We start from the raw sequence: 42,906 nt of genomic DNA, 5'->3' as shown, positions 1-42,906 counted from the left end.
AAGGGGTGGGGCGAGTTCTCCCACGGTCTGTACTGCTGTGAACAGTCAGATTCGGCTTTTTCGTCCCACCACCCCTTCGAGTATCACCATACAAGCGGCCTTGCGTCGCGAAAGGGCCGCAAAGCGGCCCCCGGGTTTCAGTGGCACTGCAGGAATAGCTGGGGCTGCCTTGCAGCCCTTTCGCGACGCAAGGCCGCTCCCACAGGGAACGCGTCAACCAGCCAATTGAAGCGTCTACTTCATGAAGGTCAGGGCCAGGACACAAACCCCAGCCCTTCCCCCGTTACTCCACCATCACCTTGTCCCGGTTACGCTCCAGCAACGCATTACCAATCCCCTTGATCTCCAGCAGCTCATCCACCGAAGCAAACGGCCCATTGGCCTCCCGGTAGGCCACTATGGCCTCAGCCTTGGCCTTCCCTATCCCGTTCAGCTCCTTCTGCAAAGTAAGCGCATCAGCCGTGTTCAGGTCCAGCCGCTGCGGCTGCTGGGCCTGCTGCTGGGTTACCACCGGCACCGGCTCGGCCACCGCCGTGGTGCTGGCCGGGGCAGCGCTAAGGGAAAAGGACAGGCTGGCGAACAGCGGCAGCAGCAAGTACGACAGAACGTTGTTACGCATGGGGAATACTCCTGGGTTGGTCATTTTCCAGCAGCCGTTTTCCTTCGGCTGCGCAATCAACCCTAGCGGCTCTGCCATTTTGCAAAAAGGCTCTTGACCCGGTTAATCGTTACCGAATCCAACATTAAAAAAAGCAACTTCGCCCACCCAAAAAGCAATGGCATTACGCCATATTTCAGGATAAGTTCATGAAACAAAGGCGATAGCAAATCGCCGCTAGGTAAATTCCCGTTTAACCTAGGTTTCATTCAGACCAAAAGCTGTTGTTTTTCCCACAAGCCTTGCCGGACAAGGCCCCAGCCCATTCGTCGTATGTCTCGGCTGTATTGACTTTATTGGCATGATGCCTGAATAACATCAAACAATCGTTTTTTTTGATGCAACTTTCAAAAATAGGATCCAATCCCCCGATAGATAGGGGCAAATTCGGACGATCAGCGGAAAAAAACGTGCCACACGGGATGTCATCTTGATGACGAAATGATAAATTTGCGGTCATTGGACAACCGCTACGCTTGAAGGATCCGAGCCACATGAATTTTTCTTCACCACCTTCAAAGCCCCCCGTTCGCGCTTGCGTGTGTGGAGCCCCCTAGGCCACTCCCCCCGGCCGATTTGCGCAATACCTGTGATCTGCACCCCGTAAACACCAGATCCAATCGCCTTTACTCAATACACAGAAGACCGTCGCCGTGTCCCTCAAGACCCTCACCGTATTTGGCACCCGCCCAGAGGCCATCAAAATGGCCCCCCTGGCCCTCAACCTTGCCCAAGACGACCGTTTCGAGTCGCGTGTTTGCGTAACTGGCCAGCACCGCCAGATGCTCGACCAGGTACTGGAGCTGTTCGAGATCACGCCCGACTATGACTTGAACATCATGAAGCCTGGCCAGGACCTGACCGATGTGACCACAGCCATCCTGCAGGGTCTCAAGCCTGTGCTGGCCGAGTTCAAGCCCGACGTGGTACTGGTGCACGGCGACACCGCAACAACCCTGGCCACCAGCCTGGCCGCGTACTACCAGCAGATTCCGATTGCCCACGTGGAAGCCGGCCTGCGCACTGGCAACCTGTATTCGCCATGGCCGGAAGAAGGCAACCGCCGCCTGACCGGCGCGCTGGCCGCCCTGCACTTCGCGCCCACCTCCACCTCTCAGGACAACCTGCTGCGTGAAGGTACAGACGCCGCGACCATCTACACCACCGGCAACACCGTGATCGACGCGCTGCTGGAAGTGGTCCGCAAGCTGGAAAGCCCCGAGCTGAAAACCCAGTTCGAAAACCAGTTCAGCTTCCTGAACCCTGAGCGCCGCATGGTGCTGGTCACCGGCCACCGCCGCGAAAACTTTGGTGGCGGTTTCGAGCGCATCTGCCAGGCGCTGGTGCAAACCGCGCGTCAATTCCCTGACGTGGACATCGTCTACCCGGTACACCTCAACCCGAACGTGCGCGAACCTGTCAACCGTCTGCTGGCCGACGTCAACAACATTCACCTGATCGAGCCGCTGGATTACCTGCCGTTCGTTTACCTGATGACCCGCTCCTACCTGATCCTGACCGACTCCGGCGGCATCCAGGAAGAAGCCCCAGCGCTGGGCAAGCCGGTACTGGTCATGCGTGACACCACCGAGCGCCCGGAAGCCGTGGCCGCCGGTACCGTCAAGCTGGTGGGCACCGACGTGGAATCGATCACCGAAAACCTGGCGAAACTTCTGACCGACGATGCGACCTATCGCGAGATGAGCTTTGCCCACAACCCCTACGGCGATGGAAAAGCGTGCGCGCGAATCCTCGACGCACTTTCCAACTTCTCCCGTTCCAAGGAAGTAGCATGAGCTTCAACAAGATTTCCGTCGTAGGCCTGGGCTATATCGGGCTGCCAACCGCCGCCGTTTTCGCCGCTCGCAAGAAGCAGGTGATCGGCATCGATGTAAACCAGCACGCAGTCGATACCATCAATCGTGGTGAAATCCACATCGTCGAGCCTGAGCTGGACATGGTGGTACACGCTGCCGTGACCGAGGGCTTCCTGCGCGCCTCCACCGTTCCGGAAGCTGCCGACGCTTTCCTGATCGCCGTGCCAACCCCGTTCATGGATGACCACCAGCCGGACCTGAGCTACATCGAGTCCGCCAGCAAGGCCATCGCGCCCGTGCTGAAAAAAGGTGATCTGGTAATTCTGGAATCCACCTCCCCTGTCGGCGCCACCGAGCAGATGGCCTTCTGGCTGGCCCAGGCCCGCCCGGACCTGACCTTCCCGCAAACCCACGGTGAAGACTCCGATATCCGCGTTGCCCACTGCCCTGAGCGCGTGCTGCCAGGCCACGTGTTGCGCGAGCTGGTGGAAAACGACCGCATCATCGGCGGCATGACCAGGAAGTGCTCTGAAGCGGCCGTACGCCTGTACCGGACCTTCGTTGAAGGCGAGTGCATCGTCACCAACGCCCGCACCGCAGAAATGTGCAAGCTGACCGAAAACAGCTTCCGCGACGTGAACATTGCCTTCGCCAACGAACTGTCGATCATCTGCGACAAGCTGGACATCGACGTGTGGGAGCTGATTCGCCTGGCCAACCACCACCCGCGCGTCAACATTCTGCAGCCAGGCCCAGGCGTGGGCGGCCACTGCATTGCCGTCGACCCATGGTTCATCGTCAGCCAGACCCCAGAGCAGGCGCGCCTGATCCGCACCGCCCGCGTGGTCAACGACAGCAAGCCTGAGTGGGTGATCGACAAGGTCAAGATGGCCCTGGCCAACTTCCTGATCAAGAACCCGGGCAAGTCGGCCCAGCAAGTAAAAATCGCCTGCTACGGCCTGGCCTTCAAGGCCGACATCGACGACCTGCGCGAAAGCCCTGCCCTGAGCATTGCCGAGCGCCTGGGCAACGAGCTGGAAGCCACCTTGCAACTGGTCGAGCCGAACATCGAAGCCCTTCCACAGCGCCTGGCGCGCCATGAGCACGTGGACTTCGACTTTGCACAGGACAGCGCCGACATCCACGTACTGCTAGTGAAGCACCGCGAATTTCGCGGCACCTTCAACGTGCGCGACGCGGCATTCGTGATCGATGCCGCCGGCGTTACCCAGGCTTGATGGAGCAAACCGCATGAACAACCCCACGCTTGAGAAACCTACCGTGAACACAGAGCTGCCTTCACCTCTGGCCGATATTCATGACCGTGTGATGGAAGCCTATTACGGCAAGCTGGGGGAGCAGTTCATGCGGGAAACGCAGTCCCGCATCCATTGGATCTGCGCCCAGGTCAAAGGGCGCCGGATTCTGGATGTCGGCTGCTCGCAGGGCATCGTGCCCCTGCTGCTGGCACGTGAAGGCTGCCAGGTCACCGGTGTGGATACCAGCCCGCAGGCCATCTCAGAGGCCAAGGGCTACCTGTCTGCGGAACCGGCCCACATCCAGCAGAACGTCACGTATATAAATTCAGACTTCCTCGCGCTGGACACGCTCGAGGTTGAGCCGGAAACCATTGTCATCAGCGAAGTGCTCGAACACCTGGTGCGACCGGAGCTGTTCGTCGAAAAGGCCCACGACCTGCTCAAGCAGGGTGGCCGCCTGGTGATTACCGTACCGTTCGGGGTCAATGACTTCATTGACCACAAGCACACGTTCTACCTGATGGAACCGTTCCGGTTGCTGGCCGAGCACTTGCAGATTGTCGAAGTCAAGGTGCTCGGCAAGTGGCTGGGCATCGTAGCGGTGAAAAGCGAAACGCATAAACCAGGTGTAATCGACTCGCTGACAGTTGATCGGGTTCGTGATCTGGAAAAAGCATTCGAAGCCATTGAGCGCACGTTGCGTGGAAATCTCGGGGCCATCAGCAAGCGTCTGGATGAAGCGAACAAGAAGTACCGCAGCGCTACTGAGCAGATCGCCCAGCTCAAACCGGAAGCCCAAAAGGCTGATGCGCTTGCCAAACAGTTGCAAAACCGTGAAGCAGACATTGCCACGTTGCAAAAAACCAACCAGGAATGCCTCGACACCAAGGCTCAGATTGCTCATGAGCTTGATGAGGTCAAGCAGCGGCTGGTGGAAGCCAACAAAAAGTATCGTTTAGCTACCGAACAATATGGCCTGCTGGAACAGAAATTCGTGGCGGGTGAGGAGGCTCACACAAAAAGCCTCGCAGACGCGGAACAGCGATACGAGAAGCTCCAGAATCAGCACGCCGAAACACAAAGGCAATTGGCGGAGGCTTCTGAGGAACTGCGGGGGGCCGCAGAGAAGCAACTGGCGCAGGAAAAGCAGTTCAAGGCTGCAAACGATCAGTTGGCTCAGGCGCGGGAAGTCATTGATAGCCATATCGCCACCATCACCGACTTGCGCGCTCATCAAGCTGCGTTGGAAGCTCAACTGCAGTTGATGAACGACGCGCAAGCGCAGAGCCTGCGTGAGCATAGCGCCCAGGCAAGCTCCATCAATGCCTTGGTTGAACAACGTTCCCAGTTGGAAGAGCAGTTGCAGTTAATGAACGACGCTCAAGCACAAAGCCAGCGTGAGCTTAGCGCTCAGGCAAGCTCAATCAATGCCTTGGTTGAACAACGTTCCCAGTTGGAAGAGCAGTTGCAGTTAATGAACGACGCTCAAGCACAAAGCCAGCGTGAGCATAGCGCTCAGGCAAGCTCAATCAATGCCTTGGTTGAACAACGTTCCCAGTTGGAAGACCAGTTGCATAAGCTGACACTCGCCAAAAATGAATCTGAAGTAGCGCGAGCGGCTCTGGCAGAGACCGTTGAGTCGCTTGGCCAGGCCAAAGACATGCTTGAAGAGCAGCTGGTGCTTGAAAGCACCAGCCGCCAGGCAGCCGAGGCCAGCCTCGCTGCCACCAACGAACAATGGCAGAGTCTGCGCCAACAACTTGAATCTGAGATCAACTCGTCCAAGGCAGGCCTTGGCGCGGCAAACATGAAGTATCGCGCCCTGACAGGCGAACAAATCCCGCAGTTGAAGGCCAGCATCAGTCAATTGCTGGAACGCAGCGCCGCTCAGCAACGTAAGATCGACGAACTCAATGAAAACCTCGGTCGCGCTAACGCCCAGCGCAACCTGGCAGAGCAGCGCCTGGTGAAAACCCGCGCAAGCATGACCTATCAGCTTGGCTACCAGATCAAGAACAGCGCCACCTCACTGGGCGGCCTGGTCAAGCTGCCCGTACGCCTGCTGCGCCTGTACCGAAAAGCCAGCCAGCAACGCCAGCAAAACGAGCAGAAGCTGCTGGCCAACGAACCACGCAAGGCACTGCTGCCGCCGGCACCTGTGGTACAGGACGAGAACTACTTGAAACTGCCGGCGGCCCTGCCGACCAGCGAGCACAGCCGCACTACTCTGTTGCGCCAGGCTGATCAGCCTGTCAGTCGCCTGAAAGTGGCGTGCGTGATGGATGAGTTCACTTTCGGTTCCTACCGCTATGAATGCGACCTGATGCCGCTAACGCCAGCCAACTGGAAAGCAGAAATCGAAGCGTTTGGTCCAGAACTGCTGTTCATCGAGTCCGCCTGGCGCGGGAAGGATGACCTGTGGGGCAGCAAAGTTGGCCATAACGGCCAGGAACTGCAGGACATTCTGGCCTGGTGCCGTCAGAACAAGGTACCGACCGTTTTCTGGAACAAGGAAGACCCGGTTCACTTCGAAACCTTCCTGACCACTGCCAAGCAGTTCGACCACGTATTCACCACCGATATCGACTGCATTCACCGCTATAAAGGTGCGCTCGGTCACGACCGCGTCTACCTGTTGCCGTTCGCCTGCCAGCCAGCGCTGCATAACCCGATCGAGTTGTACGAGCGCAAAGACGCCTTCTGCTTCGCTGGCGCCTACTACGCGCGTTACCCGGAGCGTACCCGCGACCTGGGTAATTTCGTCTGCGAGTTGCCGAAGTTCCGTCCGCTGGAAATCTTCGATCGCAACTTCGGCAAGAACGACGTCAACTACCAGTTCCCCGCGGAATACCAACCGTACATCGTCGGTACCCTGCCCTTCGAGAAAATCGACACGGCTTACAAGGGCTATCGCTACGCGATCAACCTGAACTCGATCAAGCAATCTCAATCGATGTTTGCCCGTCGCGTCTTCGAATTGCTCGGCTGCAACACCCTTACCGTCAGCAACTTCTCTCGCGGCGTACGCCTGCTGTTCGGCGACCTGGTTGTTACCACCGACAACGGCGAAGAAATGCTCCGCCGTCTGCAACTGCTGGCGGAAGACCCGCTGAACGCTGACAAACTGCGGCTGGCTGCCCTGCGCAAAGTAATGCAGGAGCATACCTACACTCAGCGACTGGATTACGTGATGAGCAAGGTCACCGGTACAGCAAAGGCCCAGCGCCTGCCGGAGATTGTGGTCATCGGCGAAGCGCAAAACCGCGAGCAGTTCGATTTGTTGCGTGCCAACCTGGATCGCCAGACTTATAGCCAAGTACGAATGATCGTCATCAGCGATACCTACCAGAGCAGCATCGTCGGCGATGATCCACGCATCCAGGTGCTTAAGCCTGGCCAACTGAAAAAAACCTCGCTGGGTGACCTGGTTGGTAATGCACCTTGGATCGCCGCTTTTGTGCCTGGCGATTACTACGGCCCGAACTACCTGCTGGATCTGGCGCTAGCAACCCGCTACAGCCGCGCCCAAGTTGTCGGTAAAGCGGCCCACTTTACCTGCACAGGCCAAAGTGCTGAACTGCTTTCAAATGAACAAGCCTACCGCCCAACCCAGACACTGAGCGCTCGCCGCTCGCTGGTTGCGAGCGGGATCGTTGCCAACCAGCAACTGCGTAGCTGGCTGAAGAGTCTGCCGACACTGCAATACACTCATGAGCAAGGCTTGGCCATCGACCCGTTCAACTATTGTGAGAACGGTGCTGCACACCCGGAGAGCATCAGCGCCAAGGTTAACGACCTTGAGCTGAATCTCGGCATGACTATCGATCAACTGCAAGCGCGCGCACAATCCATTCCCCCGCTAGAGATCAACCATGACGCGCCGGAAATCACGGGGCGCGGTTTGGCTGAGATGTTTGGAATCATCCGCAACAAGTTCGTTGACCTGGTCGTTGATGGCGATACCTGGCGCGTGCAATCCAAGCTGGCAGATGGCAAGCATGAGTACATCTACGCACAGCAGGAAGTCCGTGTAGATGAACTGGGCTGTGAAGATGGCCGCCTCAAGCTGTTTGTCGACTGCACGCCTGGCCTGAACCTGCAGTTGGTCGTGCTGTTCCTGGATGCCGACAAGCAGCGCATCAGCCACGTGATGCAACCTGCCAATCGTAATCAAACTTCCGATATTCCACCGGAAGCTGCCTACATTCGCTTCGGTCTGCGTGCCTACTCTGCGGGTAGCACCGAACTGAAGGCACTGGTCTTGGGACACCGCAACCTACAGCCATCTGAGATGATGGGCCGTGGAGAGCACTTGCTGCTGACCAACCACTACCCAGCTTACGCAGACCTGTACCGCAACAAATTTGTACATAGTCGAGTGTCGGCTTATCAGCAACAAGGCGTCGAAGTAGATGTTTTCCGCCTGCGTGACAACGAGACCGTTAGCTATCACGAGTTCCAGAACATCGATGTGGTGACCGGTTGCCGCTCGACCTTGGCAAAAATGCTTGAAAAGAACAACTACAAATCAATTCTCGTTCATTTCTTGGACGAAAATATGTGGAGTGTGCTGCACCCGCATCTGAATTCCACCCAGATCACTGTATGGGTCCATGGTGCTGAAATCCAACCATGGTGGCGCCGCGAATACAATTTCAGTACCGACGAACAACTGCAGTTGGGCAAGCTCGCCAGCGACAAACGCATGAGCTTCTGGCGTGAAATACTGCAGCCAATGCATAAGAATCTGAAGCTGGTTTTCGTTTCCCGCTATTTTGCAGAAGAAGTCATGGAGGACCTCGGCTTCCGCCTACCAGAAGGCCAGTACGAGATTATCCACAACCCCATCAATACCGAAAATTTCAACTACGTTCAGAAAACAATAGAACAGCGCAAAAACGTACTATCTATCCGCCCGTATACGTCGCGGACATATGCGAATGATCTGACCGTCAAAGCCATTGAGCTTTTGGCCGAAAAACCATGGTTCAAGGACATGACGTTCCGACTCGTGGGCGACGGGCCGTTGTTTGAAGAGACTCTCGCACCGCTGCGTTCTTACTCAAATGTGCACATCGAGCGCCGCTTCCTCAATCACGGGGAAATCGCCGCGCTGCATAAAGAGCACGGAGTATTCCTGTGCCCGAGCCGTATGGATACCCAAGGCGTATCCCGAGACGAAGCCATGGCCTCCGGGCTTGTCCCTGTCACTACCGGTGTGGCGGCAATCCCTGAGTTCGTGGACAAGGAAAGTGGTTTTGTCGTCGAGCCAGAAAGCGCGGTGCAACTGGCCGAGGCTCTTGAACGCTTATACATGGATCAAGCGCTGTTCTCTACCCTGTCGCGCCAAGCCGCGGAGCGCGTGCGCGGCCAAAGCGACTGGAAAAAGATGGCCGCCCTTGAACTGAACACATTCCGAGACGTTTGAAGTAAATATGAGCAAGTCTTTGAAACATTATGTTTTCACCAACTTTGGCATCGGAATCAAGGACGAACTGTGGCTGTCGTATCGACTGGAGATTTTCACTAATACGGTCTTTCCATCCCTCGCCAACCAAAGCAACAGAGACTTTGAGTGGACCATCTTCATTGACGACGCTCTCCCTATCCTGCATCAAGCACGCCTGGAGGCTGCAATCATTGCATCCGGCTTGAACGCCAAGACGCTGAAGGTAAGCGACTATTCGCTAACCAGCAAAGAGGTGTCCAGGCTTCTAGCAAAAACTCACGAAGATATTGTGCTTACTTCGCGAATTGATGATGACGACTGCATTCATGAAGATGTAATCGCCACGATTCAACAGCATGCGCGCTCGAACGAGCACTCCGAAGAGATGTTACTGATTTCGCTGCACAACGGTTTGGAGTTCTTGCCGTCTGATGAGTGCTATCGCGCCGTCACCTATGACACTCTGGCCTTGGCGTTGACGCTCGTTGACAAAACTTGCGGAACCAAGACCCGGAGCATCACTCAGTATGCCCACCACTTGGTGGTAGATACGCTTAAACAGCAAGAAATCAACGCCAAGCACATCCTGCTGAAATCAAAGCAACCACTTTACACCTATACCAAACATCCTTTGAGTGACTCGTACTTCTTCGGTGCACGCGCACGGATTCTCGGCGACACAAACAAAACTAAAGGATTGAAAGAATCGCAACTGCGCTCATTCGGTTTGAACCAGCAGCGCCTGGATTTCCTGTCCGCGCTCCTCAAACAATCGCCGATAGGTATGCCGCATAAGTATCTTGAAAAACTTGGCAACGTGCGCAATCAGATCAAAGTCGAGCTCAACAAGGACACTGACCAGCCCAATGAATGCCTCGACGCCCTCATGGCACGGAAGGCAAAACTTGAACGCAAAGCTGTTCGACCGAACCCGGCAGGGCCACTTAAAGAGAAAATCCGAGTTGCAATCCTGGGATCCTGTGTCACTCGAGATCTGTTCGAGTTCCAGAAGAGCGCGCTCGGAGCGTTTGAAATCTGTTTCTATATGGCTCGCTCATCCGTCGTTTCCTGGATGGCACCGCCGTGCTTCGATCCAAAACTTGCTATAGACGCAAGCTCATTTGAAGGCAAGCGCTCTCACTGGGACCAGCACAAACTGCATTGGCAGCTTCTCGAGCAATCCCGTCCTGACATCGTGATCATTGATTTCATTGATGAACGGATTGGGATTGTTCAACACCTGAGCTCTCTCATGTCCGCCAGTGGGCCGTTGCTCAAAGCGTTGGAACGCAAAAGCATCCCTCATGAGATCAAGCGCCCTTGGAGTCCGGAAATAAAACAACTGCGAGAGTGGGCACTGCCTGCCTTCCTTGAGCGAGTCGCTAATATTTGCCCGAACATCTTCGTTCACAGAGCAGTATGGGCATACCAATACAAAACGGAATCAGGCCTTGAAAGTTTCAAGGGTGGTGAGTTTGAGAAGCTGATCGAATTGAACAACTCAGTCATCGACCCTCTGCTCGCAACGCTTGAAGACTCGGCAACGGCTGTCGAGCAGATCGGTGGTCTGGAAGCCGGGCTGGTCGCGGGCGGCGACCACAAGTGGGCTTTCTGCCCCTATCACTATGACAGTACCTACTACAAAACTGTTGCCAAGCAACTGCTTGCACGAATCATGAGTTAATCCGAAGGAACAATGGAAACATGAAAATCAAAACTGCTGCTTTGCTCTCCCTGCTCGCTCTCGTAATATCCGGCTGCGACCAGCAATCGGGTGAGTCCAACAAAGCTGATAATCAGGCAGCAGAGGCAGTGCGGCCTTCACAGCCTAAAGCCGAACTAAACCTTGCTGATGGCTCGATTCTGCTGCTGAGTGCAGAGCACATGAAATCCTACGCAAAGCCCAATAGCGCAGGGAAATTAAGCATGCATGAGTACAGCTACACTACCGCTGATAAGCTGGCGGAAAACGACGTGTACATGCAATTGCAAAATGCAGGTTTTACTCGAAAAGTAATCAGCAACGACAGTAGCCAGTTCAAAGTCCAGTACTACAAAAAGGACCTGCCGGTAATTGGCGGCATCTACACCACTGTTAACAATAAAAACATTGCCACCATCGCAACTCTTTACTGGCAAGAAAAATGATCCAGCAAGCGTCGATTAAGCCCATTGAACGAAACATTCGCCGATGAAGCTTCAACACCATATTAAGTCGACGCTAGGCTGGTGCCTGTCGATAGGTATAAAACTGTTGCGGGTAGTACCCTTCACGACTATTACCGTGCAGATTACAACCCTGGCGAGCCAGATTTTTCTTCTGCTCGCCTTTTTCCTGCCTCTTAAGGTAATAATCTTATTAGGCTCCGAAAAAATACCGAATTACTTTCCCAGTGCCTTTCAAGCACTGAAAAAAAACCACCTGATTGTGTCACTTAGTGTGGCTGCAGCAGTCTGCTATGTACTCTACCTGCTTAGCGAGCTGTTGATCGCATACTGCTGTCGCCAAGGCGCGCGAACGTTGCTATTGCGTAGCGCCAAGTTAAATATAATTGAGAACCAGGAGAAAATCGCAGCCTATGCATACTCCAGGTTTACTCGCGCCATGGCGGGAGCTCTGTTTTTCTCCATTAGCGCTGTCGTCCTCCTAATAATTTATCCAAAATTACTTGCCATTATACTCGGATATACAGCTCTAATTACGCTCCTATGCGTAATTACTTATAACCTCAGCCCTGTTATTCAAGTACAGTTTCAACGAAACCACGGCAACATACTCAACGCACTGTCGGCCACTGGTTTTCTGCTGAGTTTTTTCTGTCTGGTTGCCGACTTCCTGTACTTCCCGCATCAACGCATCTTTCATGCAGTCATTGCGGTTCTCGTCATGCGCCAAGCCTTACAACGCCTGACCGGCATGGTGCAAGACGTAGTCAGCTTGCGTATGCAACATCGCCAGATCAATGCCATGTTTTTCCAGTCCCAACCTTTGCTCGAGCAACGTCAGAATAACCATCAACTCGAATGTCTGCTTAGCCCATCAAGCCGCGAGGCTTGGGTAGAAAAGCTGATGGACCAAGCGGGTATCGATACTCAGAATGGTCTGAAAATCAGTTGGCACCAGATTGATGCAGTTGATGTCTATGCATTTCACATCACCATTCTAGGTAACGAGAAACCTCAAGAATACTTAGCCAAGCTGTTCGGCAATAATATCGCCACTTTGGCCGAGCAGGAGCGTTTGCTCTTTCAGTACCAACCACACTTGCCATCACTCGAGTGGCTAGGGCATTACCTACTGCAGGGGATCGATTGCCACCTCTTCCGCCTGGATGGCCACAAGAAGCTTATCCGTCGTCAGATTGGCGATGGCGTTGTCGCAATCAGCGAGCAGCTCCTCTACTGCGAGCCAGCAAGCGAACTGATATTGCGCTTCAGCCGTACCCGTCCCTACTTGGAGCAACGACTTGATAGGGGCATGATAGAGCCCCTACGTTTCGTATGTTCGACTCCGGAAGAAGCAGAAAAGGTAGAGCGTCTTCTCGACTCTTTCGAGCTCATTATAAAAAAACTTTGCGCCTTACCTCGGCAGATCGTCTCACTCGATATCACTTCAGAGGCCCTACTCATTTCTGCCTCGCAACAATACCATCTGAGCCATTGGAGCAACTGGCGCATCGAAGCAGTAGGAAGTAACTGGCCCGTGATTGAAAAAGAGCGTTTTTACAAGGCAATCGAAATTGCGCGCAGCAGCCGTCCGAGCTTAGTAAATACAACTACCGCTGACATTGTACTGTCGGCATTCATGTACAGCTTTGAAAGGTTCCTGCTAAGAAAGGACTATCCAGCTGCTTTCAAGTTGCTGGATGACATTCTTGCCGCAACTGAGGCAGAAAAACCACTAGAACTCAGGCAGGAGTCCGCTCAATGAAAAAAATCGCTATGATCGTCTGGAATGAGTTTCTTAATGACGCTCGAGTGCTCAAGGAAGCTCAGACATTACAGCACGCAGGATATCAGGTCCGTGTTTTCGCCTTGCACACGCCCGGCATCACACCGCAGCAAGAGCGCCTCGAAGACGGAATTGAAGTCTTCCGCGTGGCGCGCAGCCCGCTGTGGCGATTGCGCAAAAACAAAATCGTGTCCGCGCCCTCCTCTCAGGCCATTAAAACTCAAGGGCCGATTAGCAAATTGGGCATCAAGCATCAAATATTGCGTCTCATTGCCCGAGCCTGGACTCACACAGCCCTGCTCGTACACATGGTCCGTTATGGCGCAAGCGTGGTGCACTCTCACGACGTAAACACACTACCAACTGCATGGTTGGTCTCTCGTATCAGCCGTGCCCGCTTGGTCTATGATGCACATGAAATAAGCACAAGCCGAGAAGGTTACGATAGCTTCCGCCGCTTGGTGGGCATAGTTGAGAAACACCTTATGCCCACAGCAGATGGTACTATCACTACCACGGATGCTCGCGCCAAGTACTTTGCCCGGGCATATCACGTCATACGCCCGACGGTATTGCAGAACCGGCCACGGTTGACGCGCAGCCCTCCCACAAATCGGATTCGTGAAGAGCTTGGGCTTACTGAGCAATGGCCGATCATTATCTATCAAGGTGGCCTGCAACAAGGTCGCGGACTCGAGAAGCTTATTCGTACCGCAGTTAACGTACCAGATGCTTATTTCGTGCTTATCGGAGGGGGACGCCTGACCCACAATCTGAGCCTGCTCATTGAAGACCTTGAGTTGCATGACCGAGTACGCATCATACCCACGGTCCCGCTGGCAGAACTCCCGAGCTACACGGCCTCCGCTGATATCGGCGTACAACCCATTGAGAACACCTGCCTTAACCACTACACCACAGACTCGAATAAATTATTCGAGTACATCATCGCCGGCTTACCCGTAGTGGCAACGGACTTCCCGGAAATCCGTCGGATCGTGCGCAGACATGGTGTAGGTGTCCTTGTTGCATCTGATGATCCAACTGGCCTTGCACATGCTCTTAACGTATTGGTCTCGGATGCCAAATTGCGTGAGGCCTATGCGCAAAACGCACGCTCGACTGCTGGCACTTTAAACTGGGAGGAGCAGGAGTCGCGCTTGGTGGATTTGTATCAAAAGGTTCTCTCTGCTGCGCCACACTCATCCCAGGCAAGATCATGACCACGCGGATCCTCCTGCTGAGTTTTTACTATCCGCCGGACCTTTCTGCGGGCTCATTTCGTGCCGAAGCGCTTGTCAATGCGCTTCGTGCCGAACTTGGTGACCTTATAGAAATTGAAGTTGTTACCACTCAACCGAACCGGTACCACTCTTTCACTGCAAACGCGGTCAGCATTGAGCGCCTGCCGCTACTGACCATCAGACGGATTGATGTGCCTGCACATCGCAGTGGTATCAGGGACCAAGCGCAATCATTTGCAAGCTTCGCGATCAATGCCCTTAAGATTACCCGTCATAAGAAGTACGACCTTGTTTTTGCTACCTCTTCTAGGTTGATGACAGCTTTTCTGGGCGCCATGATCGCAAAACGCAACGGATGTGGGCTCTATCTCGATATTCGGGACATCTTTGTCGACACTTTGCGCGAACTATTGCCGTCACGCTGGGGCAAGTTGGCGGCGTCCATCTTTTCTCCAATAGAGCGATGGACAGTCAAGCAAGCGACGAGGATCAACCTAATCTCCCCAGGCTTTTTACCATATTTTACAACTCGTTATCCTGGACGTAAGTTCACGCTTTATACCAATGGTGTAGATGATCTATTCATTGAGCACTCGCAGGCGTCCCAGCTACCCTCACCCGAAAAGAGCCCGCAGCGGTTACAGGTGGTCTATGCTGGAAATATCGGCACAGGGCAAGGGCTACATCAGATTCTCCCAGAATTGGCCATACGCTTGACTGATAAAGTTGAATTTCATCTGATAGGCGCCGGCGGTGCCTTAGAGACCTTGAAAAAGGCGCTTGAACATGCAGAGGTAGAGAACGTGCGCATATCGCCGCCGATGAAGCGCGATCAACTGCTGCGGGTTTATCATCAAGCTGACGTTCTATTTTTACACCTCAATAACCTCAAGGCCTTCCGACGTGTATTGCCTTCCAAGCTTTTCGAGTATGCCGCAACTGATAAGCCAATTTGGGGTGGATTGTCAGGCTACGCAGGCCGATTCGCGCAGAAAAGGATCACGAATGTGGCATTGTTCCCGCCCTGCGATGTCGAGGCGGCAATCCAGGCATTGCAGCGGTTGGAGATAAAGAAGACATCTCGCCTTGATTTCGTGCAACAATTCTCACGTCGCTCGATCAAGAAAAAAATGGCGCAAGATGTTCTGCAAATCTCTCCCAAATACCTTTCTCGGTCATCATGCACGAACCTGAGTACTTTGCCCGAGAATGACTGATTTCTGGCAACCGCTGGCATAAGAGTATCGCTATCGATTTCATTCCCAGCGCATCTAAATTGATTGCTATCCAAGCACAACCATAGGATTGAAATAAAAATGACAAGCGGACTTCATAAAATGAGTCTGTCCAAGTTGGATGGGATCCGCGGTCTTGCCGCAGTGATCGTGATTTTTTCTCATGCGCTGTTCTGGTACTACCCGGCAATGCATCTGGGCGTACGTACCAAAGGCCGCCCGCTAGACGGAATCGAATGGTTTGATAGCCCGTTTTCTTTCTTCTATCGTGGTGGTTTCTCCGTATCAATGTTTTTCATTCTAAGCGGATTAGTACTTACCTATAGTATTTCACGGCACACCGACGTGCTTGATTCAATTCGCAAAGCATCAGTTAAACGCTATATCCGCTTAGGCGTGCCTGTCGCTGCGTCTGTCCTTATCGGATGCATCCTGATGAAGCTTGGCGTTTATGAAGCTCCGAATATCAGCCCGACCCCGGTTCTTTCAACGCCATATCTGTTCAATGCCACATGGAACGGCGCCATTCGTGACGCTATTTATGGCGCTTTGGCTTTGGGCGACAGCCGCTACAACTATGTACTTTGGACCATCCAGATAGAACTAATAGGATCTTTCGCCATCTTTGCCGCGTTCGCACTTTTTGGTGGCAATGCTTTGGTCTACCGTATTTTCTGTATCGCCGCGTTCCTCGCACTATCTGCGTCCACAAACAAAACGGCCATGTACACATCGCTCTTTTTTCTCGGCTCGATGCTAATCACGTTTAGATTCGATGAGGAAAAAATCAGCGCCACGCGAACTGCAATATGTCTGATCGGCTTGTTCGTTGGGCTGTACTTGGCTGGCTTCCATTCTGCAAGCGCTTCTTACGCAATTCTCGGCAATATGACCCGTTCCCTGTCAGCCATAACCGGCTATCAGCCTTCCTGGCTATTGATCATACCTGCATTCGGAGGTTTGATTATTTTGCTAAGCGTACTGAACGCACAACGCGCATTCGCTATTTTGGACAGCGCGCCTATGAAGTGGCTCGGCAAGCTCTCATTCTCTCTTTATCTGCTACATACCTTTATCCTAGTTGTGGTGGCTCAATTCTTCTGCAAGCATCTCGGAATGAGTTTTGCCGCCATGACACTGACATTAGTCACAACAATAGCCCTGACCCTTTTAGCCTCCTATTTCTTCTATTTAAAAGTTGACTTGCCCGCTATTGCTTTAGCAAACAAATTTTCCTCTCTCTTACTGGATCAGAAATCCAAATCTCCGAAAGTCTTATCCGAACAACAGCCGACGCAAGCCTGAATCCAATAGTGAGGACAAGCGCTCCACGAACCCCAAATGGTCGGAGCGCTTAGCTATGCAATTGAGGTGTGCACGTACACAGCGGAAGAGCTTCATAAGCGTCCACTGGCGACGCTTTCGACTGAGTTGCTCTTTCGCAGCAACGTGCCTGCACAATGATAGCGTCAAGCAAAGCGACCGCTTCGAGGGCAATTAGTTCAAATTATCTTCAACTAGGTCAGCATTGATCTAGTGTCTGCTTGAGCCTGCCCGCCCTCGTAGAAAATGGTCAGCAGATCACAGAGCATGCGTTGCATTCCTAAGCCGCTTATGGATAATGAGATCCCTGCTACCGTTACGCGACATCTTGGATATTGCCGAGTTGTCATCAACACTGGGCATGGAGCGACCTGAAATTAGGTGATAGGCCTGACGGAACAGGCCTCCATAAAGCAAGAAAAAAGGCTGAAGAAGATAGTGATCAAAAACTTGATGATTTACGGCAGCTGCGTATCTAGAGATATATTCAATCTAGAGGATAGCCGAGCATTTAAGTTAACTGAATATTTCGCAAGATCTTCAATGGCTTCACTATGCAGTGCATCATACGAAAATGAGAAAGCGCTAAATCGTATCCCATCCGCATTCAGAAGACGGATGGTTGCATACGATTTTTCCAAGCAAATCCTCACTCAGACGGAAGCGATTCAAGCCGCTGATATAATACTGATCGATCTAATTGATGAACGTTTCGATCTTGTGGCTCTGCCATCCGGACAAATTATTACGAGATCAAGCGAATTAGTTGAAAGCGGCCTACTGACGGACGGCAGCGTCGATCGTTTCAGACTAATCAAGTCTGGATCATCTGAGCACCGCGCGCTATGGCTTCAAGGAATGCACAAGTTTATCGAAGCCATAGCACAACAAAACAAACTTCATTGCGTCGTAGTTAACAAAGTGCATTGGGCCTCACGCTTTGAAAACACCAGCAACACAAACTTCCCAGTTTCTTTAGCGACAATTGAAAAAGCCAACCGCGAACTGGACTGGATGTATGACGAACTGGCCAGGAAGTTGGAAAAAAATCAATTTTTGCACTTCCCACCCCAGCTTTTTTCGTCAGATGAACATCACCGCTGGGGCGTGTCTCCCTTCCACTATTGCGAGCAATACTATAAAGAAGCTCTCACACAGCTGAAGTCAATCGCATTTGCGAATAGTTCCTTTGAATCAGTGCCCGAATCTACGCCGAAGGACTCACTGCTTATTTCTGAAGGAGCAACGATTACCGTAACTGCCAAAAAGTCAGAGCAAGGCATCTTTGCGCATTGCTCACTTATAATGAATGGAAGAGTGCACGAGAGCGGGATCTTCGCATTTTACTTGCTAGTGGACGGAAAAAAACATGACATTCGCTGGTACGAAGCGTCACAGAGCGTTCATTTCCCTATTCCTGATATATCTGGAGAATTGAGCATAATGGCCTTCTACCAAGACTCTCTAGGCGAAAGAGTCTCTTGTAAATGCATCGTAAAGCCCTTGAACGACCTCACGGAATAGCCTCTGCATGGGCGACAAAAGGCGCCCTCTCCCAATCAAGCTTTGATTATAAGGCACGACCCCTCAAGACCTCACTCTCAAGGGGCGAGCCCCAGCACCTCTCAATAAACCCTATCCCCCACCAACCTCTTCAAATACTGCCCATACCCATTCTTAGCCAACGGCTCCGCCAGCTTCAACAACTGTTCCGCCCCAATCCACCCCTGCCTGTACGCCACCTCTTCCGGACAAGCCACCTTCAACCCCTGCCGCCGCTCAATGGTCGCGATATACCCACTCGCCTCTAGCAACGAATCATGCGTCCCGGTATCCAGCCAGGCATACCCGCGCCCCATGATCTCCACCGACAACCGGTTCTGCTCCAGGTACACCCGGTTCAAATCGGTAATCTCCAGTTCACCCCGCGCAGACGGCTTGATCCCTTTGGCAATCTCGACCACGTCCTTGTCGTAGAAGTACAACCCGGTCACGGCGTAACTGGACTTCGGCTTGGTCGGCTTTTCCTCCAGGCTGATCGCCTTGCCCTTCTCATCGAACTCGACCACGCCGTAACGCTCGGGGTCGTGCACGTGGTAGGCGAACACACTGGCGCCTTCGTCGCGATCCATGGCGTTGCGCAGCAGTTGCTGGAAGTCGTGGCCGTAATAGATGTTGTCGCCCAGCACCAGCGCCGACAGGTCGTTGCCGATGAATTCCTCACCAATCAGGAAGGCCTGTGCCAGGCCGTCTGGCGAAGCCTGCACGGCGTAGCTGATGTTGATGCCCCACTGGTGGCCGTCGCCCAGCAGTTGCTCGAAACGCGGGGTGTCCTGCGGGGTGGAGATGATCAGGATGTCCTGGATACCCGCCAGCATCAGGGTGGTCAGCGGGTAGTAGATCATCGGCTTGTCGTACACCGGCAGCAGCTGCTTGGAAATAGCCAGGGTCGCGGGGTGCAGACGGGTACCCGACCCGCCCGCCAGAATGATGCCTTTACGCTTCATAGTGGTCATTTCTCGTGTATTTCCGAAAGCATGCGAGCCACACCCAGGCGCCAGTCTGGCAGGGTCAGGGCAAAGGCTTGCTGCAGTTTATGGGTGTCCAGACGCGAATTGGCCGGCCGCTTGGCCGGGGTCGGGTAGGCGTCGGTGGTCAATGGGTTGACCTGTTCGGCGTGGGCTTTCAATGGCACACCCAGGGCCACTGCCTGCTCCAGCACATAACGAGCGTAGCCGCACCAGGTGGTTTCGCCGGCCGCCGCCAGGTGGTACAGGCCGGCCAGGGCCGGGTCGCGGCGGGTGGCGGTGATGGCGTGGGCGGTGATGTCGGCGATCAGTTCGGCACCGGTCGGGGCGCCATGCTGGTCGTCGATAACGCCCAGGCTGTCGCGTTCCGCAGCCAGGCGCAGCATGGTCTTGGCGAAATTGTTGCCGCGAGCGGCATACACCCAGCAGGTGCGGAAGATCAGGTGCTGGCAACCGGCAGCCTGGATGGCCTGTTCGCCGGCCAGCTTGCTTTCGCCATAGACATTCAGTGGGCCGACGCTGTCGTCTTCGCGCCAGGCTTGAGTGCCCTGCCCCGGGAACACGTAATCGGTAGAGTAATGCACCAGCAGTGCTCCGCAGTCGGCAGCGGCGCGGGCCAGCACGCCGACGGCTTCGGCGTTAACCTTGAAGACTTGCTCGCGGTCGCTCTCCGCCTTGTCAACGGCGGTGTAGGCGGCGGCGTTGACGATTACATCGGGGGCGTAGGCGCGCACGGTTTCAGCCAGACCCGGCAGATTGGCCAGGTCGCCGCAGTGTGCCTTGCTGCGGGAATTGAGCGCCAGCACCTGGCCCAGCGGGGCCAGGCTGCGTTGCAGCTCCCAACCTACCTGGCCGTCCTTGCCCAGTAGCAGAATCTTCATGCCGAGCGCCCTGCGTAGTTTTTTTCGACCCAGTCGCGGTAGCTTCCAGACTGTACGTTCTGCACCCACTCCTGGTTGTCGAGGTACCAGGCCACGGTCTTGCGAATACCGGTTTCGAAGGTTTCGGCAGGCTTCCAACCCAGTTCGCGCTCAAGCTTGCGGGCGTCGATGGCATATCGACGGTCATGGCCTGGGCGGTCGGTCACGTAAGTGATCTGCTCGGCGTAGGGCTTGCCGTCGGCGCGGGGGCGCAGTTCGTCCAGCAGAGCGCACACGCGGTTGACGATCTCCAGGTTGGGCTTTTCGTTCCAACCGCCCACGTTGTACACCTCGCCGGTCTTGCCAGCTTCCAGCACGCGGCGGATGGCGCTGCAGTGGTCCTTGACGTACAGCCAGTCGCGAATCTGCTGGCCGTCGCCGTATACCGGCAGCGGTTTGCCGGCCAGGGCGTTGACGATCATCAGCGGGATGAGCTTTTCCGGGAAGTGATAAGGGCCGTAGTTGTTCGAGCAATTGGTGGTTAGCACCGGCAGGCCGTAGGTGTGGTGGTACGAGCGCACCAGGTGGTCGCTGGCGGCCTTGCTGGCCGAGTACGGGCTGTTGGGCTGGTACTGGTGCGTTTCGGTGAAGGCAGGTTCGTCGGCGGCCAGCGAACCGTAAACTTCATCGGTGGACACATGCAGGAAACGGAACGCCTGGCGCGCTTGGTCATCCAGGCCGCCCCAGTAGGCGCGTACTGCTTCCAGCAGGCGGAAGGTGCCGACGATGTTGGTTTCGATGAAATCTTCCGGGCCGTGGATCGAACGGTCGACGTGGGACTCGGCGGCAAAGTTGACGATGGCGCGTGGCTGGTGGGTTTTCAGCAGCTGGTCCACCAGCGCGGAATCACCAATGTCGCCATGCACGAAAATATGCCGCGCGTCACCCTGCAGGCTGCTCAGTGTCTGCAGGTTGCCTGCATAGGTGAGTTTGTCGAGGTTGACCACGGGCTCATCATTGCCGGCCAGCCAGTCCAGCACGAAGTTCGCGCCAATGAAGCCCGCACCACCAGTTACCAGAATAGTCATCGTTCAGTTCTTCCCAATTCCCGCGTTCAAACTTCACAGCGTTTGAAGTTCATGTAGGCGTTCCTGTATCGGCACCGCCGTTCATTTTGTAAGTGCAGCGTTCAGGGCTCCATGCGTCGGCGCTGGTACAACCAATCCACAATGTCGCCGCCAGGCACGTAGCCGCTTACGGTGTCACGCAGCAGCTGTCGCACGGTGGCAAAGTCATCTTCCGCAGTCGCCACGCGCAGGGCGTCAAGGCGCTGCTTCAGCACATCCCAGGGCAGGTAGTCCTCGTTTGCGCTCATGATCATGGGGTGGCGGGTGGCAATCACGTTGTCGCCGATCAGCAGCTCTTCGTACAACTTCTCGCCCGGGCGCAGGCCGGTGAAGTTGATGGCAATGTCACCCAGCGGGTTGCGCTCGGAGCGGATGCTGAAGCCGGACAGGTGAATCATCTTTTCCGCCAGCTCCACGATCTTCACTGGTTCGCCCATGTCCAGCACGAACACGTCACCGCCTTGCCCCATGGAACCGGCCTGGATCACCAGTTGCGCGGCCTCGGGGATGGTCATGAAGTAGCGGGTGATTTTCGGGTGGGTCACGGTCAACGGCCCACCCGCCTTGATCTGCTTGTGGAACAGCGGAATGACCGAGCCCGACGAACCCAGCACGTTGCCGAAACGCACCATGGTGAAGCGGGTCTTGTTCACCTGCGAGACGTTGCCGGTGTCGCCCATCAGTACTGGCGCCAGCTCGCGGCTAAGGGCCTGCAGCACCATTTCGGCCAGGCGCTTGGTACTGCCCATCACGTTGGTGGGGCGCACGGCCTTGTCGGTGGAAATCAGCACAAAGTTGGCAACGCCGGCCTGCAGCGCGGCCTGAGCGGTGTACAGGGTGCCGAACACGTTGTTCGACAGGCCTTCGGCAATGTTGTGCTCGACGATCGGTACGTGCTTGTAGGCCGCGGCGTGGTACACGGTGTCCACTTGCCAGGCGCGCATCACATCGAGCATCTTGGCCTGGTCGCGGACCGAGCCGAGGATGGGGATCAGCTGCACGGCCAGGCCTTCGCGAATGATGCGCTGCTCCAGTTCGCCGGCAATGGTGTACAGGTTGAATTCGCTGTGATCGAACAACAGCAGGGTGCGCGGTGTCTGCCCGAGGATCTGGCGGCACAGCTCGGAGCCGATCGAGCCGCCGGCCCCGGTCACCATGACCGTCTGGTCGATGATGCAGTGCTGTAGCAGGTCGCCTTGGGCAGGCACCGCGTCGCGGCCAAGCAGGTCGGCAATGTCCACCTCCTGGATGTCGTCCACCTTGACCCGGCCGCTGGCCAGGTCCATGAAGCCGGGCACACTGCGCACGTGCAGTGGGTAACCTTCCAGCAGGTTGAGGATTTCGCGACGACGGCTGCGGCTGACCGAGGGCAGCGCCAGCAGGATTTCTTCGGCGCCGGTATCGTCGATCATGCGTTGCAGCTGTTCCGGCTGGTACACCTGAAGGCCGGCGATCACACGGTCGGTGATGCTGACATCGTCGTCGATGAACGCTACCGGGCGCATGGCCTTGCCCATGCGCAGCGCCGCCACCAGCTGGTTACCGGCCGAGCCGGCGCCGTAGACGGCCACCCGTGGCAGGCCGTCGTCGCGGTTGGCGAAGGGCACGTGCTGTACGGCTGTGGCAAACCAGTCGCCGAGGAAGTACTGGCGCATGGCCAGGCGCAGGCCGCCGACCATGATCAGGCTCAGCCACCAGTAGTTGAAGGTGATCGAGCGCGGTACCACGTTCTGGTGGTTGCTGGCCCAGTAGATGATGAAACCGAGGATCAGCGCCGACAGGGTCACCGCCTTGATGATGGCGATCAGTGCGTCATTGCCGAAATAGCGCATCACCGCCCGGTAAAGACCAAAGCGGATGAACAACGGGATCGAGATGATCGGCGCCGTTATGAACAGCCAGGTGTGATCACGGACAGGGTTGGCCAGGTCATCGATGCCCAGGCGCACGACAAACGCCAGCCACAGCGCGAACCAGACCAGAATTACATCGGTCGCTACCTGGATCAGCCGTTTGTGGCGTCGAGGTAGTCCAAGCAGTCTTGAGCGCAGCTTATCCATAGAACCTCTGAGAGTGTTGCAAAGTGACATGTCTAGCGTCTTCTTTCTATCACTCTAGCTAGTGTTCGAGTTCACCGGCGCGCCAGCGCACGGCCAGAAACGCCAATGGCAGGTAGGCGATGATCACGCCCAACACGCCGTCCAGGCCCAGCAACAGCACACACAGGGCCACCGGCAGGAGCCAGAACAGGTTGAGCCCGGCCACTGCCAGCGTCACCGGCAAGTGCTTGCCGTAGTGACGCGAGGCGAACTGGTAGGCATGGCTGCGATGCGCTTCGTAGACCTTGTCGCCGCGCAGCAGGCGGCGGATCAGGGTGAAGGTAGCGTCGACCACGAACACGCCCAACAGGATCAACCAGCACCAGAAAAGCTGCGGCGCGGCCCAGGCCGCCTGCAGCGACAAGCCTGCCAGCACGATACCAAGGAAGCCACTGCCGGCGTCACCCATGAAGATCCTGGCCGGCGGGAAGTTCCAGAACAGGAAGCCCAGCGTGGCCGCGGCCAGCAACAGTGGCAGCGCCATCAACTGTGGCATACCGGCCAGGGCCGAGAGCAGCACCATGCCCAGGCAGGCGGTCACCGCTTCGACGCTGGCGATGCCGTCGATACCATCCATGAAGTTATACAGGTTGAGCATCCACACGCTGTAGAACGCGGCCAGGATGTAGCCGAACCACTGCAGGTCCAGGGTAAAGCCGAACACTTGCAGCGGCGCCAGGCCACCCAGCCAGTACAGCATCCAGGCGGCCGCGGCGAAGTGGCCAAGCAGGCGCCAGCGGGCAGCGATGTGGCCGTGGTCGTCCATGAAGCCGATTACCGCGATCAGAGCCCCTGCCCCGCCGATGGCAACCAGTGCCGGCAGCGGCACTGCGCCCGCCAGGCCCAGTAGCGGCAGGCAGCCAAGAAAGCTCAGCACAATAGCCACACCGCCACCCCGTGGGGTGGGCACGGTGTGCGAACTGCGCGCGTTGGGCACGTCGATGATCTGCTTGTTCAGGGCGTAGCGCCGCAGCAATGCGGTCAAAAGCAGGGATACCCCTGCGACCAGGGGGATAAGCCACCATGCCATCATTTGTCTTGCTCTTTCAGAAAGTTTAGTGCCGTGGCCCGCAGTGCCTGGTCGACATCCAGCGGGGGCTGCCAGCCCAGCAATTCACGTGTTTTGCCAATGTCTACCTGCAGCGAGCCGCACAGGCGCTGGGCCAGCCCGGCCTTGCCGGCCAAGGTGGCCGCGCCTTTCAACCAGGCGGCGGGCACGGGCAACAACCTGGCTGGCTTGCCCAGCGCCTTGCCCAGCAGTTGCAGCAGTTCAGTGGTGGACAGATCGTGGCCGTCGCTGGCCAGAAAAGTCTGGTTGGCGGCGGCCGGGTGGTCGATGCAGGTCACCAGCAGGTCCACCAGGTTGTCCAGCGCCACCAGGCTGCGTTTGTTGTGGATGGCGCCAAACGGCAGCGGCACGCCTTTGCTCAGCCAGTTCATCATGCTGCGGAAGTTGGCTTTCACGCCTGGACCATACACCAGCACCGGGCGCACAATCACCACCTCCAGCCCGGTTTCAGCCGCCAGTTGGCGCAGGCCGTCTTCGGCTTCGCGCTTGGAGATGCCGTACGGGTCCGACGGCGCGGGGGGGTCGTCGGCGGTGAACGGCTGGCGGCCGTTGGTGGTTTCGCCGTTCACCTTCACCGAACTTACAAAAATGAAGCGCCGCACACCGGCCTGGGCGGCGGCTCGGGCCAGGCTCAGGGTACCCTCCACGTTTACCCGGCGGAACTCGGCCAGCGGATCGGCGGCGGTTTCCTGCATTACGTGCACTCGGGAGGCCAGGTGGATTATGGTGTCGACCTGCTCGAAATGCCCGGACGCAACATCCACCGCTGCCAGTTCGCTGAATGGCCGGTAGTCGACGCCCGCCAGCCGCTGGCCGGGCGCCTGCCGTACCAGCGCGCGCGGCGCCCAGCGAGTGTCTGCAGCAAGCCGCTGCAGCAACACCTTGCCGACAAAACCGCTACCGCCAGTGGCCAGGATACCTGGCCGTTGCCCGTTACCTTGCTCGGCCATCAGCCTCTCCCCGCCCGGCCCAGCAGGCGGGTGAACACGCTACGGTACTGCTCTGCCACCACCGACCATCGGTATCGGCGGTTGGCAATTTCATGCAGGCGCGCCGATAGCTGCGCACGGGCGTCCTCATCGGCAAACAGGGCTTGGGCGTGGTTGCGCAGCGAGCTGCTATCGGCAAAGTACAGCGCCTGATCTTCGGTGGTGGCGCGGTTGAACGACACATCGAAGGCCACCACCGGCAGGCCGAGCCACATGGCTTCGACAAGCGACGGGTTGGTGCCGCCGGCGCTGTGGCCATGCAGGTACACCGTGGCATTGCTGCGCAGCGGGCTCAGTTGCTCCACGTCGTAGATCGGATCCAGCAGGTGAATGTTGCTCACCCCTTCGTATTGCTTGCGCAGTTGCACGCCGTATTCGCTGTGGTTCCAGTTGCCGATGATTGCCAGCGGCATGCCAGAGCCGGCGAAGGCTTCGAGAATGACATGAATGTTGTTCTCCGGCTCGATGCGGCACACCGTAAAGGCATAGGACGCATTCAGGAAAGAGTAAGCCTGGCGGGCTTGCTCGCCTGGCTCGCCGGCCCGGGCCTGGTCGCCACCGTAGGCAATCAGTTCGCTGGGTTTGTTGTATTCGGCGGTCACGTATTCCTGCAACACCTTGTTGTCGGTGATGACCGCGTGGGCAAAACGCACGGCCACCGCTTCGGACAACTTCAGGAACCAGCGGGCGAAGTTGGACCACTTGGCGCGCTTCCATTCATAGCCGTCGATGTTCACCACGATCGGCTTGCGGGTCAGCAGGCGCATGAATGGCAGGGCAATGCAGCCGGAAACACCCAGAATCAGCATCAGGTCATGTTTGCGGTAGGCGTGCAGCATGCTCAGCACATCGTACGGAATGCTTTGCACGCCATTGGCCTTGAGGTTCAGGTAGACCAGGCGGGCACGTTCGAAAAACTTCGGGCGCTGGGGGTAATGGGGCGCACTGCAATATACGGTGAGTTCGCAGTCACCCGGCAGGTTGCGCACCAATTGTTCGGTCAGTGTTTCCCAACCACCGTATTGAGCGGGCAAACCTACCGTACCAATCACTGCAATCTTATAGGTCATCAAACACCATCACGATATTTTTCTGGAAGTTGGCAGTGGAAAACTCACTCGCTTTCCTGCGTGCGCGTTCGGACAATGCCTGGCACACCTGTGGGTCCTGCGACAGGCGCGCAACGGTACGCACCAGTTGTTCATGGTTCCTCGAATCGATCTGGTAGCCTTCTACCCCATCGCTGACCAGTTCGACCGGGCCGCCTACCGGGGGCACGATGGTCGGGATGCCGAAAGCCATCGCCTCGAGAATGGTCAGGCCAAAGGTTTCGACGCAGCTGTCGACGCGAGACAGATTCATTACCAAGCTGGCGCTTGAGTAGAAACGTCCCACATCCGAAGTGGCAGGATGAAGATCTAGGTTTTCGGGTACTGCCATGTTCTTGAAATATTCGCCCACCTCACCGCGGCTGGCGCTAAGAACCAAAGTGAACTTTACCTGAGGTTGGTCAATCATAGCCGACGCCAACCCCACAAATTCGTTAACGCCTTTGTAAGCCTTCAAGGAGGTCAACATCAAGACGTTAAACTGCCCGTTATGGAGGTGCTTATAAACGGTGGAAGCAGCCTGGCACTGAAATGATTCAGCCAGACCGTTGTAAACCGTGATCCCAGGCACGCACCCAATCGCATCATTTTGCTGCAGGTATTTTGAAACATATAGGACTTTGCAGGCACAGCAACCGATTACCCACCGAAGAAATTTTTTGAGCACGGCCGGTTTGATCGACGTTTCGTGCAGGTGATAGACCACAGCCGCGCCTCGAAGTCTTCCAGCCAGCGCTGCACCAAACGGCATCATTGTGTTGACCAGAACTATTGCACCGGGCCGCAAGCGCCTGAAAAGGACAAGAAACAGAACGAGCTGGGACCAGAGATATGCAAGTAAAGTTAGCCAGCGGCTGCCGAAACGCCTGTACGCATATTTATAAGCGGGAACATCCAGCTCATCCAATACGCCTCGTCCATTGCTCCCGACATACACGCTGCATGCGTGCCCCCGTTCCCGTAAAGCGGAGATGGTCTGCCCCAACACACGTGGGCTGCCGCTGTAATCATTCAGTAGGTGGGCACAATGAAACTGCTTCCCGGCGCCGCTCCTTTGCTTGTCGTTCATTTCGCCAACTCCCTAGTGACAAACAATGCCTTCAAGAAAGACAGGCGACGGTAAGCCACGGCCTTACGCACAGCGGCATACAGCAGATAGGCATTTAGCAAACCACGAATTGCCAACGAGTGTGATTCGAAACTGATACGCAGGCCGAATACCATCTCCTCAAACCGAAACAAAGCGCGCGCAGGAGTATCGGCGCTGTGCTCGGACAGGTCATGTGCAATCATCACATCTAGCACGCAGGCTTTAGGAAATACCTCTTCATAGCGAATAAAAAAGTTGCTGTCGGTGGCATAAAAGCGTAGACGCTCATCGTAAAACGGCGACATGCGCTGGTAGCAGGCTTTGGTGAAGATCAAGCCGCTGTTGATACCTACAAGGTTCTTTGAAGGGACTACGCCGGGGGTTACGGAGGGTGTCAAACGGCCCTTGAATTGCCAACGTGCTCCAGGGCTGACCAATTGGTTGTTACTGACCATCATTGGCAGGTATACACCAACCTGATTACCATCATGCGTGTTGAGCACTTGCTGAATCTGCTCCAGGCAGTGGGAAAGGCTTACATCCGAATAGTTGGTGTCGTCGTCCGAGATCATGAACAGGTCGACCCCGGCGGCAAACGCCTGTTCGGCCACCTGGTTGTAGACCACCGACAACCGCTGGTTGTCCGCCTCGTACCAGCGTACGCCCGGGCACGGCTGTGCCACGCCGGGGGAGTTGTTCCAGACGTACAGCTGCAGGTCGATACCCTCGTCACGCAGCAACGCCTGCTGCGCGAGCAACGACTGCAGGGCAATCGAGTCCTGGCTAGCTTTCCGGTACAGAACGATCAGGACTGCCAAGCTCAACTTTTGTTCTTCTGTTTTCACCAATGATCACCATCACCACGATCGCGAAAATATAGAGGACAACACTGTTCGTATAGGACTGGAAGAAGAACGAGCTCAGGAAGAACGGGTAGCTGGCAATCACGAAGTTGCCCAGGCCGTTTTTCCAGGAGCTGGCGCGAGGCCTGTCCCGCACGATGATCGTCACCAGCTTGTGATACCAAAGGATCAACCCGGCCATGATCAGCAGGCCGACCAGACCGCAGGTGGCCAGCAGATTGAGCCAGAACGAATCGAACCAGTGCGACTGGCCCGGGCCTACCGCGCCAAAGCCATAGCCCATGGGGTGCGCGCCAAGCACCTCAAACATGTGCAGCCACTGCCGCTCGCGGTCCAGTGCCGACAAGTCCCCGGTGTAGCCCATCGACAGGTAGGCGAAAATCGCCACGGTCAGGCCCACGAACTGCAGGTAGCCCAGCAGCGAGATCAGCCAGGCCGTGCGCAGCACCCGGGCTGCCACCAGCATCGAGCAGATGCACACCAGGCCGATCATGGCCGTACGCACCGAACCGATCACAATCAGCCCGCACAGCAGCAGGAAGGCAACACTCAGCAGCAGGCGCCGGGTCAAAGACCAGTTGCGCCCGCTGAGCAACACGGCCAGGGTCATGGCGGCGGTATTGAGGATAACTGCAGAAAATTCCAGCGTGCCGGTAAAGAAGCCAGAAACCCGCGGCAGCCCGTCACGCATCGAGTTGTAGGGTTGCAACTCATAGCCTTTGGCGGTAAGCAGCGGCCAGTACCAGAACTGCTCGGCCGAGGCGATGGTTAGGTACTGGTAAAACGCATACACGCCGGTGAGTACGCTCATTGCCAGCACCGACCAGTACACATGGCGCAGCTTCTTTTCGGCCGGCACCGCTTGGGACCAGATAGCCACCGCCATGCCGACGAACACCGGCACGGCCAGTGCGCGGAACATGCGCACCGACGACGCGCTAAGGTCGCCGAACAGCAAATACAGGAAGACGAAGAACAGCACGACGAGTAACCACCGTGCGACTTCGAGGCTGACCATGCCACGTGCCGAGACACTGGCCAGCACCCGCAGCAGCAGCCACATGATCATCAGCAGGCTGATCATTTCTCGCCAACCGGCAAACACACTGCCCAGCCCCAACGTCAACACGACGAAGTCGCTGAAGAACAGCAGGCAGAACAGCACGCCGATAAAGATCTTGATCACACTCACCCTCGCGCTCTGGTCAGCCTGGCCAGCCGGAACAGCGTTACCTTGATCAAGAGCTTGATTCTCGGCACCCAGGCGTAGGCAAACAGCGTTCGCAACGCCAGGTTCGTGTCTATGCGGCACAGGGCATCGAAGACATCCGCAGGGATCATGCTAGTGACCTTACCTGTCGGTTTCATGAAATCGAGGTTGCCCGTCCACGGCAACATGGCTGCCAGTTCGTTCTCGCTGAATTCGCCCCGCTCGATGCAAGCCAGGTAACGCGCTTTCACCGACTCCAGCGAGTTGACCCGCTGCACCGCTTCCACCACCGAGGCACTGGGCCGGGGTTGTTCGATGCTGGCCAGCAGCTGGTCGATGCTAGCCACCTTCAGGCCGTCTGCCGGGGAATAGCCCTGAATCGGCGCCACCAGCCCCACGCAACGCCGGCCCTTGAGCAATTGCTCGGCGAACGCCGTGCCACCGGGTATAGGGTAGCTGTCCAGGTAGAAGTCGGCTTTTTCCGCAAAGGCCAGGTAGTCCTTGTACGGCAGGTGACGGCGGATGAAGAAGCGCTTGGGGTAGCGCAGCTTCACTGTCCACCACCAGGTGTTGGTCAGGGGGTTGGCACCGATGATCCAGCACTCGGCATTGGGGAAACGCTGAAGAATCGCCGTGATCGACGGACGCATGTCCAGGCCGCCGTGGGGCTTGTACTTGGCCGCCGAGGCAGCGCTGAACACCTTGATCCGCTCGTGGGTTGGCACGGCATCCGGCACTTTGGCGCCGCTGGTCTCGATCGGGATCGCCAGGAAGCTCTTCTGGCAGGTGAGGTGCTTTTTCTTGTCCAGATGGTGCCCGTAGGCGCTGATCTCGAAATACACGTCGGCCACCGACGCGCCAAAGCTGAACACGTGGTCGGCATGGTTGACGAAATACACTGTCAGCGCGGCGCCACGTTGTTGCTTCAGCAGGCCGCAGGCGACGGTGGTGATGATGTCGTCCGGGTGAATGTGCAACACCACCTTGTCGTACTGGGCCAGGGTGTCGACGATGGACTGCAGGCGGGCGCACGGGTCATCGCCGCGCGCCACCTCGATATGGGCGAAATAGCCTGCCAGGCGTTCGAGCACCTGGGGCTTGGCGCTGCGCGCGACCAGCAGGTCCACAGGCCCCTCGTGCATGCGCGCCAGGCGCTCCATCAGCCGGGTATGCCCGCCTTGCATATAGGGTTCGCTGACCACATGCAGGCAGCCGCGCGATACGTTGCTGGCAGCTGGCAGCGTGACCTGGCTGGCGCACCGGGCCACCAGGTGGCGCTCCAGCGCGGCAGCCTCGTAGATGTCCAGGTCCACGGCCCAGAGCAGCGCGCCATAGACTTGCGCCTGGGTCAAAGCCGGTCCCGGCGCTGCCGTCAGTATCCGAGCCTGCAGCTGCTCCACCACTTGCTTCATTGCTCAGCTCCGTGCCGAATCAGCGACAATCGACGGCAAACGCCGGAAAACCGTGAAGTACATGACAATCGCGTACAACAGGTAATTGACTGCATAGGCCAGCGTGACCTTCTCGTAACCCCAAAGCTGCGTGAGGTACACCGTCAAGCCGTACAGCGACAGGGTGGCGAGGATTTCCGTCACCAGATACAGCCGCGTCAGGGCCTTGCCCAGCATCAGGTAGGCCATCAGCCAACTGGCGATCTTCAGGCTGTCGCCGACCATCTGCCAGGCGAACAGCTCGCGCATTGGCAGGAACGATTCAGAGAACAGTACCTGGATGATGAAGTCGCGCAGCAGGTAGATCACCAGCCCGGCGAGAATGGTCATGGGCAGGATCAGCTTGTAGCCCTGCAGGATCTCCCGGCGCAGCTCGCCGGCATCTGCCAGTTCGGACAGCCGCGGCAGGTAGTAAACCGCCAGGGTGGTGGTGATCAGCATCAGGTACGCCGAACTCAGGCGCCACATGGCCTCCCAGTAGCCGGCTTGCTCCCAGCCGAAGGTGTTGCCCAGGTAGTCCCGCAGGAACACATGGCAAACCGGCAGGGAGCAGGCCGTGACCACAGCCATCAGCGCGAACTTCGACAGCCGGCCCAGGGCCTGCCGGTCCAGGCCACCAAAAAAGTCCGCCAGGTGGAACCAGGGCGTGCGCATGCAGATCAGCAAGGTGGCCACAAAGCTCAACGACTGGTACACGGCCAAGGCTACCAGCGCACCGTACAGCCCTAGCTGGATGGTCAGCGCGCAGGTTACGACCAGCGAAATCAAGCTGCCCAGGATGTTGGCCAGCACATAACGGGGCACATCCTTCTTGCCATTGAGTACCCCCAACAACAATGAGTTGAAGGCAAAGAACACCAGGGTGGTGGCAAACCACAGCAGCACCGAAGCCAGCGATTCATCATTGAAGAACCAACTGGCCAAAGGTTTACGCAGCACGATGATCAGCACCGCAAGCAGCAGCGAAACCAGTACCGACAAGGTGCCGGCGGTTTTCCACACCTTGCGTTGCTCTTCGGGCTGTTCGGCAAACTCCGCCGTGTACTTGGTCACACCCGTGCTGACGGCACCGCTGGCCAGGGTAGTGAACATGGTCACTGCATTCTGCAGCTGGCCGATGGCCGCATACCCGGCCGGCCCTACGTACAGGGCCAGCACCTTGTTGAGGCCAAGCAAGGTGGCCATCTTTACTGCAACCGCTATGGCATTGAGCAGGCTAGTTCTGATCAGGGTCATACCTGGCACTCAAGGACGCGAAAAGCTGTTGCAGGCGTCAATGACGTGCTGGATTGAGGACTCGGTCAAGGTCGGATCCATGGGCAGGCTCAGCACCTGCTCATGCAGCCGCTCGGTCAGCGGCAACGACAGGTCGGCCAGTTGCGGATAGGCCTGCTGCCGGTGCGGTGGAATCGGATAATGCACCAGGGTCTGTACACCTTGCTGGGCCAGGTGCTGCTGCAACTGTTCACGGCATTCGCTGCGCACCACGAACAGGTGCCAGGCATGCTGGCCGGCAACGCCCGGGTCAGGTAACTGGATGGCCGGGTTGTCGATGCCGGCCAGGTACCGCTGCGCAACCTGCTGGCGCAAGCGTGTTTCTTCGTCCAGGTACGGCAGCTTCACGCTCAGCAGCGCAGCCTGCAATTCGTCCAGGCGGCTGTTCACGCCCTGATACATATTCATGTACTTCACGTGCGAGCCATAGTTGCGCAGCGATTTCAGTGTCTCGGCCAGCGCATCGTCATTTGTGGTGACCGCTCCGGCGTCACCCAGCGCCCCCAGGTTCTTGCCCGGGTAGAAGCTGAAGCCCGAAGCATCACCCCAGGCACCCGCGCGGCGCCCATCCAGTTCGGCAGCGTGGGACTGGGCAGAGTCCTCCAGCACCAGCAGGCCATGCTGCCTGGCGAATGCGTTGATAGCCGGCATGTCGGCCAGGCGCCCGTAAAGGTGCACCGGCATGATCACCCGGGTACGCGGGGTCAGCGCTTGCGCGAGGTTGTGTGCACCCAGGTTGAAGCTGGCCTCGTCGGGCTCTACCAGCACCGGCACCAGCTTGTTCTCGGTAATCGCGAGGATGGTGGCGATATAGGTGTTGGCAGGCACCAGCACCTCGTCGCCCTCGGCGATACGGCCGAGTTGTTTCCAGGCACGCAAGGTCAGTATCAGCGCATCCAGGCCATTGGCCACGCCAATGCAGTGCTTCACCCCGCAGTAGCTGGCGAACTGGGCTTCGAACTGCTTGAGCTTCTCGCCCATGATGTACCAGCCCGAGTCGATGACCTCGGTGCAGGCATCAATCAATGCCTGACGGTATTGCGCATTCACACCCTGTAGATCGAGAAACTTAACCATTGCGGTCTATCACCCTGATAATTTTTGCTGGATTCCCTACGACAACGGCATAAGGCGGGACGTCTTTGGTCACCACCGCCCCTGCTCCCACCATGGCGTACTCGCCTACGACAACACCTGGCAGCAAGGTGGCATTGGCGCCAATGCTGGCTCCGCGCTCCAGGGTAATGCCGTTGAACTGTTCCGGATAAACCTTGGAACGTGGCATCGCATCGTTGGTAAAGGTGGCATTGGGGCCGATGAATACGTCATCGGCTATGCGGGTGCCATCCCAGAGGTAAACGCCGGACTTGACCGTGACGTTATCGCCCAGCACTACATCGCCTTCAATCAGGGTATGCGCGCAGATGTTGCAATTACGCCCGATCTGCGCACCTTTCATGATCACGACAAATTGCCAGACCCGGGTGCCTTCACCTATGGCATCGCTTTTCACATCGGCCAGTTGATGAATGCTAGGCATCGCGTTTCAGCTCCTTGAACGTGGTGTAGTCACGAATGTAGTCGGCCTCGTCGTAGTGCGCATCGGCCAGCACCAGCAGCACGCAATCCGGGCTGAAATCATGCATTTCGTGCCAGACCATGGGCGGAATCAGGATGCCTTTGTTGAACGCGTCCAGCCAATGGTCGGTGCGGGTGGTACCGTCATCCATCACCATCCGGCAGCGCCCGGACACGCAGATGGCCAACTGGTTGAGCTCCTTGTGGGCGTGGAAGCCGCGGGAAACCCCGGGCAGCGTCTCGGTCAGGTAGTACACTCGCTGGATGGCAAAGGGCACATTGTCCAGGGCTTGCAGAGCCACCAACTGGCCGCGGTGATCGCCCAGCACCTTGAAAAGCTCGACCTGGGCCAGGGTGCCTTCATCGGCGGAACTCAAGTGATGCCGGAACGATGGGGCCTGGTTGTCCTTTTCGCTGACGATGAGGCCATCGCGCATCGGCCAGTCAATCGCCAGGTCGGGGTCATCCCAGTGGATACTGCCTTCTGCTTCCTTGTTGTACACATCCGTGGTTTTGTACAGGAAGTGTGTCTCGTCCTCGAGTGCGACAAAACCGTGCGCAAAACCTTCGGGGATCCACAACATGCGGTTGTTGCGCTCGCTCAACTCCACCCCTACCCATTGCCCGAAGGTCGGAGAGCCCGGACGGATATCGACGGCCACGTCGTAGACCGCACCACGCACCACACGCACCAGCTTGCCCTGGGCGTTTGGAGAGCGCTGGAAATGCAGCCCACGCAAGACGCCGCGGTGGGACATGGAGTGGTTGTCCTGGACGAACGCACGGGGCTTGCTCAGGCCAAGCTCGAGCAATGCACCATGAAAACGGGTTTCATTGAAGGTTTCCGTGAACCACCCGCGATCATCCTCGTACACGGCGGGTTCCACTATGACTACATCGGGAATGTTCGTTTGAACAAGCTTCATCGGCAAACCTTTGGCATGAATTTTTGTTGGGGACAGCCAGGCTGGCCCCCTTTATTACGGCAGTTTCACCGTTTGCACGGCAAATGTCTCGCGCTAAATGTAGCGTGCGCGCTGATGTTCATGTTCCGGGTCAGGCCCGGCGTCTTTGCAGATTTTGCAAGGTATATCTGAGCGTTGCAATCAGGCAACCCAGGCCTAGTCCAACAATCACACCTAGCGCAATTATCAAGTTGCGCTTGGGTTTAACTGGTACGTCCGGTTGCTCTATCGTGCCGTCAAGCTGATAAACATTAACATCGCGCTTCGCTGCTACCAGCCCTTGGTAAAATTGCTGTCTTGCCTCTAGATCGCGGAGCTCAAGAATGAACGGATCATCACTTTTACGCTGTTGCAAATTACTGATTTCCGCAGCCAGCGCCTTGCTCCCGCGCATGTAAGTCAACTCGCCATCCATTTTCGAGGACAACGCCTTGGAAACTTCACCGTCTATCAGCGGTGGATTTTCCAGGCCAATGGCAGTTGCAATGCGCAGCGCCTCTTGCAAGCGAGTAATCTTGTCTTCACGTTGCCGCTCACCGTTTTTCCGCAGGTTGTCGAGCTCCAGTTGCAGCGCACTGGCGCGGACCTCTGCCTCCTTGGTCGCATCGTGCAACAGTTCGGCCTTGGCGGCCGCGCCAGCCTTGTCGACATAGGCGGCAGCCCACTCGGACGCCACGGCAGGGTCACGACCTCGGAAGGCCACATAGGCCCGCGCCGGCTCACCGGCCAGTTGCACCACGTCAAAGGAGCCATTGAACGCAGCATACAATGCGCCTTGCGCGCCCTGCCCCGGCGGCATGGAGGGCAAGTACACTTCCTTGAAAAACTGCCGGCGCAGGGTCTCACCGTTCAAATGTTCGACGAAGATGTCAAAGACCTTCCGCGAAGTGAAAGGCTCGAGCCCAGTCTGACTGGTGCGCCCATAGTTCAGATCGGCAATATCGCTGGACGAAGGTGCTGCCAGAAAAACTTTCGCCTCATAAACCGGCTTGGCCAACAGCGCATAAGCCAGTGCAACCGCAGTGACAGCAATCGTCACCAGAAAGATGAACAGCTTTTGCCGCCATACCCCCTCCAGAAACTCCAACAAATCTACTTCTTCACTATTGCTACTGCGGTGCTCGACGTCATTGCGCATTTCTTGGTTTTTTCCTTGGGTCTGACTGTGCACGGTTTCTGGCATACCAAAACAACACGAGCGACTGCATGGAAACTGGCGACACGCGCTCCATCTCCAGTGTAGCGGCAATATGCCAATACCTAGCCAGTCCAGCGTCGGGGGTTAGCCGCAGTAGATAAACCCTGGCGGGATTAGTTCCCGCGTGGTGTCGGCCAGCATGCATTGTCAGACCAAGGGTTCAGGGTATCGAGACCTCCAGGCAGGCACCCGCCTGTTCAGCCTGCTGGCGCAACGCCCCTTGCAGGGACTTTTTGGCGCCCATTTCGCCATGTACCAGCACTACCTTCGCGGGCCGCACCTGGCCACTCAAGGCAAACCGCACCAGCCCCTGCTGGTCCGCATGCCCGGAATATCCCGGCAACGTCATGACTTTGGCCCGCACCTCATACATCTGCCCATCCAGATCAATCTGCACAAACCCTTCCGCCCCTTCACTCGCCTGTATCACCGCGCCCGGCGTACCCTTGGCCTGGTAACCGACAAACATCACCTCATGCCTCGGATCCCCCAGCATGGCCTTCAGGTAATTGACGATGCGCCCACCCGAGCACATGCCATTACCGGCAATCACGATCGCCGGCCGCCCGGTGCTCTTCAGGTAATTGACCACCTGCTGGTGTCGAGCGTGGGTGTCCACGCTGACAAGCTGGCTGAAACCCAACGGGTCGCGCCCTTCGGCAAGGCGCGCCCGGGCCTCTGCATTCCAGTAATCGTGCAGTTCCCGATATACGCTGGTGATGCGCTGAGCCAGGGGCGAGTCGAGAATGATGGGCAACTGCGACCAGTCAAGCGGGTCGTCATCGGGGGCCGGTCCGCCCTTGTTCAGCAAGGCCTTGCGATGAAGAATGCCTTCGAGCTCGTACAGCAACTCCTGGGTGCGGCCGAGGCTGAAGGCCGGAATGAGCAACGTGCCCTGGTCGGCCAGGGCGCGGTCGATGGCCGCTTCCAACCGCTGCTGACGGTCGCCCGCAGGCGGGTGCAGACGGTCGCCGTAGGTGCTTTCCAGTACCAGTACATCGGCTCGCTCCGGGGGTTGTACTGGGCGCAGCAAGGGGTTGCCACAGGCGCCGAGGTCGCCGGAGAACACGTAGCGGGTGCCGGCCTGCGCGTGCTGCACATCGCATTCGACATAGGCCGAACCCAGCAGATGCCCGGCGCGCTGCAGGCGAATGCGACAGTTGAGCCCTGTTTGCTCGACCAGGGTGTGCCACTGTTCGAACGGCAGAGGCACGATCAGGTCGCGGATGAACGCCAGGTACCTTGCCACCTGGGCGGGCTCGCTGCTGATGCTTAGCTTGTAGGCGTCTTCCAGCACCAGTGGCAGCAGCCGGGCGGACGGCTCGCTGCACAGGATGGGACCACGGTAGCCGGCAGCCAGCAGTGCCGGAATGCGACCTACGTGGTCGAGATGCACATGGGTGATGACCAGGGCCTGGATGCCCTGCACGTCGAAACCGAGTGGCGCCGATGGTGCGCCTGGCGCGGCATCGGCGCCCTGCTCCAGGCCGCAATCGATCAGCAGGCTGGTGAACGGGTCGAGGTGCAGTTGATGGCAGGAGCCCGTGACGCCGCGGGTGCCACCATGATGGGAAAGAACGGGATATTCCATGCTGCGCACACTCGCCTGGGCCGAAAATGAAGTGCGTTATTACTCCATGACGGCCGGCGCTGGCATAGGTGACAATTTCCCAAACGGTTGTAGGAAATGCCCTTAGTTACCGCTCAATGCTGCATGACGGGCAGAAGCCTTGATCTTGCGCTTGCTGCGCTGCACGCCGTAGGCACCCAGCAGCGGACCGACTGCCAGGCCAATGACCAGGGCGGCCAGAACCAGCACGGCGACCGGCATGGCCGGGGCAGCCCAACCGAACAGGACCAACGAGACGGTTTGCTGGTTCTCCAGCACGAAGAACAGCACCACAGCCGCCAACAGCAGCACGAACACCGCCGCCAGGGCGCGCTTGAGGTTACGCATCAGATTGCTCCTTGTGGAATCAGGTGTGGGCCTCATGCTCTTCTTCATTGACCCGGTCGCGCAACTCTTTGCCGGGCTTGAAATGCGGCACGAACTTGCCTTCGAGGCTGACCGACTGGCCGGTCTTCGGGTTACGGCCTACGCGAGGGGCGCGATAGTGCAGCGAGAAGCTGCCAAAACCGCGGATCTCGATGCGATCGCCGGTGGCAAGGCATTGTGACATCTGTTCAAGCATGGTCTTGATGGCCAGCTCCACGTCCTTGGACGAGAGCAGCCCCTGATGGGTGACAATACGTTCGATCAGCTCCGACTTCGTCATATTTTTCCCTTCGTTATCAAGCAGCTAGATCATTGCTTAACCAGTTTGTAGCACGCTGGGAGGGATTTGAACAGGGTGGTTCTTGACTTAATAAAAAAATTCAAGATTGAAGTTTTACAGGAATGGTCTAGCCGGCGGCGCCTGGCAGGCCCGGCCTCATCGCCGGCAAGCCAGCTCCCACAGGGATCATGCAGGCTTTTGGAAATCGGGCTTGGGTCGCTGGCCCTGTAGAGATGCTGCCTGCTTCGAAGCCAGGTACCTGCCTGTTGAGAGCAGACTTTTCGCAACACAGGGCCGCTTCACAAGGGGATCGTGCAAGTACTGGGAACATGGACCGGACCACTGCCCCCCGCATGGACATCACCTGCCTTGAGGCCAGCACAGCCCATGTGGGAGCGGGCACGCCCGCGAACACCGGCGTAGCCGGTGCCACCCATCGCGTCGCCCGCTCCCACAGGTGATTGCGTCAGTTTCCGGAGAGGTGGACACACCATTATCCCACTGAGAGGGGGCGGATACGCCAACTGCTGGAAGCCAGACGCCTATGCCAATTGCTGCCGGGAACCCGCTCGGGAAAAGCGTTTGCGCATCGCCAAGGCAGGCTTCTCCACCAGCCCCCAAGACACATATCCCGCCAGCCAGGACGCTGGCACGGCCGCCAACATCAGCCAGTAAGGCCCGGCCCATGGCATCGCCCACGCCAACAATTGCTGGATCGGAAATGCATACAGGTAGATGCCATACGAGTAATCCTCCACAAATGAGGGAAGCTTCAACTGCGGGCAATAAGCTACGTACAACGTGCCGTACATCGTCAGAACGGCAAATGCAAAAACCTCAAGGCGCCCACCCTTGGACAAGATGAACAAAGCAACGCAGGCAAGCAACAGCCACCTGGTATACGGGATCACCGCCCGACACGAATAGAACGCCGCCCCTGCCAGGAAGCACACCACCAGCTTGAACGGGTACTCCGCAAAGGCTGGATGCAGGGTATGCAACCCCAGTGCGATCACCAACGCGGCAAGCGCCAACCCCATCATCGGCCACCGGCAAACCTTGGCCACCAGAACCAATAGCCAAAGCACCACGTACATGCGCATTTCCAAGGGGATGGTCCACAGGCTGCCATTGACCGAAGCCCCATAGTACCGCGGGGTAAAGCTCACCCCTGGCAAGAGAAACTGGGCATCCTTGAAAACCAGCAATGGGCTATAGACATACCTGTAAACCTGGCGCTGGGAAAGATACTCATCAAGCGGCAGCGAGGTAATGACAGGCCCTAGCACAAAGGCCATGAGCAGCAGGCATACGAGCAAGCCAGGCAAGATCCGCAATGCGCGGGCCAGGTAGAAATCCCGGGCACTATTCTTTTCTCCACTGGCCGCGATCAGAAAACCGCTGACCATGAAGAATACTTCCACGCCCAGGCTATGAACGGGCACCGGCATGCCCAGCAGCAGGCCAGGGTCGGTGCAACTCAGGCACTCCAGATAGGAGAGCGCAAAGGAATGCCCCACCACTACGGCAGTTGCTGCCAGCAGCCTGATGATCAGGAAATTGTTATCGCGCCCGCGACCTTCCATGACGTCGCCAAAACTCAACATCGCACACCCCCCCGACACGGCCTTCTTTCAGCATAAAAAAAAGGCGACCCGAAGGTCGCCTTTTTTTACCGATCAAACAGAACTCAGTTCTGCTTGGCCATTGCTTCGCGCAGCAGCGCAGCCATGGTGGTGTCGGCAGCCGCTTCCGGAGCGTTTTTCAGGCTCTGGATGGCTTCGCGCTCTTCAGCATCGTCCTTCGACTTGATGGACAGGCTGATAACGCGGGACTTGCGGTCAACGCTGATGATCTTGGCTTCGATCTCTTCGCCTTCCTTCAGGACGTTACGCGCGTCTTCAACGCGGTCACGACTGATTTCGGAAGCTTTCAGAGTAGCTTCGATATCGTCGGCCAGGGTGACGATGGCGCCTTTGGCGTCAACTTCTTTCACGATGCCCTTGACGATAGCGCCCTTGTCATTGACAGCAACGAAGTTGGAGAACGGATCGTCTTCCAGCTGCTTGATGCCCAGGGAGATGCGCTCGCGCTCTGGGTCGACCGACAGGATGACGGTTTCCAGCTCGTCGCCCTTCTTGAAACGACGTACGGCTTCTTCGCCGGTTTCGTTCCAGGAGATGTCGGACAGGTGAACCAGACCGTCGATGCCGCCGTCCAGGCCGATGAAGATACCGAAGTCGGTGATCGACTTGATGGTACCGGTGATCTTGTCACCCTTGTTGAACTGGCCGGAGAAGTCTTCCCATGGGTTGGACTTGCACTGCTTGATGCCCAGGGAGATACGACGACGCTCTTCGTCGATGTCCAGAACCATGACTTCCACTTCGTCGCCAACCTGAACGACTTTCGACGGGTGGATGTTCTTGTTGGTCCAGTCCATTTCGGAAACGTGTACCAGACCTTCAACGCCTTCTTCCAGCTCAGCGAAGCAGCCGTAGTCGGTCAGGTTGGTAACGCGAGCCTGTACGCGAGTACCTTCTGGGTAACGGGCAGTGATAGCTACCCACGGATCTTCGCCCATCTGCTTCAGACCCAGCGAAACGCGGTTGCGCTCACGGTCGAACTTCAGAACGCGTACGTCGACTTCGTCGCCAACGTTAACGATTTCCGATGGGTGCTTGATGCGCTTCCAAGCCATGTCGGTGATGTGCAGCAGGCCGTCGATACCGCCCAGGTCCACGAAGGCGCCGTAGTCGGTGAGGTTCTTGACGATACCCTTGACCTGTTGGCCTTCCTGCAGGGTTTCCAGCAGGGCTTCGCGCTCGGCGCTGTTCTCGGCTTCCAGCACGCTGCGACGGGAAACGACAACGTTGTTGCGCTTCTGGTCCAGCTTGATGACCTTGAATTCCAGCTCTTTGCCTTCCAGGTGGGTGGTGTCGCGCACAGGGCGGACATCAACCAGGGAGCCCGGCAGGAACGCACGGATGCCGTTAACGTCGACAGTGAAGCCGCCCTTAACCTTACCGTTGATAACGCCCTTGACCACTTCTTCGGCGGCGAAAGCTGCTTCCAGAACAATCCAGCACTCGGCGCGCTTGGCTTTTTCACGGGACAGTTTGGTTTCGCCAAAGCCGTCTTCGACCGCGTCCAGCGCAACGTGAACTTCGTCACCGACCTTGATGGTCAGCTCGCCAGCTTCGTTGTAGAACTGCTCGAGCGGGATGACGCCCTCGGACTTCAGGCCAGCGTGTACGGTAACCCAGTCGCCGTCGATGTCGACAACGATACCGGTGATGATGGCACCCGGCTGAAGATTGAGGGTTTTCAGGCTTTCTTCAAAGAGTTCTGCAAAGCTTTCGCTCATTTTAATTCCTGTAGATTCGGGCGAAACAGACGCCCATAGCCACATTCCAGACAATGTGGGTTTGTTTTAAGTAAAGGAAAGCCGGCAGGACGTTGACTGGTGCCCCTGCCTGCTTTCCTGGCTATCAGAGAAGGTCGCGCAGTGCGATCTCGCTCCTGATACGTTGCAACACCTGCTCGATGGACAACTCGGTAGAGTCCAACTGAATGGCATCGACCGCTGGCTTCAGCGGGGCCACTGCACGTTGGGTGTCGCGTTCATCACGCGCACGAATCTCATCCAGCAGACTCGACAGACTAACATCTTCACCCTTGCCCTTCAACTGCAGGTAGCGGCGACGCGCCCGCTCCTCCGCGCTGGCGGTGAGGAAGACTTTCAGCGGCGCGTCCGGGAACACCACGGTGCCCATGTCGCGGCCGTCGGCAATCAGGCCCGGCGCCTCGCGAAATGCGCGCTGGCGCACCAGCAGCGCTTCACGCACTGCCGGCAGCGAAGCAACCATCGAGGCACCGGCACCTACGGTTTCGGTGCGGATGACGTTGCTGACGTCTTCACCCTCGAGGATGATCTGTTGCAGCTTACCGGGCTCGGCGGCGATGAACTGCACATCCAGATGGGCGGCAAGCTTGGTCAGCAGCTCTTCGTTGGTCAGGTCGACGCCGTGGTTGTTGGCGTTGAACGCCAGCAGACGGTACAGCGCGCCAGAGTCCAGCAACCTCCAGCCCAGCTCGCGGGCCAGCAGCCCGGCGACCGTGCCCTTGCCCGAACCGCTTGGGCCGTCGATGGTGATGACCGGCGCCAGGGCACTCACGACTTGCCCTCTTCCGCCACGCGGATGCCCACTTCGGCGCACAGCGCCAGGAAGTTGGGGAACGAGGTGGCGACATTCGCGCAATCGTGGATGCGGATCGGTGC

General features: G+C 57.2%; 34 protein-coding genes and 1 pseudogene (1 of these 35 only partly in view). 10 read left to right on the top strand and 25 right to left on the bottom strand.

Annotation, left to right across the window (positions count from 1 at the left end):
* Positions 1 to 283 precede the first annotated feature (283 nt).
* Positions 284 to 619 (bottom strand): ComEA family DNA-binding protein, encoded by a 336-nt coding sequence (locus CAF92_RS12840; protein ID WP_024086485.1) that lies wholly within the window; start codon positions 617 to 619, stop codon positions 284 to 286.
* A 692-nt stretch (positions 620 to 1,311) separates the two neighbouring features.
* On the opposite strand from CAF92_RS12840, the gene wecB reads away from it, so the two are divergent.
* The 10 genes from wecB to CAF92_RS12790 all read left to right on the top strand — a co-directional run bounded on the left by wecB (position 1,312) and on the right by CAF92_RS12790 (position 18,461).
* On the top strand, positions 1,312 to 2,454 hold the full coding sequence (wecB, locus tag CAF92_RS12835; RefSeq protein WP_085601049.1) for a non-hydrolyzing UDP-N-acetylglucosamine 2-epimerase: 1,143 nt from the start codon (positions 1,312 to 1,314) through the stop codon (positions 2,452 to 2,454).
* On the top strand, positions 2,451 to 3,713 hold the full coding sequence (gene wecC / locus CAF92_RS12830) for a UDP-N-acetyl-D-mannosamine dehydrogenase (RefSeq protein WP_085601048.1): 1,263 nt from the start codon (positions 2,451 to 2,453) through the stop codon (positions 3,711 to 3,713). The genes wecB and wecC overlap by 4 nt, the downstream gene beginning before the upstream one ends.
* A 13-nt stretch (positions 3,714 to 3,726) precedes the next feature.
* Positions 3,727 to 9,162, top strand: a complete 5,436-nt coding sequence (locus tag CAF92_RS12825) for a glycosyltransferase (RefSeq protein WP_085601047.1) — start codon at positions 3,727 to 3,729, stop codon at positions 9,160 to 9,162.
* Between the two features lie 7 nt (positions 9,163 to 9,169).
* Positions 9,170 to 10,867 (top strand): DUF6270 domain-containing protein, encoded by a 1,698-nt coding sequence (locus CAF92_RS12820; RefSeq protein WP_085601046.1) that lies wholly within the window; start codon positions 9,170 to 9,172, stop codon positions 10,865 to 10,867.
* A 20-nt stretch (positions 10,868 to 10,887) separates the two neighbouring features.
* Complete coding sequence (locus tag CAF92_RS12815) at positions 10,888 to 11,331, top strand: hypothetical protein (RefSeq protein ID WP_085601045.1); 444 nt, start codon at positions 10,888 to 10,890, stop codon at positions 11,329 to 11,331.
* Between the two features lie 43 nt (positions 11,332 to 11,374).
* Positions 11,375 to 13,114: a hypothetical protein gene (locus tag CAF92_RS12810; RefSeq protein ID WP_085601044.1), complete on the top strand. Its 1,740-nt coding sequence runs from the start codon at positions 11,375 to 11,377 to the stop codon at positions 13,112 to 13,114.
* A complete protein-coding gene (locus tag CAF92_RS12805) occupies positions 13,111 to 14,358 on the top strand; it encodes a glycosyltransferase family 4 protein (protein ID WP_085601043.1) in 1,248 nt (415 codons plus the stop codon). Before CAF92_RS12810 ends, CAF92_RS12805 begins: the two co-directional genes overlap by 4 nt.
* Complete coding sequence (locus CAF92_RS12800) at positions 14,355 to 15,596, top strand: glycosyltransferase family 4 protein (protein WP_085601042.1); 1,242 nt, start codon at positions 14,355 to 14,357, stop codon at positions 15,594 to 15,596. Before CAF92_RS12805 ends, CAF92_RS12800 begins: the two co-directional genes overlap by 4 nt.
* A 120-nt stretch (positions 15,597 to 15,716) precedes the next feature.
* Complete coding sequence (locus tag CAF92_RS12795; RefSeq protein ID WP_178081786.1) at positions 15,717 to 16,919, top strand: acyltransferase; 1,203 nt, start codon at positions 15,717 to 15,719, stop codon at positions 16,917 to 16,919.
* A gap of 399 nt (positions 16,920 to 17,318) precedes the next feature.
* Positions 17,319 to 18,461: a DUF6270 domain-containing protein gene (locus CAF92_RS12790; RefSeq protein WP_256573740.1), complete on the top strand. Its 1,143-nt coding sequence runs from the start codon at positions 17,319 to 17,321 to the stop codon at positions 18,459 to 18,461.
* A gap of 101 nt (positions 18,462 to 18,562) precedes the next feature.
* Here the strand turns inward: CAF92_RS12790 and rfbA are convergent, their stop codons facing one another.
* The 24 genes and pseudogenes from rfbA to CAF92_RS12675 form a co-directional block, all read right to left on the bottom strand.
* Positions 18,563 to 19,444 (bottom strand): glucose-1-phosphate thymidylyltransferase RfbA, encoded by an 882-nt coding sequence (gene rfbA, locus CAF92_RS12785; RefSeq protein ID WP_046615523.1) that lies wholly within the window; start codon positions 19,442 to 19,444, stop codon positions 18,563 to 18,565.
* Between the two features lie 5 nt (positions 19,445 to 19,449).
* Positions 19,450 to 20,346: a dTDP-4-dehydrorhamnose reductase gene (rfbD, locus tag CAF92_RS12780; protein WP_085601040.1), complete on the bottom strand. Its 897-nt coding sequence runs from the start codon at positions 20,344 to 20,346 to the stop codon at positions 19,450 to 19,452.
* A complete protein-coding gene (gene rfbB / locus CAF92_RS12775; RefSeq protein WP_085601039.1) occupies positions 20,343 to 21,413 on the bottom strand; it encodes a dTDP-glucose 4,6-dehydratase in 1,071 nt (356 codons plus the stop codon). The genes rfbD and rfbB overlap by 4 nt, the downstream gene beginning before the upstream one ends.
* Before the next feature lie 101 nt (positions 21,414 to 21,514).
* Complete coding sequence (locus tag CAF92_RS12770; RefSeq protein ID WP_085601038.1) at positions 21,515 to 23,512, bottom strand: nucleoside-diphosphate sugar epimerase/dehydratase; 1,998 nt, start codon at positions 23,510 to 23,512, stop codon at positions 21,515 to 21,517.
* Positions 23,513 to 23,570: 58 nt separating this feature from the next.
* Positions 23,571 to 24,584 carry a glycosyltransferase family 4 protein gene (locus CAF92_RS12765; protein ID WP_046615528.1) on the bottom strand — a complete coding sequence of 338 codons (1,014 nt, stop codon included), beginning with the start codon at positions 24,582 to 24,584 and terminating at the stop codon, positions 23,571 to 23,573.
* The gene (locus CAF92_RS12760) at positions 24,581 to 25,570 is read right to left on the bottom strand and encodes an SDR family oxidoreductase (protein ID WP_085601037.1); all 990 of its coding nucleotides are present in this window, start codon (positions 25,568 to 25,570) and stop codon (positions 24,581 to 24,583) included. Before CAF92_RS12760 ends, CAF92_RS12765 begins: the two co-directional genes overlap by 4 nt.
* Entirely contained in the window at positions 25,570 to 26,679 is a 1,110-nt protein-coding gene (locus tag CAF92_RS12755) for a DUF1972 domain-containing protein (protein ID WP_085601036.1), read from the bottom strand. The genes CAF92_RS12760 and CAF92_RS12755 overlap by 1 nt, the downstream gene beginning before the upstream one ends.
* Positions 26,669 to 27,787 (bottom strand): glycosyltransferase family 4 protein, encoded by a 1,119-nt coding sequence (locus CAF92_RS12750; protein ID WP_085601035.1) that lies wholly within the window; start codon positions 27,785 to 27,787, stop codon positions 26,669 to 26,671. The genes CAF92_RS12755 and CAF92_RS12750 overlap by 11 nt, the downstream gene beginning before the upstream one ends.
* Complete coding sequence (locus CAF92_RS12745) at positions 27,784 to 28,653, bottom strand: hypothetical protein (RefSeq protein ID WP_256573739.1); 870 nt, start codon at positions 28,651 to 28,653, stop codon at positions 27,784 to 27,786. Before CAF92_RS12745 ends, CAF92_RS12750 begins: the two co-directional genes overlap by 4 nt.
* Entirely contained in the window at positions 28,592 to 29,857 is a 1,266-nt protein-coding gene (locus CAF92_RS12740) for a hypothetical protein (RefSeq protein ID WP_178081785.1), read from the bottom strand. Before CAF92_RS12740 ends, CAF92_RS12745 begins: the two co-directional genes overlap by 62 nt.
* A 2-nt stretch (positions 29,858 to 29,859) precedes the next feature.
* A complete protein-coding gene (locus tag CAF92_RS12735; protein WP_085601032.1) occupies positions 29,860 to 31,293 on the bottom strand; it encodes a hypothetical protein in 1,434 nt (477 codons plus the stop codon).
* Between the two features lie 3 nt (positions 31,294 to 31,296).
* Positions 31,297 to 32,568 (bottom strand): O-antigen translocase, encoded by a 1,272-nt coding sequence (locus CAF92_RS12730; RefSeq protein WP_046615536.1) that lies wholly within the window; start codon positions 32,566 to 32,568, stop codon positions 31,297 to 31,299.
* Positions 32,569 to 32,577: 9 nt separating this feature from the next.
* Positions 32,578 to 33,684: a DegT/DnrJ/EryC1/StrS aminotransferase family protein gene (locus CAF92_RS12725; protein WP_046615537.1), complete on the bottom strand. Its 1,107-nt coding sequence runs from the start codon at positions 33,682 to 33,684 to the stop codon at positions 32,578 to 32,580.
* Positions 33,677 to 34,147 (bottom strand): acyltransferase, encoded by a 471-nt coding sequence (locus tag CAF92_RS12720; RefSeq protein ID WP_046615538.1) that lies wholly within the window; start codon positions 34,145 to 34,147, stop codon positions 33,677 to 33,679. The genes CAF92_RS12725 and CAF92_RS12720 overlap by 8 nt, the downstream gene beginning before the upstream one ends.
* Entirely contained in the window at positions 34,140 to 34,514 is a 375-nt protein-coding gene (locus CAF92_RS27675) for an FdtA/QdtA family cupin domain-containing protein (RefSeq protein WP_235431418.1), read from the bottom strand. The genes CAF92_RS12720 and CAF92_RS27675 overlap by 8 nt, the downstream gene beginning before the upstream one ends.
* Before the next feature lie 57 nt (positions 34,515 to 34,571).
* Positions 34,572 to 35,111 (bottom strand): annotated as a pseudogene (rfbC, locus tag CAF92_RS27670) (dTDP-4-dehydrorhamnose 3,5-epimerase); the annotation flags it as partial.
* A gap of 130 nt (positions 35,112 to 35,241) precedes the next feature.
* Positions 35,242 to 36,288: an LPS O-antigen chain length determinant protein WzzB gene (locus CAF92_RS12710; RefSeq protein ID WP_085601031.1), complete on the bottom strand. Its 1,047-nt coding sequence runs from the start codon at positions 36,286 to 36,288 to the stop codon at positions 35,242 to 35,244.
* Between the two features lie 220 nt (positions 36,289 to 36,508).
* Entirely contained in the window at positions 36,509 to 37,939 is a 1,431-nt protein-coding gene (locus CAF92_RS12705; protein ID WP_085601030.1) for an MBL fold metallo-hydrolase RNA specificity domain-containing protein, read from the bottom strand.
* A gap of 102 nt (positions 37,940 to 38,041) precedes the next feature.
* The gene (locus CAF92_RS12700; RefSeq protein ID WP_085601029.1) at positions 38,042 to 38,305 is read right to left on the bottom strand and encodes a lipopolysaccharide assembly protein LapA domain-containing protein; all 264 of its coding nucleotides are present in this window, start codon (positions 38,303 to 38,305) and stop codon (positions 38,042 to 38,044) included.
* Positions 38,306 to 38,324: 19 nt separating this feature from the next.
* Positions 38,325 to 38,624, bottom strand: coding sequence for an integration host factor subunit beta (gene ihfB / locus CAF92_RS12695; protein WP_013971456.1), 300 nt, complete (start codon positions 38,622 to 38,624; stop codon positions 38,325 to 38,327).
* A gap of 542 nt (positions 38,625 to 39,166) precedes the next feature.
* On the bottom strand, positions 39,167 to 40,231 hold the full coding sequence (locus CAF92_RS12690) for an acyltransferase (protein ID WP_085601028.1): 1,065 nt from the start codon (positions 40,229 to 40,231) through the stop codon (positions 39,167 to 39,169).
* Positions 40,232 to 40,314: 83 nt separating this feature from the next.
* The gene (rpsA, locus tag CAF92_RS12685) at positions 40,315 to 41,991 is read right to left on the bottom strand and encodes a 30S ribosomal protein S1 (protein ID WP_003252673.1); all 1,677 of its coding nucleotides are present in this window, start codon (positions 41,989 to 41,991) and stop codon (positions 40,315 to 40,317) included.
* A gap of 124 nt (positions 41,992 to 42,115) precedes the next feature.
* On the bottom strand, positions 42,116 to 42,802 hold the full coding sequence (gene cmk / locus CAF92_RS12680; RefSeq protein ID WP_046615542.1) for a (d)CMP kinase: 687 nt from the start codon (positions 42,800 to 42,802) through the stop codon (positions 42,116 to 42,118).
* Positions 42,799 to 42,906, bottom strand: the final stretch of a protein-coding gene (locus CAF92_RS12675; RefSeq protein WP_256573742.1) for a bifunctional prephenate dehydrogenase/3-phosphoshikimate 1-carboxyvinyltransferase. The gene runs 2,100 nt beyond the window's last position; only the last 108 of its 2,208 coding nucleotides appear in the window; its start codon lies off the right edge, out of view — the gene reads right to left on this strand; it ends in the stop codon at positions 42,799 to 42,801. Before CAF92_RS12675 ends, cmk begins: the two co-directional genes overlap by 4 nt.

The organism is Pseudomonas sp. B10(2017), from assembly GCF_002113295.1.
GTDB lineage: Bacteria > Pseudomonadota > Gammaproteobacteria > Pseudomonadales > Pseudomonadaceae > Aquipseudomonas > Aquipseudomonas pudica.
This window is presented reverse-complemented; position numbering and strand designations above follow the sequence as displayed.

What these genes read in the sequence shown, in the direction of transcription:
- CAF92_RS12800 (WP_085601042.1), top strand. Translation starts at nt 14,355, where the DNA reads ATGACCACGCGGATCCTCCTGCTGAGTTTTTACTATCCGCCGGACCTT.
- CAF92_RS12710 (WP_085601031.1), bottom strand. Translation starts at nt 36,288, where the DNA reads ATGCGCAATGACGTCGAGCACCGCAGTAGCAATAGTGAAGAAGTAGAT.
- CAF92_RS12805 (WP_085601043.1), top strand. Translation starts at nt 13,111, where the DNA reads ATGAAAAAAATCGCTATGATCGTCTGGAATGAGTTTCTTAATGACGCT.
- CAF92_RS12725 (WP_046615537.1), bottom strand. Translation starts at nt 33,684, where the DNA reads ATGGTTAAGTTTCTCGATCTACAGGGTGTGAATGCGCAATACCGTCAG.
- CAF92_RS12815 (WP_085601045.1), top strand. Translation starts at nt 10,888, where the DNA reads ATGAAAATCAAAACTGCTGCTTTGCTCTCCCTGCTCGCTCTCGTAATA.
- CAF92_RS12735 (WP_085601032.1), bottom strand. Translation starts at nt 31,293, where the DNA reads ATGAAGCAAGTGGTGGAGCAGCTGCAGGCTCGGATACTGACGGCAGCG.
- CAF92_RS12760 (WP_085601037.1), bottom strand. Translation starts at nt 25,570, where the DNA reads ATGGCCGAGCAAGGTAACGGGCAACGGCCAGGTATCCTGGCCACTGGC.
- rpsA (WP_003252673.1), bottom strand. Translation starts at nt 41,991, where the DNA reads ATGAGCGAAAGCTTTGCAGAACTCTTTGAAGAAAGCCTGAAAACCCTC.
- CAF92_RS12690 (WP_085601028.1), bottom strand. Translation starts at nt 40,231, where the DNA reads ATGTTGAGTTTTGGCGACGTCATGGAAGGTCGCGGGCGCGATAACAAT.
- rfbD (WP_085601040.1), bottom strand. Translation starts at nt 20,346, where the DNA reads ATGAAGATTCTGCTACTGGGCAAGGACGGCCAGGTAGGTTGGGAGCTG.
- CAF92_RS12720 (WP_046615538.1), bottom strand. Translation starts at nt 34,147, where the DNA reads ATGCCTAGCATTCATCAACTGGCCGATGTGAAAAGCGATGCCATAGGT.
- CAF92_RS12750 (WP_085601035.1), bottom strand. Translation starts at nt 27,787, where the DNA reads ATGAACGACAAGCAAAGGAGCGGCGCCGGGAAGCAGTTTCATTGTGCC.
- rfbA (WP_046615523.1), bottom strand. Translation starts at nt 19,444, where the DNA reads ATGAAGCGTAAAGGCATCATTCTGGCGGGCGGGTCGGGTACCCGTCTG.
- CAF92_RS12825 (WP_085601047.1), top strand. Translation starts at nt 3,727, where the DNA reads ATGAACAACCCCACGCTTGAGAAACCTACCGTGAACACAGAGCTGCCT.
- CAF92_RS12730 (WP_046615536.1), bottom strand. Translation starts at nt 32,568, where the DNA reads ATGACCCTGATCAGAACTAGCCTGCTCAATGCCATAGCGGTTGCAGTA.
- CAF92_RS12810 (WP_085601044.1), top strand. Translation starts at nt 11,375, where the DNA reads ATGAAGCTTCAACACCATATTAAGTCGACGCTAGGCTGGTGCCTGTCG.
- CAF92_RS12840 (WP_024086485.1), bottom strand. Translation starts at nt 619, where the DNA reads ATGCGTAACAACGTTCTGTCGTACTTGCTGCTGCCGCTGTTCGCCAGC.
- ihfB (WP_013971456.1), bottom strand. Translation starts at nt 38,624, where the DNA reads ATGACGAAGTCGGAGCTGATCGAACGTATTGTCACCCATCAGGGGCTG.
- CAF92_RS12820 (WP_085601046.1), top strand. Translation starts at nt 9,170, where the DNA reads ATGAGCAAGTCTTTGAAACATTATGTTTTCACCAACTTTGGCATCGGA.
- CAF92_RS12795 (WP_178081786.1), top strand. Translation starts at nt 15,717, where the DNA reads ATGAGTCTGTCCAAGTTGGATGGGATCCGCGGTCTTGCCGCAGTGATC.
- CAF92_RS12705 (WP_085601030.1), bottom strand. Translation starts at nt 37,939, where the DNA reads ATGGAATATCCCGTTCTTTCCCATCATGGTGGCACCCGCGGCGTCACG.
- CAF92_RS12700 (WP_085601029.1), bottom strand. Translation starts at nt 38,305, where the DNA reads ATGCGTAACCTCAAGCGCGCCCTGGCGGCGGTGTTCGTGCTGCTGTTG.
- CAF92_RS12765 (WP_046615528.1), bottom strand. Translation starts at nt 24,584, where the DNA reads ATGATGGCATGGTGGCTTATCCCCCTGGTCGCAGGGGTATCCCTGCTT.
- CAF92_RS12755 (WP_085601036.1), bottom strand. Translation starts at nt 26,679, where the DNA reads ATGACCTATAAGATTGCAGTGATTGGTACGGTAGGTTTGCCCGCTCAA.
- CAF92_RS12770 (WP_085601038.1), bottom strand. Translation starts at nt 23,512, where the DNA reads ATGGATAAGCTGCGCTCAAGACTGCTTGGACTACCTCGACGCCACAAA.
- wecC (WP_085601048.1), top strand. Translation starts at nt 2,451, where the DNA reads ATGAGCTTCAACAAGATTTCCGTCGTAGGCCTGGGCTATATCGGGCTG.
- rfbB (WP_085601039.1), bottom strand. Translation starts at nt 21,413, where the DNA reads ATGACTATTCTGGTAACTGGTGGTGCGGGCTTCATTGGCGCGAACTTC.